This window comes from Mesorhizobium sp. ORS 3428 (genome assembly GCF_001854785.1).
Taxonomy (GTDB): Bacteria; Pseudomonadota; Alphaproteobacteria; order Rhizobiales; family Rhizobiaceae; genus Mesorhizobium.
Genome location: NZ_MDFL01000001.1, coordinates 173015 through 230685, shown reverse-complemented (window position 1 = coordinate 230685; position 57671 = coordinate 173015). Strand labels below are relative to the sequence as shown.

The window sequence follows — 57671 nt, the reverse complement described above, 5'->3', positions numbered from 1 at the left end:
CGGGCCAGCCCGAGCCCTTCAGCGTCTTCGGGATATCGCCGATGGTCTTCAGATTGGCGGTGATGTCCTCGCCGACGGCGCCGTCGCCGCGCGTCGCGCCCTGCACGAACACGCCGTTTTCGTAGCGCAGCGAAGCCGACAGCCCGTCGATCTTCGGCTCGGCGGTGAAGGCGATGTCGAGATCCTTGTCGCGGTCGAAGAAGCGCCGCCCGCGCTCGATGAAATCGGCAACGTCCTGGTCGGTATAGGCCTTGCCGAGGCTGAGCATCGGCACCTGATGCCGCACCTTGGCAAAGCCTTCCGCCGGCGGCGCGCCGACCCGGCGCGACGGCGAATCCTCGCGCACGAGATCGGGAAAGCGTTCTTCGATCGCAAGGTTGCGTCGAGCCAGCGCGTCATATTCGGCGTCCGAGATCGTCGGCGCGTCCTCGGTATGATAGCGCCGGTCGTGTTCGGCGATCTCCGTCGCCAGCCGCTTCAGTTCCTCCGCTGCCTCGCCTTCGCTCAGCGATTCGACTGGTTTATCCGACATGCAACGCTGTCCTCGAATTATGGCGCGCCACTATAAATCAGGATTCGCTGCGAGGGAGTCGACTTGCGAAGGAATCCTTCCCGAACAGCAGGATGCAGCCATCTGCTGACTCAACTTTCGAGCCGAAGAAATCAAGCCTTCCAGGATGTGTTGAGATTCAGGTCAGGCCGAGCCTTAGGCGGCGGCCGTATTCTCGCGCAGCAACCGCTCGGCCGCGGCGCGCGCCTCGTCGGTGATGGTGGCGCCGGCCAGCATGCGCGCGATCTCTTCCTGGCGCGCCGCGCGGTCCATTTCGGCGATGCCGGTGGCGACCCGGTCCTTGCCGCCGGATTTCGAGATCAGGAAATGCGTGGCAGCGCGCGCCGCCACTTGCGGCGCATGCGTGACCGAAAGCACCTGCACCCGCTTCGACAGCCGCGCCAATCGCTGGCCGATGGCGTCGGCCACCGCGCCGCCGACGCCGGTGTCGATCTCGTCGAAGACCAGGGTCGGCGCGGAGCCGCGGTCGGCAAGCGCCACCTTCAGCGCCAGAAGGAAACGCGATAGCTCGCCGCCCGAGGCGACCTTCATCATCGGCCCAGGCCTGGTGCCCGGATTGGTGCGCACCCAGAATTCGACCTGATCGATCCCCGCTTCCATGCGGCTTTCGGTGTCGCTCACGATTTCCACGATGAACTCTGCCCGTTCGAGCTTGAGCGCCGGCAGTTCCGCCATCACCGCCTTGGTCAGGCCGGCTGCCGCCGCGTGACGAAGCGAAGAGAGTTGCGCCGCCGAAATATCGTAGGCCTCGCGCGCCGCGGCGGCCTGCTTTTCAAGCCCGTGCAGGCGCTGCTCGCCGGCATCGAGATCGGCAAGATCGGCCGCCATCGTGTCGCGCAGCTGCGCCAGATCGTCGACCACGACATTGTGCTTGCGCGAGGCTGCGCGCAGCGAAAACAGCCGCTCCTCGGCCTTTTCCAGGCGCTGCGGATCGTACTCGGTGGCGCGAAGCGCCGTCTCGACGCCGGACTGCGCCGCGTCGAGCGAGATCATCGCCTCGTCCAGCGACTTCACCACGTCGTCGAGCAGGCCAGGCACCTCACCCGACTTGCGCTGCAGTCGCCTGAGCAGGCTGGCAAGCTGCGGCAAGGGCGAGGACGGCCCCGACAGCACGTCCTGCGCATCGTGGATTTCGGAGGCGATCTTTTCGGCGCGCATCATTTGCGCGCGCAGTTCGGCAAGCTCGGTCTCCTCGCCGGGCTGCGGATCGAGCTTCGCCAGTTCGGCGACGGACGCCCTGAGATAATCCGCTTCGCGCGCTGCCGCCTCGACCTTGGCGCGATACCTGGACAGCTCCTGCTCGCAGCTTCGCCAGTAGCGCCAGGCCTCGCCTGCACCGCGCACGGCGCCCAAATGGCCGCCGAAACTGTCCAGCAACTCACGGTGTGCGCCGGGATCGACCAGCGCACGCTCGTCGTGCTGGCCGTGGATCTCGACCAGTGCGCGGCCGACATCACGCATCAGGGTGACGCTGGACGGCTGATCGTTGACGAAGACCCGCGTGCGGCCGTCGGCGGTCTGCACGCGGCGCAGGATGATGTCGCCATCGTCCTCGATGTCGTTCTCGGCAAGCAGTGCACGGGCGGGATGGTTGCGCGGCACGTCGAACACCGCGATCACCTGGCCMTGCGCCGCGCCGTGGCGGACGAGCGAAGCGTCGCCGCGCGCGCCAAGCGCCAGCGACAACGCATCGAGCAAAATGGATTTGCCGGCGCCCGTCTCGCCGGTCAGCACCGAAAGTCCAGGCAGGAAGTCGATGTCCAGCTTCTCGATCAGGACGATATCGCGGATCGACAGTCTGGACAGCATCAGGAGTGTCAGGCGCCGGTGATCAGCTTCCCGGCCTTGGAAATCCACGATCCGGCATTCTCACGCGGCTGAAGCCCGTTGCTCTGCAGGAGTTTGTAGGAATCCTTGTACCACTGGCTGTCGGGATAGTTGTTGCCGAGCACCGCCGCGGCCGTCTGCGCTTCCGAGGTCAGGCCCATCGCATAATAGGCTTCGGTCAGGCGCGCGAGCGCCTCTTCGACGTGACGCGTGTTGGAATAGTTCTCGACGACAGTGCGGAAGCGCTTGACCGCGGCGATATACTCGCGCCGCTCCAGATAGTAGCGGCCGATCTGCATCTCCTTGCCGGCRAGCTGGTCGGTGGCGAAGCGGATCTTGTCCTTGGCGTCTTCGACATATTCGGAGTTCGGCCAGCGCGTCACCAGATCTTGCATGGTCTGCACGGTCTGGCGTGCTTCCTTCTGGTCCTRGGTGACGTCCTTGATCTGGCGGTAGTAGCTCAAGCCGATGATGTATTGCGCATAGGCGGCATCGTCGGTCGACGGATAGAGCGTGAGGTAGCGCTTGGCGGCGCCGATCGCCTCGTCATAATTGCCGGCGCGATAGTCGGCGAAGGCGCCCATCACCATCGATTTGCGGGCGAATTCCGAATAGGGATGCTGGCGGTCGACGGCGTCAAACTTCTTGCTCGCCTCGTCGAGGCGGCCGGCATTCAGGTTGGCGAGGCCCTGGTTGTAGAGAACGTCGGCCGGCTCGGTCTGGTCGACATAGGTAGCCAGATTGATGTCCTTCTTGTCCGACGTGCAGGCAGACAGCACCAGCGAAGGGGCGACCAACGAAAGCGCCAGGAAAACAGCCCGATGCGGCGCCTTCGATTGACCAACTCGCTTAAGCAACATGATTGATTTCCGCCCTTTCGGCGTCATTTCGGTCTGGGGCAGCAGCCATAAACCATAACTGCCTAATGCGGCAACGCTATCTGCGGCCAATCGCACATTTTTGTGGCGGTTTGGCGCGCTGTCCAAAGCTGCACAATTTCAGGGACCTGTGATGCAGGCGCGCAACACAAGCTCCGCCTACAAAGCCAGAAAATCGTTAAGAATCAGATCACCCAGGGCGCGTAGACCGGTCCGCTGACTGCGATCATCTCGGCAACGCGGCCGCGCTCGCGGCGCCGCGTCTCGACGATCTCGAACGCCGTACGGTCGGACAGCAGGCGGCGCAGCGCCGCCGCATTCATCCGGTGGCCGCCGCGATAGGAGCGGAAGCAGCCGATGAAGCGCGCGCCGGCCAGCGCCAGATCGCCCATGGCGTCGAGCGTCTTGTGGCGGGCGAATTCATTGGGATAGCGCAGTCCGCCGACATTGATGACGCGGTTGTCGTCGCCGATGACCAGCGAGTTCTCCAGCGACGAGCCGAGCGCGTAACCGGCCGCCCACAGCCGCTCGACATCCTTCATGAAGCCGAAGGTGYGAGCCCGCGCGATGTCGCGGCGGAAAATATCGGGATTGATGTCGGAGGCAAAGAGCTGCCGCCCGATCGCCGGGCTTTCGAAATCGATCTCGATCTCGAACCGGGTGCCGTCATAGGGGCGGAACTCGGCCCATGATGYTCCGGCTTCGATACGGACCGGCTTGACGACGCGGATATAGCGGCGCTTGACAGCCAGCGCCTCGATGCCCGCCTGGTCGAAGGCCTCGACAAAGGCCACGGCGCTGCCGTCGAGGATGGGCACTTCCGGACCATCGATCTCGATGATGAGATTGTCGATGCCAAGTCCGAACACCGTCGCCATCAGATGCTCAACGGTTCCGATATGCTCGCCGGCCGGATCRCCGAGCATGGTGCAAAGATCGGTAGCCCCGACCTCGGACACCAATGCGCGAAACTCGCGGCCCTCGCCGCCGTTCGACAGGTGGAACACGATGCCGGTGTCGGCATCGGCGGGCAGGAAATGAACAGTGACGGGCTTGCCGCTGTGGACGCYGGTGCCGGTCAGCGTCACGCGCGCTTTTACTGTCGTCTGATAGTCGTGCAAGACAAACCCCATAAGCCCAAACCGCCTGCGTCCGCTTCATTGGCCTCTTGAGCAATATCGGCCAGGCGGATCACCTGGCGTCCGCACAAATGCGGCGAAATAAACAAGGGCATGCGGCTCTGATATGATCGGCAGGCAGGGCCAACTCCCCGAATCCCGGCTAACCGACTTTAGTCCGACGCGAAGATAATGGCGCGTCCAGGAGACTCCAAATCACGGTTTCTTACCCTTTGTAACCGCGACGCCGAGTGAGAAAGCGCTTGTAACGCTTTGTTTTATATACCCTTTTAACGAAAACAGGCAGACGATTTCTCGTCTGCCTGCTAACAACTATTATATATCCTTAACGATCAGTTAGCCTGGCGGCGCAGGAATGCCGGGATTTCCAGCTGGTCGTCTTCCTGAACCGCGCGGCTCTGCGGCGTCAGGCGACCCTGGTCGTCCAACTGCCCGCGGCGCGGCGCGTAGAGCTGCGGGTCCTGGCTTGCAAGGCGGCGCATTTCCGGCGCCGCCTGGCGCAGTTTCGGCTCGCGCGGTTGGGCCGGCTGGAGCCGGGCCGGCTCTTCCTCGCGGCGGGTCAGGCCGTTGGTGAGACGCTTGATCAGGCCCATAGGTCCGCTGTTCTCATGATCCGCGGGACGGCTCTTGGCTTCCACCTCGGCCCTCACCACCGGCGGGAAATCGTCCACGCGCGGCATGCGCTGCGGGGCTGCTGCTACCGGCTGCGGCATCTCGCGCGGCGGCGCCGGCTGCTGCATGACCTGCTGCACCACGGGCTGCGGCTGCGGCTGGGCCGGCGGGGCCTGGAAGATCTTGCTCTGCGGCCGGAAGTCGTCGACCGGCGCCGGACGCGGTTGCGCCATCGCGGCGGCGTTGGCCTCGGCCARCTGGATCGCCTCGGCGACTGGGTCGACGGCACGCGGCTCGTAGACCRTCTGCTGAACCGGTGCGGGACGGCTTTCCTGAACTGGCGCCGCCGGACGGGCGACCGGCTTCTGCGGCGCGCGGATCGAGATCGGCGCAGCGGCGATTTCGGCCGCCGACTTGTCGATGCCGGTGGCGACCACCGAGACGCGGATCACGCCTTCCAGCTCCTCATCGAAGGTGGCGCCGAGGATGATGTTGGCATCCTGGTCCACTTCCTCGCGGATGCGGGTGGCGGCTTCGTCGACCTCGAACAGGGTGAGATCGCGGCCGCCGGTGATCGAGATCAGCAGGCCCTTGGCGCCCTTCATCGAGGTTTCGTCGAGCAGCGGGTTGGCGATCGCGGCTTCGGCGGCAGCCATCGCGCGGCCCTCGCCCGAAGCTTCGCCGGTGCCCATCATCGCCTTGCCCATCTCGCGCATCACCGAGCGGACATCGGCGAAGTCGAGGTTGATCAGGCCTTCTTTGACCATCAGGTCGGTGATGCAAGCAACGCCCGAATAGAGCACCTGGTCGGCCATGGCGAAGGCATCGGCGAAGGTGGTCTTGTCATTGGCCAGCCGGAACAGGTTCTGGTTGGGAATGACGATCAGGGTATCGACGCATTTCTGCAGCTCCTCGATGCCCATGTCGGCCGTCTTCATGCGGCGCTGGCCTTCGAAGTGGAACGGCTTGGTGACGACGCCGACGGTGAGGATGCCCTTTTCGCGCGCAGCGCGCGCAACGACCGGAGCGGCACCGGTGCCGGTGCCGCCGCCCATGCCGGCGGTGACGAAGCACATATGCGTGTTGGAGAGATGATCGATGATCTCGTCGATGCATTCTTCCGCCGCCGCACGGCCGACTTCCGGCTGCGAGCCGGCGCCGAGGCCTTCGGTGACATGCGCGCCGAGCTGGATCAGCCGTTCTGCCTTCGACATCGTCAGCGCCTGCGCGTCGGTGTTGGCCACCACGAACTCGACGCCGCGCAAGCCGGCTGTGATCATGTTGTTGACCGCGTTGCCGCCGCCACCGCCAACACCGAACACGGTGATGCGTGGCTTAAGCTCGGTGATGTCCGGCTTCTTGAGATTGATGGTCATAGCTCTCCGTCCTTTGCCTTTCCCGCCGCCTCGCCGCTGCGGCCGCCTTTGGGGCTGTCCCCGTCAAATTAAAAACTGTCTCTCAACCACTGACTCATGCGATGCAGTTTTCCACCCGTTCCGGTCATTCTGAAACCGGAAAGTCCTTTCGCCAGATGGCTCTCGAAACTCGCCATCTGCGGATAGATCATAAGTCCGACCGGGGTCGAAAACGCCGGCCCCTTGGCCGCTTCCGGCAGCCCCGCCACGCCGAGCGGCCGGCCGATGCGTACATTGCGCCCGAGGATGCGGCGCGCCGCTTCCGGCAGGCCCGCCAGCTGGCTGGCGCCTCCGGTGAGCACGACACGCTTGCCGACGGCATTGCCGTAGCCTGACTTGTTCAGCCGGTCACGCAGCAATTCCAGCGTCTCGTCGATGCGCGCGCGAATGATGCGCGTCATCACCGAGCGCGGGATCTGCAGCGGCACCTCGCCTTCCTCGCCGATCGGCTGGATGGAGACCAGGTCGCGGTCGTCGGCGCTGCCCGGCAGCGCCGAGCCGTGCATCACCTTCAGCCGCTCGGCCGCGTCGAGCGAGGTCGACAGACCCTTGGCCATGTCGAGCGTCACATGGTTGCCGCCGATGGCGATGGCGTCGCCATGCACGAACTTGCCTTCCGAGAACACCGAGATGGTCGTGGTGCCGCCGCCCATGTCGATGCAGGCCGCGCCCATTTCGAGCTCGTCGTCGACCAGCGCCGCGAGGCCGCTGGCATAGGGTGTGGCCACCATGCGCTCGACCGAGAGATGCGAGCGGTTGATGCAGAGCTCCAGATTGCGCATCGGCGCGGCATCGCCGGTCAGCACATGCATGTCGACGCCGAGCGCGTCGCCAACCATGCCGCGCGGGTCGCGCACGCCGCGCTCGCCATCGAGCGAGAAGCCAACGGGAAGCGAGTGGACCACCTCCCGCTCGGCCCGCAGCGCCTGCTTGGCGCCGGCGGCAAGCACGCGCTTGATGTCGGCTTCCTCGACCTGGTGACCGCCGAGATTGATGGTGGCCGAGAAGGCCTCGCTCTTCAGCCGGCCCGCGGTCATGTTGACGATGAGGGAATCGACCGTGAGCCCGGCCATGCGCTCCGCCGCGTCGACGGCGAGACGAATGGCATGCTCGGCACGGTCGAGATCGACGACGACGCCCGACTTCACGCCCTGCGATTTTTGATGACCGATGCCGATCACCTGGATGCGATGCGAGCGCCCACGCAGAAGTTTGCCGTCCTCGTTCGGCTTCAGCTTCGCCACCACGCAGCATACCTTGCTCGAGCCGACATCGAGCACCGTAAGCGTGCCCGACCGGCGCGAAGAAGCATCACTACTGCCGCCGAGCCAGCTCATATCTTCGTCTCCGGCTTGCGCTTCGTCAGGTTCTTCGGCTTTTCGCTGAGCGCCGCTTCGCGCTGCGTCGCGGCTTCCGGCGAGAGCTCCACTACCAGCCGATCGGACAGGCGCATGTCGACCGCCGCGATGTCGCGCGTCAGAAGTCCATTGTCATGGTCGAGCTTGACGAGTTCGGCGATCGCCTGATCCTCCCCGTCTTCCGGCAGCTTCACCGTGATGCCGTTCTCGAGTTTGAGATCCCAGCGCCGCTCGCCGACACGGATATAGCCTTTGACCCGCGCCGCGAGCTCGGGATAGCGCTTGATCTTTTCCAGGAAGTCCGGCGCCTTGGCCGGAGCGCCCGTGCCGATGATCAGCGGCAGCAAGGCCTGCTTGCCGCCGGAGAACGACGCAATCACCTCGCCCGACCGCTCGATGACCGAAAGTGAATTGCCCTGTTGCCAGAGCGCGAAGGGCTGACGCTCCTCGACGCGCACTTCCAGCGTATGTGGATAGATCTTGCGCACCGCCGCGACCTCGACCCACGGCAATGTCGCGATGCGCTCGCGCGCCGCCTCGGCATCGAAGCCGATCAGCGACGTCCAGCCATCAAGCCCGAGCCGGTCAAGTATGTCGATCTCGGAAGTCTGGCGATTGCCGACCACCTTGATCTGATCGACGGCAAAACCGGTCCGCGCAGTCACGCCCTGCACGATGCTGTCGGCATAGCCGCCGAGATAGGAGCCATAGGCTCCAGCCGAAGCCAACAAGGCAGCAGAAAGGATCGCAGCGGAGAAACGCGGCGCCTCATACTCGCCGCCGCAGAGGCGACCCAGCATACGCACCGGCCGGCGAAGCTGGCGCGGCAACACGAAATGGTCGAACGACAGCGACACGCCAAACAGCGAGGGACCGACCCCGCCGCCTTTGCCCTGTCCCCACCTCAACGCAGACACGAAGCGTCCTCCACCATCCAACTCAACAAATCGCCGAACGAGTGTCCCGCTTGCGCGGCGATTTCAGGCACCAGAGACGTCGGCGTCATGCCCGGCTGGGTGTTGATCTCGAGCCAGACAACCTCGCCGTTTTCGGAGTGACGGTCGTCGTAACGGAAGTCCGACCGGGAAACGCCCCGGCAGCCGATAGCAAGATGAGCCTTGAGGGCTAGTGTCTGTATTTTTTGGTAAATATTCGGTGAAATTTTTGCAGGGGTTTCGTGTTTTGATCCGCCGGGGACGTACTTTGAATCGTAGTCGTAGAAGGAATGGCCCGTCGGAATGATCTCGCAGACCCCGAGCGCCACATCGCCCATGACCGCGCAGGTCAACTCCCGCCCATGGATGTAGCGCTCGACCATGACGGTCTCGCCGTACTTCCACTCGGACGAGCCGATCACCTGCGGCGGGTGCGACTGCCCCTCGCGCACGATGACGACGCCGAAGCTCGAGCCTTCATTGACCGGCTTCACCACATAAGGCGGCTTCATCGGGTGCTTGTCCTTGACGGTGAAGCGGTTGACCACCTTCGATTCCGCAACCGGAATGCCGGAGGCCTTGRCAACCCTCTTGGCCTGCTCCTTGTTCATGGCCAGCGCCGAAGCGAGCACACCCGAGTGGGTGTAGGGAATTGCGAGATATTCGAGAATTCCCTGGATGGTGMCGTCCTCGCCGAACGGGCCATGCAGCGCATTGAAGGCGACATCGGGCTTGAGCTCGGCAAGCACAGCCCCGACATCGCGCGAAACATCGACGCGGGTGACCTGATAGCCTTCGTTCTCAAGCGCATCCGCACACGCCTTCCCCGAGGACAGAGACACGGGCCGCTCCGAGGAAAATCCCCCCAGGAGAACAGCCACATGCTTCTTCTTCATCCCGTCATTCCCTTTCACGCAGGGCCTGCAACCAATATTTCCGCACGCAACTTTCCCGCATAGTGAGTCCGAGTCTTCCGGCAGGTTGCCCCCCCAGACGGAAAACGCGGGTAACGCGTCAAACGACTCAAATCAGGAAACGCTTTAGAGCAGAGAATCAGAGAGTTGATTCCCTGGCAAGTGCCTATGATTCCGAGAGATTCACTTTCCGCGAAAACGGGCGAAAAAAGTGTCTCGTTGAGTCCTTGCGGCAACGCCTGACGACGTCGTCCCGCGCGCAAGTTCAAGCACTACTTGAACTGCGTCAGAGCAGCTGGCCKAGGAATTCCTGAACCGCATGATCCGGCCGGAAGTTGCCCAGCCGCATGATCTCCCAGTGCAGCCGGATTCCCGAATTCTCAAGCACCCTAGCCCGCACCGTCTCGCCGAGATATTCGAGGTCGTAGCCGGTCGCGGTGCCGGTATTGATCATGAAGTTGCAATGCATCGGGGACATCTGCGCGCCGCCGATCATCAGCCCGCGGCAGCCCGCCTTGTCGATCTCTTTCCAGGCCGACGTGCCCTCGGGATTCTTGAAAGTCGAGCCGCCGGTCTTCTCGCGGATCGGCTGCACCGTCTCGCGATGGTTCTGCACGGCATCCATCGCCGCCTTGATCGCCGCCTTGTCTTCGGGAACGCCTTCGAAGACGGCCGAGGTGAAGATCAGCCCGGCCGGCGCCGAGGAATGGCGATAGCTATAGCCCATGTCGGCGTTGCTCAGCGTATGGACATTGCCCGCACGGTCGAGCGCCCTGACCTCGACCACCCGCTCGCGCGTCTCGGAGCCATTGGCGCCCGCATTCATCCGCAGCGCCCCGCCGACGGCGCCCGGAATGCCATGATAGAAGTGGAAGCCGCCGATGCCGGCTTCATAGGCCACGGCGGCCAAGCGCTTGTCGGGCGTCGCGGCACCCGCCTTGATGGTGGTCGGCCCGGTGACTTCAGCCTCGCCAAAACCCTTGGCCGAAAGCCTGACGACGAAGCCGGAGATGCCGCCATCGCGCACCAGAAGATTTGAGYCGACGCCGACAATGGTGATCGGGATTTCCTCTGGAACTGCGCGCAGGAAGGCCGCGAGATCCTCCTCGTCGGTAGGCTGGAACAGCGCTTCCGCCAGTCCGCCGGCGCGGAACCAGGTGATCTTGTCCATCTCGGCATTGGGCGTGATGCGGCCGCGCAGGCCGGCAAGCTTGTCGGCGAGTTTGTCGATGAGAGCTTGGCCGCGCATCATGAGGAAGCCCCGCCGAGTTCCTTGGGCAGCGCATAGGCCCATTGCGTGATGTTGCCGGCGCCGAGGAAGATGACGAAGTCGCCGGGCTTGGCCAGTTCGCGGATAGCCGGCGCGATCGCGGCGGCGCCGTCGATGTAGCGCGCGTCGCGATGGCCGCCGGCGCGGATGCGCGACACCAGCGCGTCCGATGTCACCCCTTCGATCGGTTCCTCGCCGGCCGCGTAGACTGGCGCCACCATCACGGTGTCGGCATCGTTGAAACAGACAGAGAATTCTTCGAACAGGTCGTGCAGCCGGGTGAAGCGGTGCGGCTGCGCGATGGCGATCACGCGGCCCTTGGTGGCGCCGCGCGCGGCCTTGAGCACAGCTGCGATCTCGACCGGATGGTGGCCGTAGTCGTCGAAGATCTCGACGCCGTTCCAGGAGCCCGTATGGGTGAAGCGGCGCTTGACCCCGGCAAAGGACGACAGGCCCTTCTTGATCGCCTCGGCCGAGAGGCCGAGCTCATGCGCGACGGCAACCGCCGCCGTCGCGTTGGAGACGTTGTGCCGGCCCGGCATCGGCAGTCGCAGGCCTGTGATCGTCGTCGAGCCACGGCCCTTGCGGTCGCGGATCACCACATCGAACTCCGACGCGGCCCCTTCCATGCGATGGTTGGTGAAGCGCACGTCGGCCTGCGCGTTCTCGCCATAGGTGATGACGCGCCGGTCCTCGATGCGGCCGACAAGCGCCTGCACTTCTGGGTGGTCCGTGCACATCACACCGAAGCCGTAGAACGGCACGTTCTCGACGAACTGGCGGAAGGCCTCGCGCACCCTGTCGAAACTGCCGTAGTGATCGAGGTGCTCGGGATCGATGTTGGTGACGACGGCGATATCGGCCGGCAACTTGAGGAAAGTGCCGTCGCTCTCGTCGGCCTCGACCACCATCCACTCGCCGTCGCCCATGCGGGCATTGGTGCCATAGGCATTGATGATGCCGCCATTGATGACGGTCGGGTCAAGCCCGCCGGCCTCGAGCAGCGTCGCCACCATCGATGTGGTGGTGGTCTTGCCATGCGTGCCGCCGATGGCGACCGCCTGGCGGAAGCRCATCAATTCGGCGAGCATCTCGGCGCGGCGCACGATCGGCAGCAGCTTTTCGCGCGCAGCCTTGAGCTCCGGATTGGATTTCTTGATTGCCGTCGACACCACGACCACCTCGGCGTCGCCGAGGTTTTCGGACTTGTGGCCGACAAAGCATTCGATGCCTTTCTCGCGCAGCCGCTGCACATTGGCGCCGTCGGCCTGGTCCGAGCCCTGCACCTTGTAGCCCAGATTGTGCAGCACTTCGGCGATGCCGCTCATGCCGATGCCGCCGATGCCGATGAAATGCACGAGGCCGATCGTCTGCGGCATCTTCATGCGCGCGTCCTCCTGAAGTCCGAAACCGTCTTCCCGAACGCAATAGCCTCTGTCAGATCGGCGAGCAACCGCGCCGCGTCGGGCTTTCCGGCCGAACGGGCGGCCGCGGCCATCCTCGTCAGGCGGCCGGAATCCTGCATCACCCCGCCGACCAGCTCGGCGATCCGCTCGACCGACAGGGTCGACTGCGGAAGGAGTTCGGCGCCGCCGGCTGCAGCAAGTGCTGCGGCATTCGCCGCCTGGTCATGATCGAGCGCATGCGGATAGGGCACCAGCAGCGCCGGGCGGCCGATGACGGCGATCTCCGATACGGTCGAGGCGCCGGAGCGCGACATCACGAGATGCGCCGCCCCCATGCGTGCCGCCATGTCGGTGAAGAAGGGCGACACCTGCGCGTCGACGCCAAGTTCGGCATAGGCTGCCTTCACCCGCGCCACGTCTTCCGCGCGTGCCTGCTGGGTGATCACTAGTCGCTTGCGTTGTGCCTCAGGCAGAAGCGCGATTGCCGCCGGCACGGCGTCGGAAAAGAACTGCGCGCCCTGGCTGCCGCCGAACACCAGGAAGCGGAACGGCTCGCCGTCGTTGGACGGCGCGTAGGGCGTCTTTGCCGCCTCGAGGATCTGCGGCCTGACCGGGTTGCCGGTGGTCACCGTCTTGGCGCCGGCCGCACTTGCCCCTTCCGGCAGGAAGCCGCCGGCGATCGCATCGACGCGACTCGACAGAGCCTTGTTCGCCCGGCCCATGACGGCGTTCTGCTCATGGATCAGCGTCGGCACCTTGCGCCGGGTCGCCGCATAGACCGGCGGCAGCGTCGGATAGCCGCCGAAGCCGACGACGGCCTCCGGCTTTATCCGGGCGATCACCCGTCCCGCCTGCCGCACGCCTTGCCAGATCGTCCAGAAAGCCGAGAGCATGGCAATCGGATTCTTCGAGCCTAGCGTCGCCGACGGGATCGAGTGGGTGTCGTCGGCCGGGAAATGGCGGGAATAGCGCTCGGCGCGATGGTCGGTGGCGAGATGCACCGTCCAGCCGCGCTCGATCAGTTCATGCGCAAGCGCTTCGGCCGGAAACAGATGGCCGCCTGTTCCGCCGGCCGCGAGCAGGATGACACCCTTCGACATCCGGCCTCATTCCGCCGCGATAGTGCGCTGCGAGAAGGCGAAGCCCATCTGCTTGCGCTTTTCAGGATGCTTGCGCGTCAACGCTAGCACCATGCCCATCGAGACGGCAATCGCGATCTGCGAGGAACCGCCATAAGAGATGAAGGGCAGCGTCATACCCTTGGCGGGCATCAGCTGCAGGTTCACGCACATGTTGATGGCCGACTGCAGGCCGAAAATGGTCACGAGCCCACCGACGGCGTAGCGGGTGAAATCGTCATGCTCCTTGAGCGCGATACTCAATCCGCGCAGCACGATGAAGGCGAAGATCGACATGATGAAGAAGCACATGATCAGCCCGAACTCCTCGCCCGCGACCGAGAAGACGAAGTCGGCATGACTGTCAGGGATGACGCGCTTCACCGTCCCCTCGCCCGGGCCGACGCCGAACCAGCCGCCATTGATCAGCGCTTCGCGGCCCATGTCGACCTGGAAAGTATCGCCTTCGCCGGTCAGGAACTTGTCGATGCGGGCGGCGACGTGCGGGAACACCGTATAGGCGGCGAACACGCCGCCGATGCCGGCGGCGCCCAGCGCGATGATCCAGAACCATGGCAGGCCGGCCATGAAGAACATCACGCCCCAGGTGCCCAGCACCAGCATGGTCTGGCCGAGGTCGGGCTGCGCCACAAGAAGCGAGATCACCAGCGCGAGCAGCAGCATGGCGAACAGGTTGCCGGGGATGTCGGGCTGGCGCTTGTGCTCGGCGAACAGCCAGGCGCAGATGATGACGAAGGCGGGCTTCAGGAACTCGGACGGCTGAATGGAGAGGCCAGCGAGCGAGACCCAACGCCGCGCGCCCTTCACTTCGACGCCGATGTAGAGCACCACCACCATCAGCACCAGCATGATGCAGAGCATCACCAGCGACATGCGCCTTATTTGTCGCGCCTCCAGGAAGGAAACCGCCAGCATCACCACCAGCGCGGGGATCGTGAAGACGATCTGCCGCGTGGCGAAATGGAAACTGCTGAGGCCGATGCGCTCGGCGACCGCCGGGCTCGCCGCGAAGGACAAAATGATGCCCAGTCCCATCAGCGACAGGAATGCCGCCAGGAACCAGCGATCGATCGTCCACCACCAGGTTGCGACCGGACTTTTGTCGAGACGGCTTTGCATCAACGTGGCCCTCCGATGGGTTTCACCCCATCAATAGCAGTCGCAGCTTGCCTGAAGGCTTCGCCGCGTACCTCGAAATTCTTGAACTGGTCGAAACTGGCGCAGGCCGGCGAAAGCAGCACCACGGCCTCGCCGCAGTTGTCCTTCGCGGCGTCGCGCGCGGCATGGTCGACCGCGGCAGCCAGCGTTCCGGATATTTCGTAAGGCACCGCCTCGCCGAGCGTGGCGGAAAAGGCGGGCGCCGCCTCGCCGATGAGATAGGCCTTGGCGATGCGTGGGAAGAAGCCGCGCAGCGGCTCGATGCCGCCCTCCTTGGGCAGTCCGCCGGCAATCCAGTATATGCGGTTGAAGCTCGACAGCGCGGGTGCAGCGGCGTCGGCATTGGTCGCCTTGGAGTCGTTGACGAACAGCACATGGCCCTTGCGGCCCACCTGCTCCATACGGTGCGCCAACCCCGGGAAGCTCTCCAGCCCCGCCTGGATCTCGCCGAGTTCCAACCCGACCCTGAGACAGGCAGCGACGGCGGCAAGCGCGTTCTGCGCATTGTGCTGGCCGCGCAGCGAGCCGATGCCTTCGAGGAAGGCGATACGGCTGTAACGGCCATTCACAGCTTCCATCAGGTTGGTGCCGTCGGCGAAATAGCCGTCGGTCAGCGGCAGGCGCTTGGAAATGCGGATGACTTGCTTGCCAGCCCGCTCCAGCCGGTCGGCGATCTGGGCGCACCAGGAATCGTCGACGCCGATGATCGCGGTCTCACTGCCTGCGACCAGCCTTTCCTTGATCGAAGCGTAGTGCGCCATCATGCCGTGACGGTCGAGATGGTCCGGAGTCAGGTTGAGCAGGATGCCCGCGGTCGGATTGATCGAGGGCGCGAGATCGATCTGATAGGACGAGCACTCGACCACATAGTGCCGATCAGGCCCAGGTGGATCGAGCGTCATGACGGCGCGTCCGATATTGCCGCCCATCTGAGTGTCGCGCCCGGCTGAGTTCAGGATATGCGCCGTCAGGGCCGTCGTCGTCGATTTGCCGTTGGTGCCGGTGATCGCGATGAAGGGCGCCGTCGGCGCCCGATGGATCCGCTCACGGCAGAACAGCTCGATGTCGCCGATCACCTCGACGCCGGCGCCGCGCGCCAATTCCACCGTCCAATGCGGCTTCGGATGCGTGAGCGGCACGYCGGGTGAGAGCACGAAGGCCGCGAAGCGCGACCAGTCGGCGGCGCRCAGGTCGCCGGTCGCGATCCCGGCGGCGGCCGCCTTGGCAACACTGTCCGGATTGTCGTCCCAGGCGATGATCTCGGCGCCGCCGGCGATCAGCGCATGCGCGGTGGCAATCCCCGAACCGCCGAGCCCGAAGAGCGAAACGCGTTTGCCTGCGAAGGAAGCGGCGGGGATCAAGCGTGTGTCCTATCTCAGCTTGAGGGTAGAGAGGCCGACCAACGCCAGGATGACGGCGATGATCCAGAAGCGGATCACCACCTGGCTTTCGGTCCAGCCGAGTTTTTCGAAATGATGGTGGATCGGCGCCATCAGGAAGACGCGCTTGCCGGTCATCTTGAAGTAGCCGACCTGGATGATGACCGACAGGATCTCCACCACGAACAGGCCGCCGACAATGACCAGCACGATCTCATGCTTGGTGGCGACGGCGATGGTGCCGATCAGGCCGCCCATCGCGAGCGATCCGGTGTCGCCCATGAAGATTGCGGCCGGCGGCGCGTTGAACCAGAGGAAGCCGAGACCGGCGCCGATCACTGCGCCGAGCACGACCGCCAATTCGCCGGTGCCGGGAACGAAATGGATCTGCAGGTATTCGGCGAAGACCGCGTTGCCCGAGAGATAGGCAATGACGCCGAACGACGCCGCGGCGATCATGATCGGCACGATCGCGAGGCCGTCGAGGCCGTCGGTCAGGTTCACGGCATTGCCCGCGCCGACGATGACGAAGCAGGAGAACGGCACGAAGAACCAGCCGAGATTGAGGAGGAATTCCTTGGCAAAGGGGAAGGTCAACGACGACGAGAACGGCGCCTGGCCATTGTGCATGATGACCMACGCCGCGATGCCGGCGATGATGAATTCGATCGCCAGCCTGGCCTTGCCCGAGAAGCCCAGATGCGACTGTTTCGTCACCTTGAGATAGTCGTCGTAGAAGCCGATCGAACCGAAGCCCAGCGTAACCATCAGCACCACCCAGACATAGATGCTGGAGAGGTTCGCCCACAAAAGCGATGAGCCGATGATGCCGGACAGGATCATCAGCCCGCCCATGGTCGGCGTGCCTGCCTTCTTGAAATGCGTCTGCGGTCCGTCGGCGCGGATCGRCTGGCCCTTGCCCTGTCGCAGCCGCAGCGAATTGATGATGGTCGGTCCAAAGATGAAGACGATCAGCGCCGAGGTGATCAGCGCGCCGCCGGTACGAAAAGTGATGTAGCGGAAGACATTGAAGACCGAGATCTTGTCCGCGAAATCAACGAGTAGAGTGAACATGCGCTTCCGTCCCCCGGAGCCTGACTTCAGGTCGGTTCTATGGTTGCGGCTTCCGCCGGAAATTTGCCGAGCAATGCCTCGACCAGCTTTGAAAATCCGATGCCTTTCGACGACTTGACCATCACCACGTCGCCGGGCCTCAGCGCCGACGTCACGACGGACTTCAGCTCTTCCGCTCCTGGCCGGTATTCGGTTTCGACATCGGAAGGCAGAACGTCGGCAAGCGCCCGCATCTCCGGGCCGCCGAGAAACACGTTGCGCGTCTCGGTGCCGATGATGAGTTCGGCAAGCGCCGCATGGAGCTTCGCGGAATGGCTGCCGAGTTCCAGCATGTCGCCAAGCACGGCAATGCGCCTGCCCTCGCCCGAAACAGGCGTGGCGTTGAGCAGCGCCATGGCTGCAGCCATCGACGCCGGATTGGCATTGTAGCTCTCGTCGATCAGAACGATCGGGCCGTCTGGATGATGCAGTATGTGGCGCCTGCCGCGGCCGCGCTCGGCCGAGAGATCGGCAAGCGCCGCCGCAACCTTGTCGAGGTCGGCGCCGACCAGTTGCGCGGCGCCCAGCACCGCAAGCACATTCTGCACGATGTGGCGACCAGGCGCGCCGACGCGCGCCGCCACTTCCTTCTTGCCGATCCTGGCGGCGATGTCGGAGTGGTCGGCATGAAGCGTGCAGCCGGTCAGCCTGAAGGTCGAGCGGGCATTCTCGCCGAAGCCGAAGACATGCGCGACGCCGGCCTGCTTGGCCATTTTCCCGAGCAGCATCCAGCGCCGATCGTCGCGGTTGAGCAACGCGGCGCCGCCGGGCTCCACCCCCTCGAAAATCTCTGCCTTGGCCTGGGCGATCTCGTCGAGATTCTTGAAGAAGCCGAGATGGGCGGCAGCAATCAGCGTGACGATCGCGACATGCGGCCTGACCATCTTGACCAGCGGCCTGATCTCGCCGGGGTGGTTCATGCCGATCTCGAAGACCGCGTAGTCGCATTCTTCTGGCATGCGCGCGAGCGTCAGCGGCACGCCCCAGTGATTGTTGAACGACTGCGCCGACGCATGYACCTTACCGACGGCCGACAGCACATGCCGCAGCGCTTCCTTGGTGGTCGTCTTGCCGGCTGATCCGGTCACCGCGATGATCTTGGCGCGCGAGCGGGCGCGCGCGGCAACGCCGAGCTTTTCAAGCGCCGCGAGCACATCCTGCACCACGATCATCGGCGCCGTCAGGCGGCCGAGAGACGGCAGTTTGGCCTCGGCTACGACCAGCACTGCAGCGCCCGCCTTCACCGCAGCGGTGGCGAAATCGTGACCGTCCATCGTCTCGCCCTTGATGGCGAAGAAGGCATTGCCCGGTTCGAGGCTGCGGCTGTCGATGGAGATGCCGGTGATGCCTTCCGGCAGCGAGCCGATCGGCCTTCCGCCCATGGCCTCGACAAGCGCTTGCGACGTCCAGAGCATGCTCATGCGGCGCGCTCCTTCAGCGCCTCGCGCACTTCCTCATGGTCGGAGAAGTGGAAGGTTTCGGTGCCGATGGTCTGGCCTTCCTCATGCCCTTTCCCGGCGACGATCAGCGTATCGCCGGCATGAAGCATCGCCACGGCTTCATGGATGGCCTGGCGGCGATCGCCGATCTCGATGGCGCCGGGCGCCGCGGCAAGGATCGCCGCGCGAATGGTTTCAGGGATTTCGGTGCGCGGATTGTCGTCCGTGACGATGACGACGTCGGCGAGCCGGGTTGCAATCTCGCCCATGATCGGCCGCTTGCCGCGATCGCGATCGCCGCCGCAGCCGAAAACAACGACGACGCGGCCCGTGGTGAAGGGGCGCACCGAGGTCAGCACATTTTCCAGCGCATCCGGCTTGTGTGCATAGTCGACATAGATGGGAGCGCCGGCTGCCGTCGTGCCGACGAGGTCGAGCCGGCCCGGAGCTCCTTTCAATTTTTCCAATGCGGCCAAAGCCTTGGCGACGGATGTTCCAGTCGAGATGGCAAGTCCGGCCGAAACCAGCGCGTTGGCGATCTGGAAATCGCCGGCGAGCGGCAGGTCGATTTCATGGAGGACCCCATCGACTTCGACCTCGGCGCGCTGGCGGTGGCGCTCGTGCTCGACCCGCTTCAGCGTGAGGAAGTCGCCATGGCGCCCCACCGTGCGGACGGTCAGTCCCGCCGCCCTCGCGGCCTTGATCGTCGGCTCCGACCATGGGTCGTCGGCGAAGATGATGGCCGGCGCGCCTTTCGGCAGCAGTGCGCCGAACAGGCGCAGCTTGGCGAGGTGATAGTCCTCGACTGTCGGATGATAGTCCATGTGGTCGCGGCCGAGATTGGTGAAGCCGCCGGCAGCAAGCCTGACGCCGTCGAGGCGCCGCTGGTCGAGACCGTGGCTGGAAGCCTCCATCGAAGCATGGGTGACGCCTGCGTCCGCCAGCTCTTTCAAGAGCTTGTGCAGCGCCACCGGATCCGGCGTGGTCAGCGAGCCATACTCGTTGCGGCCGGGCGCCACGACGCCCGTCGTGCCGATCGAGGCGGCGGCAAATCCTACCTGCTTCCAGATCTGGCGGGTGAACGCGGCGACCGATGTCTTGCCGCTGGTGCCGGTGACGGCCACCATCGTCTCGGGCTGCCTGCCGAAGAAGCGTGCCGCGCTGAGCGCCAGCGCCAGGCGCGGATCGTCCACGGCAACAACCGGGATCGACAGACCGGAGATCGCGTTACCCTTGCCGGCGACGATTGCGGCAGCGCCGCGGCCGGCGGCATCGGCGGCAAAGGCCGCGCCGTCAGCCTTGCTGCCGGCAAGCGCGAAGAAGACGAAGCCCTGTCTTACCTGACGGGAATCGGAGGAGAGTCCGGYCACCTCCAGATCGGGGGAAGCTGTTCCCTCGACAGGCAGGATACCGGCTAGATCTTTCAGATGCATCGAGTTCCGTTCACCGCAACAAAATAGCGCGCAGTTGCCGGCGCGCCCCAAGAATCACTGATAGGAAACCAGCGTTGCACCATTTTCATGGCTGAAATCTGGCTTCACGCCAAGCATGGAAGCCGAGCGCCTGATGATGTTGCCCGCCATGACCCCCGCATTCGAGGCGGCGGTGGCCCCCATGCCGGGCTTTTCCGGCTTTGGCTCATCGGCGATCGTCAGCACGATATATTGCGGATCGTCCATCGGAAAGGCGGYGACGAAAGCGTTGAAATTCTTATCCTTCGAGTAGCGGCCGTTGACCACCTTCTCCGCCGTGCCGGTCTTGCCGCCGACGCGGAAGCCCGGGACCCTGGCGCTCTTGCCGGAACCTTTCTCGGCATTGAGCGCATAGAGGTAGCGCATCGATTCCACGGTCTTCTCGCTGACCACTTTCTTGGCGACCTCCATCGCCTGCTCCACCGTACGCGGCAGGAAGGTCGGCTCGATCAGCCARCCGCCATTCATCAGCGCGGCGCAGCCGACGGCYGTCTGCAGCGGCGTCGTCGAAACGCCATGGCCGAAAGCGATGGTGATCGAATTGACCTGCTTCCACACCTTCGGCTCGGTCGGGCGCGCYACCTCGGGCAGTTCCGTTTGCATCTTTTCCAGCACGCCCAGGCGGTGCAGGAACTCTCGGTGCCCCTCGATGCCGACCGCCTCAGCCTCCTTGGCCGAGCCGATGTTGGAAGAATAGATGAACACTTCCGGCACCGAAAGCACCCGGCCCTTGCTGTGGAAATCGTGGATGGTCTGGCGCCCAATGCGGATCGGACGCGACGCGTCGAAGCGGCTTTCCAGCGTCACCTTGCCGGAATCGAGCGCCATGGCGGTGGTGAAGCTCTTGAAGGTCGAGCCCATTTCGTAGAGGCCGGCCGACATGCGGTTCAGCCGGTCCTTGTCCTGGGCATTGTAGGGATTGTTGGGGTCGAAATCCGGCACCGAGGCCATGGCCAGAACTTCGCCGGTCTTAACGTTGAGGACGACGGCGCCGGCCGCGATCGCGTGGAACCGTTCCATGCCGGCGGCGACCTCGTCGCGCACGACATGTTGGACGCGCAGGTCGATCGAAAGCTTCACCGGCTTCAGGTCCCTGGCCACTGCCAGGCCCGACGCCTGCAGGTCGGTCAGACCCTGGTCGTCGATATACTTCTCCATGCCGGAGATGCCCTGATTGTCGATGTTGGTGAGGCCGACAATGTAGGAAGACGTCTCGCCGCTCGGATAGAAGCGGCGCTTCTCGGTGCGGAAGCCGAGGCCGGGAATGCCGAGCGCCATGATGTCAGCCTGCTGCTTCGGCGTCAGCTGCCGCTGCAGCCAGACGAAGCCGGCACCGCTCTTCAGCTTGTGGTAGGTCTGCTCGTAGTCGATCTCGGGAAGCACGGTCGCGAGCTTCTCGATCGCCTCGTCGGCGTCGACGATGCGGCGCGGTTCGGCGAACAGCGACGCCGTCTTGATGTCGGTCGCCAGCACCTCGCCATTGCGGTCGACGATATCCGGTCGTGACGCAGTTACCCGGCTCTGCGGACCGCCCGAATTGTCCGGGTTCTGCAGGCCGAGATAGATCAGCCGGCCGGCTATCGTCGAATAGATGGTGAAGAACACCGCCATCGTCATGACGATGCGGGTCTTGGCCTTGCCGCCGGTCGCCTTGCGGGCGGCATCGACGACGATCGAGCCGTCCTCTGCCGACTTCTTCCGGCGCTTCAGCAGGTTGCCGATCCTCGGAAATCTGCCGATCATTGCACGGTGCTCCCGGTCACAACCGGATCCTTGCCGTCCGAAGGTTCTTTGCCGGAATTGTCGGCCATGCCGCCGAGCCGCTGCGACGACAGGTCCTGAATGTTGACCGGTTTCACGGGCACGTCGTCGAGGCCGCCGATCTGGTGGGCGTTGAGCGGCTCGAGCCCGAGCTGCGACTTATAGATCTCGGCAAGCTTCTGCAGCCGGGATGGCTGGGTGAGCAGGCTCCAGTCGGCCTTCAGAAGATCGATCGTGTCTTCCTCGTAGCGGATCTGCGCCTGCAGCTTCTGCACCGCTGCCAGTTGGTCCTCGGCTTCGCGCTTGGTCTTGTAGGTCAGGGCCGCCGCCGAAACCATGACGGCGATCAGGACTATGTCGCTGGTTCGAAACACGTGTTCACCTCTCCCCCGGCCGCTCGACGGCGGGAAGCTTTGGAAGGCCGAAAATCGAAAAGTCGCCGGCGCGCGCCGGCACGTCGGTGCGGATTGCCGCGCGAAGCCTCGCCGAGCGCGCCCGCGGATTGGCGGCGATCTCGGCCTCTCCCGGCGTCACTCCGCCGCCGGATTTGCGGAAGGTCGCCAGCCGCGTCGGCGCGTCGGGCATGTGGCGCGAGCCCGACGCCGCATCGGCGCGATCGGCAATGAAGCGCTTGACGATGCGGTCCTCCAGCGAATGGAAGGTCACGACGGCCAGCCGCCCGCCGGGCTTGAGCACGCGCTCGGCGGCGAAAAGCGCGCTCGCCAGCTCGCCGAGCTCGTCATTGACGAAGATGCGCAGCGCCTGGAAGACGCGCGTGGCCGGATGAATCTTGTCCTTCGGCGCGCGGCCGATATGGGTGGCGATGGCGTCTGCAAGATCGAGCGTGCGCTCGAAAGGCCGCTTCCCGCGCCGGTTTTCGATCATGCGGGCGATGCGGCCGGCATGACGTTCCTCGCCCAGGAAGCCAAAGATGCGGGCCAGGTCACCCGCCTTGAAAGTGTTGACGACGTCGGCGGCGCTCAAGCCGGCCTGCGCCATGCGCATGTCGAGCGGCCCATCGGCGCGGAAGGAAAAGCCGCGCTCCGCCTGGTCGAGCTGCATGGAGGAAACGCCGATGTCGAGCACGACGCCGTCGGCGCTCTCGACATGTTGATCCAGTGTCGAGAACGGCGCTTGAACGAGCCTCAGCCTGCCGGCTGCCTGCTGTTCGAGGGCCCGGCCCGCGGCGATCGCATCCGGATCGCGATCGATGRCCACCACCGAGGCATCGCGCTCGAGGATGGCGCTGGTGTAGCCGCCGGCGCCGAACGTCCCGTCGATGATGGTCTCGCCGGCTTTGGGCTGAAGAGCCTCCAGCACTTCGCCAAGGAGGACCGGAATGTGACGGACCAGTCCGCCAACGGCGTCAGGATCATCGCCGTGGCCTGCCATCATTCCGATCGCTCCCCGGGCTTCGTCCCYTGCCGAAGCTGCAAAAGCCTGGCCCGCGCCTGCGCCCCATAGGCGGCAAGCCGGCCCGGCTCCCAGATCTGGAAGAAATTGCCGCGGCCGACAAAGGCCGCCTCCGTTGAAATGCCCGTATGCTCGCGGATGAAATCGGTCATCGTGATGCGTCCGTCCTGGTCGAGCTTCAGGAATGTCCCGTCGCCATGGCAGAAGAACGACATGTCGTCCGCAGTCTGCAGGAAGGGATCCTCGAGCGCGATCCGCTGCTCGTAGCGGTCGAGCAGATCGAGCCCGCCGACATCCATCGCCGGAAGATCCAGACAGCGCAAGGCGTAGAGTTCCGAATAGCCGCGCTTCTGCACGACCGCGCGGAAATGCGCCGGGACGGACACTCGCCCCTTCGCATCGATCCTGTTCACTGCGTTTGACAGAAATCGGTCCACYACGCACCACAGCCGCTGTCGCCGCCGCACCCCTTCCCATGTTTTTCTCCGCGCTCCCGCCGCGCTCGCGACAAATCGCTGCATTCACCGAGGCGAAAACAGGCCAATGCGCAGCCGCCGCGACTGCCCGATTGGCGTACGCTTCACCCTGACGCGGAACGAAGGCTTGATGATGCGAATGGGATATCATGGGGTACTATGGGCGTCAACGGGAGGAGGCATCACAAACGCGCGCACCACAACCAGAAGAAGCAGGCTGACGGCACGTCTCGTCTTTATCCTCTATTAAGCCTAACGAAGCGTTTAGAGCTTTCTGGCCCAAGAAGACCCGGCTTGCTGCAAGCGCTTGGCGTGCCTAGCCTCGAACCTCTGTTCAGCGAAGGAATGAACCCATGTCCGAAACCGCGAAGTCACGCGCCGCAGCGCTTGCACATCTGCGCAGCGGCGATTTCGCCAAAGGCGATCCGATCCCCYTGCCGCTGACCCTGGCCTCCATCTTTCATTCGCCAGGCGACGCGACGGGTTTCGATCAGTATGGCCGCTTCAGCAACCCGACATGGCACGCCGTCGAGCACGTGCTCGGCCATCTGGAAGATGCGCAATGCGTTGCCTTTCCGTCGGGAATGGCTGCGATTTCGGCGGTGTTGTTCGCGCTCGTCAAAGCGGGCGACCGTATCCTCTTGCCCTCGGACGGCTACCACACGACACGAGCACTGGCAGAGCGTTTCCTGAAACCGCTCGGCGTCGCCTATGACGTGAGGCCCACATCGAGCATGCTCGACGGCAGTTTCGCCGGCTACCGGCTGGTCTTCGTCGAAACCCCCTCAAACCCAAGGCTGGATATCTGCGATGTCGCCGCCGTCGCCAAGGCAGCCCGCGAGCAAGGCGTGCTCCTCATCGTCGACAACACGACGATGACGCCCTTTGGCCAGCGCCCGCTCGACCTCGGCGCCGATATCGTGGTGTCGGCCGACACCAAGGCGATCAATGGTCACTCGGATGTGCTGTTCGGCCATGTCGCGAGCCGCGATCCGGACGTTGTCGCCAGGGTCAAGGATTGGCGCGAAACGGCCGGCGGCATTCCCGGGCCGTTCGAGGCCTGGCTCGTGCATCGGGGCCTGGAAACGCTGGAGGTGCGTTTCGACCGCATGTGCTCGTCCGCGGAAATAATCGCGCGACGGTTGAAGGATCATCGCGCCATAAGCGGCCTGCGCTTTCCAGGCCTTGAGGGCGACCCCTCGCACAATCTGGCGCGTGCCCAGATGGAGCGCTTTGGCTTTTTGATCTCGTTCGAGCTCGCCTCGGAGGAGAAGGCCGAGGATTTCATCGACAATTGCGCGCTGATTGAATCGGCGACTTCGTTTGGCGGCGTCCACACCTCGGCCGAACGGCGCTCGAAACGCGGCGACGCCGTGCCTCCCGGCTTCGTGCGGCTGGCCATCGGCTGCGAGCCGGTCGAGGAGCTCTGGCAGGCGATCGAGGCGTCGTTGGATCGCCTTGACGCCTGAGGGCGCTCGGACCGCTGTAGAAGAAATGCCAGCTGGCCTGTAAGCCGGGTTCTGTATGGCCCTCGCGCCTGGCGGCGCGAGAACGTGGCGGCCATTCATCTTGGACGCATGTCGCCATGCGCCTCACGCAACCTACCCGGGCGGTGGGCCGGAAACAGCCCTCGAAGGTTTCCCTTCGCACCGCCCCTATTCGGTCTTGCTCCCGGTGGGGTTTGCCGTGCCGCTCCTGTTGCCAGTCGCGCGGTGGGCTCTTACCCCACCCTTTCACCCTTGCCGCGGCATATGCCGCGGCGGTTTGCTTTCTGTGGCACTTTCCCTGGGGTTTCCCCCGCCGGCCGTTAGCCGGCACCGTGTCTCCATGGAGCCCGGACTTTCCTCACCCGCAGTCTTTCGGCTGATGCGGGCGCGGCCGCCCGGCCAGCTGGCAAGGCGTATAAAGGGGTTCGCACCTGAAAACGCAAACAAAAAAGCAGCTATCGCTTCAAGCAGGCGAACCGACCGCTGCCATCTGCACCTTCACCTTGCTGCAATAGGCGGCCGAGACCGGATTCATCCGCGTCGCGCCGTGACCGGCATTGTATTTTAGGATCGTGCCGCAGGTCGTGCCGCCGCCGAGGCCTTGCGCCATGGCGAGGTATTTCATGCCGTATTTGATGTTGGTGTCGGGATCGAACAGTCCCTTGGCCGAGCCGGTATAGCCCATCATCCGCGCCGTCGCCGGCTTGATCTGCATCAGGCCGATCTCCCCGGCGCTGCCGACCATGTTCGGCCGGTAGTTGCTTTCGATCTTGATGACCGCCTTGGCGAGCGACACAGGCACGCCGTAGCTTGCCGCATAGCGGGCGATGATCGCCGAATACTGGTCGCCGCCGGCGGAGGACGACGAGGCTGGCTTTTCGGCGCGAATGGAGGCTGTTGCTGTCAGATCGATGATCTGCCTGCCGCGCCTTGAATGGCGTTTGACCGTTGATTTCGCCTGCCTCGATATGGCGGCTTTCTGCACCCTTGCCCGGGCGGCTGTCTCGGCTTTTGCAGTTTTGCTGTCCGAGGTTGCCTTCTGTGTGGCGTGAGCTGCGGCAAAGCCGGTGTCTGCTCGCGGGCTCATTGGCGCGCTGTTCGCCGGGCTGAAGGCAAAAGTCATCACTCCGGCAGCAACGGCTGCCGCTACAACGGTCAAATTTTGCATGTAGTCCTGTTCAGTTAGAACCGTGCGAAGAACTTCGCACGGCTAGGCCAATTCAACATCGGAGCATCTTGGGGGGATTGACGTCCGACAACTTGCGGGAGACGCCTTTGAAGAGCGAATTGGCGCCAATGAAGGCGAGGCAATTCACATTGTATGACAAATTGTAATTTGAGAAGCCTAGCGAGATTATTTGGGTGAAGGTGCCCTAACGGAAGCCAGCAGCCTTTCCAGCGTGCGGATCGTCGAGCCGTCCGCCACACCATCGACCTGCCGCCGCCGGAAATGCCGCTGAAACGCCGCTACCACGATTTCGGTCTGGCGATCGAAGACACCCGATATCTCGACGCCGTAGCCGTAGAGCGCCAGCATCGACTGCAGCGCCTCGACGTCGGCGCCCGTGTCGCCGGCCTTCAGCGCTGCGCCCGGCCTCATCGGGGCCGCGGGAACGAGATGGCCGACGCCGGCCGCAAAAAGCACCTTCCAGGGAAACTTCTCGCCCGGGTCGACCTTGCGCCCGGGCGCGACGTCGGAATGTGCAAGCACCCTTTGGGGTGGAATGGAGTGCCGGCCGGTGATCCCGGCGCACAGGCCGATGACGGCATYGATCTGCCGCTTCGGAAAGGCCCTGTAGCCGAGGGAATGCCCAGGATTGACGATCTCGATGCCGACCGAACAGGAGTTGACGTCGGTGCGCCCGAACCATGAGCCCTTGCCGGCATGCCAGGCACGGTCGCTCTCGCGCACCATCTGCACGATGCGGCCGTCTTCGTGGACAAGATAATGCGAGGACACCTCGCTTGCCGGATCGCACAACCAGGCTTCGGCGCCGGCGCCGGTCGGCATGCCGGTATAGTGCAGCACGATCATGTCGGGCCTGAGCGTCTCGCGTCGCGTACCGAAATTCGGCGACACCCTGACCTCGGCACCCGGCTGGTCGGGGAGGAAACCGCTCATACGTGCCTGAGACCCCGTTCGATCATCTCATAGGCGGCGTTGATCGCCGCGACCCTTGTCGTGGCGATCTTGATGAACTCCTGCGGCAGGCCGCGTGCGATCAGCCTGTCCGGGTGATTGTCGGAGATCAGCTTGCGGTAGCGCTTTCTGACCTCCTCGAACGGCTTGCCCCGCTCAATGCCGAGAACAACATATGGATCGGCGGCACCGAGATTGACATGCCGCGACAGGATCGCCTGGTAGTGCGCCTCGTCGATCCGGAAGATCTCTGCAATGCGATGCAGGAATTGCCCTTCCCGCTCGTGGATCAGGCCGTCTGCCTTGGCGATGTGGAACAGCCCGTCGAGTATATCTTCCAGCATCATGCAATTCGCATGGCCGGAACCGCAGAGCTGCGCCATGCGCTGGGCATAGATTTCGAACCCGGCCACATCGCGTTTGGCGAGGTCGTAGAGGCGCGCCACATTGCGCGTTTCACTCGGCGGCACCTCGAAGATTTCCTGGAAGGCGCGCACCTCGTCCTGGGTGACGATGCCATCGGCCTTGGCCATCTTGGCCGAGAGCGCGATCATCGCCACCGAGAAAGCAACGCGACGGCGCAGATCCGGATCGCCGGAGAACACGGTCCGCACGGCCTCGACGACATCGGCAACGCCCGAGGACGCCGACGACGAAACACGAGCGATGAAGTCGCCGAGACGGTCCCAAATCGACATGCCGGCTTCTTAGTGCGAACCGGCCGTCTCTATCAAGCCGGGACAATGCCGCAGGTCTAGCGGTCATTGACCGCAGCCCCGATAAAGAGAAGGCCGGCGCGAGGCCGGCCTTCCTGCGTCCATCAGATCAACCTTACTTCGCGGGCGCGGCCGGAGGTGTTGCCGGTTGAGCAGGCTTCGAAGTGTCAGGATTGGCGGGCTTCATCGGCTGTTCGTTGGCCGGCGGGTTGGTGCTCTGGGTAGTCGTTTTGTCTGTGCCGCTTTCGCTGCAAGCCGCGACCCCCAGCAGGGCGAGCGCCGAAACAGACGCCAGAATGAGCTTCTTCATGGTATCTCTCCTTCCATAAACGCTCACATTTCGGTGAACGGTTAGAGAAGAAATGCATCAAGCGGCGCGCCGGTTTCGTAACGTTGGGTTTCCGTATGTAACATCAACTGGCGATTGCCGGGGCCGAAAAGGCGCACTAACAGAATATGTTCTCGCACATATCGGACAAACAGAATGCAGCAAGCCGCAGCCAACAAGAAATGGGACTTCTGGATCGACCGGGGCGGCACCTTCACCGACGTCATCGGCCGTGACCCGCAAGGCCAACTGCACCCCCGCAAGCTTTTATCGGAGAATCCTGAAGCCTATTCCGATGCCGCCATCCAGGGCATCCGTGACCTGCTTGGCCTGAAATCCGGCGCCTCCATTCCCCCGGACCGCATCTGCGACATCAAGATGGGCACCACTGTCGCCACCAATGCGCTCCTCGAGCGCAAGGGTGACCGCGTGCTCCTGCTCATCACCAAGGGTTTTCGCGACGCTCTTCGCATCGCCTATCAGGCTCGGCCGGACATTTTCGCCAAGGAGATCATCCTGCCCGAACAGCTTTACGAGCGGGTGATCGAGATCGACGAACGCGTGCGTGCCGACGGTTGCGTCGAGCGCCTGCTCGACATCGCCGCCTGCCGCCCGGCCATCGAGCAGGCCAAGGCCGACGGCATCGATGCGGTCGCCATCGTGTTCATGCATGCCTGGAAATATCCGGGCCACGAAAAGGCGGTGGCCAAGGTCTGCCGCAAGATTGGCTTCAGCCAGATCTCCGTCAGCCACGAGGTCTCGCCGCTGATCAAGCTGGTCGGCCGCGGCGACACCACTGTGGTCGATGCCTATCTGTCGCCGATCCTGTCGCGCTACGTGCAAAGGGTGGCCGCAGAACTGGGCGCGGCGCCAATCTCCCCCACAGAGATGGAGATCAGACAATCTCCCCGCCTGATGTTCATGATGTCGTCGGGCGGGTTGACCGCCGCCGACATGTTCCAGGGCAAGGACGCGCTGCTGTCCGGCCCGGCCGGCGGTGTCGTCGGCATGGTCGAGACGGCCAGGCTCGCCGGCTTCGACAAGGTCATCGGTTTCGACATGGGCGGCACCTCGACCGACGTCGCCCATTATGACGGCGAATACGAGCGCGCCTTCGACACCGAGGTGGCCGGCGTGCGCATCCGCGCGCCGATGATGCGCATCCACACCGTCGCCGCCGGCGGCGGCTCGATCCTGCATTACGAGTCCGACCGCTTCCGCGTCGGCCCCGATTCTGCCGGCGCCAACCCCGGTCCGGCCGCTTACAGGCGCGGCGGGCCGCTCGCCGTCACCGACGCCAATGTCATGCTCGGCAAACTGCAGCCGGATTTCTTCCCGGCGATCTTCGGCCCCGGCCAGGACCAGCCGCTCGATGTCGGCACCGTGCGCGAAAAATTCGCGTCGCTCGCCGCCGAGATCGGCGATGGGCGCTCGCCGGAAGCGGTGGCCGAAGGTTTCGTCACCATAGCAGTCGAGAACATGGCCAATGCCATCAAGAAGATCTCGGTGCAGCGCGGCTACGACGTCACCGAATATCTCTTGAACTGCTTCGGCGGCGCCGGCGGCCAGCACGCCTGCCTCGTTGCCGATGCGCTCGGCATGGAAGCGGTCCTCATCCATCCTTTCTCCGGATTGCTGTCGGCTTACGGCATCGGGCTGTCGACGGTTTTCGCCTCGCGCCAGCAGGCGTTGCTCGAGCCTCTCGCCGAAGAGTCCCGCTCGTCGATCGAGGAATTGATTGCTGCATTGCATCAAGGCGTCGTCGCTGAGCTTGCGGTGCAGGGCATTGCGGAAGCTGCCGTTGCCTCGAAGCCGGTCCTGCAGATCCGCTATGACGGCACCGACACGGTGCTGCCGGTGAATTTCGAGCACGGCTCGATCTTCCGTGCCAGAAGCGAATTCGAGGCCGCGCACAAGGCGCAATTCGGCTTTGTCTACGAAAACAAGCCAATGATCGTCGAAGCGGTCGGTGTCGAAGGCAGCGATGCCGGGACCGCCGGCCCCGCCGAAAATGAATCAAGTCTCGAAGACAAAGCGGCAAGTCCCTGGCAGACCCGGCAATTCTTTGCCGACGGCGCCTGGCGCGATGCCGGCATTTTCCGGCGCGGGGATCTGAAACCCGGCCACAAGGTGTCCGGTCCCGCTCTCGTCATCGAGCCGAACCAGACCATCGTCGTCGAGCCGGAATGGCAGGCCGAGATCACCGCCAGGAACCACGTGCTCCTGCGTCGGATCGAGAAGAAGCGCCGCCAGGCAGCGGTCGGCACCGAAGCCGATCCGGTAATGCTGGAGGTGTTCAACAACCTCTTCATGTCGATCGCCGAGCAGATGGGCGTGACGCTACAGAACACCGCCTATTCCGTCAACATCAAGGAACGGCTGGACTTTTCCTGCGCAGTGTTCGACCGCCATGGCGCGCTGGTCGCCAACGCGCCGCACATGCCGGTGCATCTCGGCTCCATGGATCGTTCGGTCGAGACCATCATCCGCCTCAACTCAGGCGATATCCATCCGGGCGACGTCTTCGCGCTCAACGCGCCTTACAATGGCGGCACGCACCTGCCGGACATCACCGTCGTGACGCCGGTCTTCGACGATGCTCGCAAGGAAATCCTGTTTTGGGCAGCCTCGCGCGGCCACCACGCCGATGTCGGCGGCACGGCACCCGGCTCAATGACGCCTTTGGCCACCACCGTCGACGAAGAGGGTGTGCTGTTCGACAATTTCCGCATTGTCGATCGCGGGCGCTTCCGCGAAAAGGAGCTGGAAACGCTGCTGACCGACCATCCCTACCCTGCCCGGAACCCGGCCCAGAACATCGCCGACCTCAAGGCGCAGATCGCCGCCAACGAAAAGGGTGTCGCGGAGCTGCGCAAGATGGTCGCGCATTTCGGCCTCGATGTCGTCGAAGCCTATATGGCCCATGTCCAGGACAATGCCGCCGAGAGCGTGCGCCGCGTGCTGGAGCGCCTGCCAGACACTTCGGACTACGAATACCCGACCGACACCGGTCAGGTGATTAAGGTCAGGATCAGTGTCGATCGCAAGAATCGCGAGGCGACGGTCGATTTCACCGGCACCTCGCCGGTGATGAAGAACAATTTCAACGCGCCGGAGCCRGTCGCGCGAGCGGCGGTGCTCTAYGCCTTCCGCGTCATGGTCGAAGACATGATCCCGATGAATGCCGGTTGCCTGAGGCCGATCAACATCGTCATTCCGGACGGTTCGATGCTGAAGCCTGCCTATCCGGCGGCGGTCGTCGCCGGCAATGTCGAGACCTCGCAGCACGTCACCAACGCGCTGTTCGGCGCCATGGGCGCGATGGCCAACGCGCAAGGCACGATGAACAACCTGACCTTCGGCAACCGGCAGTACCAATATTACGAGACGATCTGCTCGGGCTCTCCCGCCGGCCGGATGAATTCGGGCCGCGGCTTTGCCGGCACATCAGGCGTTCACACGCACATGACCAATTCGCGGCTCACCGATCCCGAAGTGCTCGAACTGCGCTTCCCAGTCGTCCTTGAGGATTTCCACATCCGCGAGGGTTCCGGCGGCAAGGGCAAGTGGAACGCCGGCGACGGCACCAAGCGCACCATCCGCTTCCTGGAGAAGATGGAGTGCGCCATCCTCTCCTCGCACCGGAACCGCCCGCCCCAAGGCCTCAACGGCGGCGGCGWTGGCGAGGCGGGCTCGACCAAGGTCAGACGCAACGACGGTTCGATCGACACCCTGAACGCCTGTGACCAGACAGCGCTCGATGCCGGCGAGGCCGTCATCGTTGTCACACCGACGCCCGGCGGCTTCGGCAAGGCGTGATGCATGTCTCCCAAAACTGCGCAGCAGTTTTGGGAGCATAAAGGCCAAAGCGCGTTCCTGAATCCGCTCCATCACGATGCTGTTTGGCGTCAACTTAACGTCAACAGCCTGTCACCCGCCTGTCACAACGCTGCGCTACCCGCTTGCGCCAACGCAAACGGAGAATCACTTTGCCATGTCGGATGTATCGGGAGAACTCGTTTTTCGCCGTGGCAAGGAAGTCGGAAAAGCGGTCTATCAGAACCGCGCCCTGTCCAAGGAAGGCATTTCCGAGCGGCTTTTCGCCTTCCTGTTTTCCGGCCTAGTCTATCCGCAGATCTGGGAAGATCCGGATGTCGACATGGATGCAATGCAGCTCGCCGCCGGCCATCGCGTCGTCACGATCGCGTCGGGCGGCTGCAACATTCTGGCCTATCTCACCCGCTCGCCGGCCCGGATCGATGCCGTCGACCTCAACGCGGCGCACATCGCGCTCAACCGCATGAAGCTGGAAGCGGTGCGCCATCTGCCGTCGCAGGGCGACCTGTTCCGCTTCTTCGGCGCCGCCGGCACCAGCCACAATTCAGAAGCCTACGACCGCTTCATCGCGCCGCATCTCGATCCTGTCAGCCGCCACTATTGGGAGCGCCGTAACTGGCGCGGCCGGCGCCGCATCGCGGTCTTCGACCGCAACTTCTATCAGACGGGACTGCTCGGCCTGTTCATCGCGATGGGTCACCGGGTGGCAAAACTGTTCGGTGTCGATCCGGCCGGCATCATGAAGGCCGAGAACCTTGGCGAGCAGCGCCGCTTCTTCAACGAGGAACTGGCGCCGGTCTTCGACAAGAAACTGCTGCGCTGGGCGACGTCGCGCAAGGCTTCGCTCTTCGGTCTCGGCATCCCGCCGGCCCAGTACGACTCGCTGATCACCTCCGGCGACGGCAGCATGGCCAGCGTCTTGAAGGCGCGGCTGGAGAAGCTCGCCTGCGATTTCCCGCTGAAGAGCAACTATTTCGCCTGGCAGGCTTTCGCCCGCCGCTATCCTGAGCCCGGCGAGGCCGCCTTGCCCGCCTACCTCGAACGGCGCAACTACCAGACCATCCGCGCCAACATCGACCGCGTCGCCATCCACCATGCCAACCTGATCAAGTTCCTCGCCGACAAGGATGCAGGCTCGGTCGACCGCTTCGTCCTRCTCGACGCACAGGACTGGATGACCGACGATCTGCTCAACGATCTATGGACCGAGATCACCCGCACAGCCTCGGTCGGCGCGCGCGTGATCTTCCGCACCGCCGCCGAGCCCAGCCTGCTGCCGGGCCGCGTCTCGAACTCGCTGCTCGACCAGTGGCACTATGAGGACGAGGCCTCGCGCGAATTCTCGGCCAGGGACCGCTCGGCGATCTATGGCGGCTTCCACCTCTATGTGAAGCGCGCCGCATGAGCACGACGGATCTGCCGGCCGGCCATGCCGAACTGATGGACAGCGTCTATCGCTGGCAGCGCCATATCTACGACCTGACCCGCAAWTACTATCTGCTCGGCCGTGACCGGCTGATCGCCGGGCTCGACGTGCCGCAAGGCGGAAGCGTGCTCGAGCTCGGCTGCGGCACCGGCCGCAACATCGTGCTTGCCGCCCGCCGCTACCCGGATGCCCGCTTCTGCGGACTCGACATCTCGGCCGAGATGCTGGAAACGGCGAACGCCGCGATAGCCCGCGAAGGTCTTGCCGCGAGGATCAATCTGGCGCGCGGCGATGCTACCGACTTCGACGCCAAGGCGCTTTTCGGCATGGAGCGCTTCGACCGCGTCTTCGTATCCTATTCGCTATCGATGATCCCCGGTTGGGAAAAAACCGTCTCGGCGGCACTCACCGCCCTTGCGCCCGGCGGCTCGCTGCATGTCGTCGATTTCGGCCAGCAGGAAAGCCTGCCGCGCTGGTTCAGGGCGTTGCTGCGCGGCTGGCTGCGGAAATTCCATGTCGAGCCGCGTGCCTCGCTGCGCGATGTCCTTGAATCGGAATCCGAGCGCACCGGCGCAACCTTCGATTTCAGAACGCTTTATCGCGGCTATGCCTGGCTCGCCGTGATCGGCGCTCGAAAATAAAGCCCCTATTGATGTAATGCCTTGACCAGCGCCGCCAGCATCGTCTGCGGCCGATAGCCGAACTTGGCGGGCGTCAGTCCAAGCCGCACCACCACCAGTTGCTCCGACGGAACGATGGCCACCGTCTGGCCGTCATGGCCTTCCAACCAGTAGGTGTCCCTGGGCAGGCCGGCGGCAGCGCCCGCGCCGGGACTGTCCTCGTCGCCCGGACCTTCGATCCACACCTGGCCCTTGCCGTAGACCTTTGAAGCCGGCGCCGGCTGCCGCATCCAGTCGACGAAGCCGGCAGGCAGTATCTGCGCGCCGTTCCAGACACCGCCCTGCAGCAGGAACTGGCCGAAGCGCGCCCAGTCATGCGCGGTGGCGTAGAGATAGGACGAGCCGACGAACGTGCCCTGCTCGTCGGCCTCGAGCACGGCGCTGCGCATGCCGAGCGGCTCGAACAGCGCGGTCCGCGGCCAGGCCAGCGCCTTGGCCTTGTCGCCGATCGCGTCCTGCCACAGCCGCGACAGCATGACGGCCGTGCCGCTCGAATAGGAAAACACCTTGCCGACCTCGCCGTCGAGYGGCTTGGCCTCGGCGAACCCAGCCATATCCGGTTCGAGATAGAGCATGCGCGTCACATCGGYGACGTCGCCATAATCCTCGTTGAACGCCAGCCCGCTGGACATCGCCATCATGTCGGTGAGGCTGATGGCAGCGCGCCCGTCGGCCTTCCACGCCGCGAACAGGCCCTTGTTGTCGAGCGTCATCTTGCCGTCCTTCACCAGCGTGCCGACGATCGCGGCATTGACGGTCTTGGTCATCGACCAGCCGAGCAGCGGCGTCTTGGCTGAAAAGCCGTCGCCATAGCGTTCGGCGACGATGCGGCCGTTCTTCACGACCACGATCGCGCGCATGCCGGTTCCGGCCATGGCGGGATCGCCGACGATCTTCGCTACCTCGGGGTTTTGCGGGGCGTCCACCCTCTCACCCTCGGGCCAAAGCGCATCCTGCGAAGCCGCGGCCAGAGGCTCGACATGCACTGAGGTCTGCCTTGCCTTGCCGGTATTGCCGTTGGGAACCGCAGCGCAGCCGAGCCCATCTCGCGCAACCGCGACGCTTTTGCCGAGCACCCAGAGCAGGCCCGCCGAAACAAGCCCCCTTTCCTTGTCGACGGAGACCTTCATCAAGCGGAGCAGAGGATGGCCCGGCGCCTGCACGTCGACCGCCAGCACTTCATTCGGGTCGCGGCCGGCAATGAAGACGTTGGAGCAGACGATCTTGGCCGAATAGCCGGAACCGACGCGGATCAATTCCGGCGGCGCGAAATAGAGCCACGCAACGAGCGCGACCACCGCCACCACCACAAGGCCCAGCAGCCATTTGATGAACTTCACGACGGCCCGCATTTTCCCCGCCTTTTTGGATTTCCGGCACGCTTTATGTCATCGATTTGCCGCCATTGCTTCCGCAAAATCATTGCCGGAGTCGAGCGCCGTCAATGGATTATCAACCATGTTCGGCGATCTAGGAGGAATCGGGGCGGTCCTGTGGGGCGACCGTCCGGAGGGGGCCCGCGTAAGCGACCACCATCAGTGAAGGACCCATCAGCGGCCGGCTGATCCCGGCTCGGGGGATATCATGCGCCGTCTTGCGGCCATCCTGATGCTTACGCTGTTGGGCGCCTGCTCGACCGTGGACGATCTTTCACCGCTGGCGCCGTCGTCGCACGCGGTTGCGGTGCGCGCACCCCGTTTCGAAGATTCGAAGCCGCATGTATGGGAGAGCGGCGCGCCGTGGACCTACGCCATCCATGGCACCGATGTCTCCAAATACCAGACTTCCGTCGACTGGCAGGCCGCCAAGGCCAGCGGCATCTCCTTCGCCTTCATCAAGGCGACCGAGGGCGGCGACCGCTTCGACGACTATTTCAACGAGCACTGGGCGCGCACCAAGGCCGCCGGAATCCCGCGCGCGGCCTATCATTTCTTCTATTTCTGCACGCCTGCCGCCACCCAGGCGCGCTGGTTCATCGCCAACGTTCCGAAAGACCCCTCGGCAATGCCGCCGGTGCTCGACATGGAATGGAATCCGAAGTCGCCGACCTGCAGGCTGCGTCCCGATCCCGCGACGGTGCGCAGCGAGATGGCCACCTTCCTCGAAATGGTCGAGCGCCATTACGGCAAGAAGCCGATCATCTACACCTCGCTGGACTTCTTCGACGACAACCAGTTGGCGACGTTCCGCGGCTATCCCTACTGGCTGCGCTCCGTCGCCGGCCATCCGCGCCAGAAGTATGGCGGCCATCCTTTCACCTTCTGGCAGTACACCGGCACCGGCATCGTGCCCGGCATGACCGGCAAATCCGACATCAATGTTTTCAACGGCTCGGAAGTCGCCTGGAACAAGTGGTTGCGGCAGAACACCCGTTGACATCGGCCCTCGCGCCTGCTTTTCGACACGGCGGGCGGCGATAGTTGCAACCGCTGGTGACGCGGAGCGGCGCACCCCTGCCGGGTGCCGAACGGCGCTCCTGAATTTTGAAATCTACGCATGATCCTGTCCTAAGCTCGGCCGGGCTCCATGGATCCTGCGGCGGTCTCGAAAGGGAAGCGATGCGATTGCGCGTTGATATGTTGGCGGCGCTGGTTGTCGGCACCTTCGCCTGGCCCGCTGCAGGGCAGGAATGCGGCGGCGATTTCGAAGCCTGGAAACAGGGTGTCGCGACGGAAGCCAAGGCCGCAGGCGTCGGCGCTGTCGGCCTCGACGCCCTGGAAGATGCCACGATCGACCAGAAAGTGCTGGCGCGCGACCGCGCCCAGGGCGTTTTCGCCCAGACCTTCATTGAATTCTCGAACCGCATGATCTCGGCCTACCGGCTGAAGCAGGGCGCGGCCAAGCTGAAGAAATATGCCGATGTCTTTGCGCGCGCCGACAAGGAATTCGGCGTCCAGCCGGCTGTGATTACCGCCTTCTGGGGATTGGAGACCGATTTCGGCGCCGTTCAGGGCGATTTCCATACGCTGAATGCACTGGTCACGCTCTCGCATGACTGTCGCCGGCCCCAGCTTTTCCGGCCTCAGTTGGTGCCGCTGCTGACCTTGATCGACCGCGGCGTGCTGCCGGCCGACGTCAAGGGTGCCTGGGCCGGCGAGATCGGCCAGACGCAGATCCTGCCCACCGACTACCTCGCCCGCGGCGTCGACGGCGACGGCRACGGCACGGTCGATCTCAGGAACAGCGCGCCGGACGTGATCATGACCACGGCCGACAAGATCCTGTCGCGCGGCTGGAAGCGCGACCAGCCCTGGGTCGAGGAAGTGCGTGTTCCTGAGGATATGCCCTGGGATCAGACCGGCCGCACCAACAAGCTGCCTCTGTCGCAATGGGCTCAGTGGGGCGTCACCAATCCTAACGGCACGCCACTGGTCGACAATGGCTTGAAGGYCGGGCTTGCCTTGCCGATGGGTCGCAAGGGCCCAGCCTTCCTGACCTACGACAATTTCGACGTTTACCTAGAGTGGAACCAGTCCTTCACCTATGCGCTCACCGCCGCGGTGCTGGCAACGCGGCTTGCCGGTGCTCCGCCATTCGACCCGCGCACGCCCGAGCCCGGCCTCAACGGCGACCAGATGAAGGAGTTGCAGACCAAGCTCGAAGCGAAAGGCTACGACGTAGGTACTGTGGATGGCATCCTGGGAACCAACACGCGTGAAGCGATCCGCAAGGAACAGATGCGGCTTGGCCTTCCGGTGGACGGTTGGCCGACGTTGGAGTTGTTGGCGAAGTTGTGAAAGCGAATAGGGAGTAGCCAATAGGGTTCGCAGCAGCGATGCCTTGACCTAACCGCTATTCGCTACTCCCTATTCGCTAGTCCGCCATCGTTTCCAAACTCGCAAACCCCTGCGGCACGTCGCCTTCGTCGAAGGGCGTCGTCAGTTCGACGAAGGTGTCTGGATAAAAACCGTTGAAGCGCGTCCTCAGCGACAGCGAGTAGGCGCCGATATGACCGATCTCGATCCAGTCGCCGGTATCAACCGTTTCCGGCAGCCAGAACGGCCTGGACAGGATGTCGACGGAATCGCAAGTCGCGCCGCAGACCTTGAACGGCATGATGGTCTTCTCGTCGCCATTGCGGGTGCGGATCGCCGGATCGGGGATGAAGCGCGCGGGCAGCGTGATCCTGCCCGTCCATGAATCCGATAGCGAGGCCCAGATGCCGTCATTGATGTAGAGCCGTTTGCCCTTGCGCAAAAGCACGCGCACGATCAGCGACAGGCAGCGCGCGACGATCACGCGGCCGGGCTCGGCCACCAGCGGCATCCCATCGAACTGGTATTCCTTGAGGTCGCCTGCCAGCCGCGACATCAGTTGCCCGAGCGAAGGCATCTCGATGTGCCTGCGATTGGGGTCGTGGCCATATTCGGCCGGAAAGCCGCCGCCAACATCGAGCCCGGCAATGTCGAAGGTCAGCCGGTTGCGCACCCAGTCGGCGGAAGCCAGCGCGCGCTCATAGGTGTCGGGATCCTCGATCTGGCTGCCGACATGAAAGCAGAGCCCGACCTTGTAGCCGGTCCGGTTGAGCCGCTCGGCAAGCTCCACCGCATTGGCGGGCCCGGCGCCGAATTTCTTCGACAGCTCGTAGGCCGCGTGCCCCTTGGTCTGGATGCGCACAAAAACCGTCACCGCGCCGGGGTCGATGTCGAGCGCCCGCACCACCCGCGTCAGCTTGGTGATCTCGTCCTCATGGTCGAGCGAAATCACCCGGATACCGTATTTCTCCAGCGCCAGCTTGATGTCCGACTGCGCCTTGACCGGATGCATGTAGAGCATCTCGGCGTCRGGCGAGACGGCGCGCACCGCTGCGAATTCGCCTGGCGAGGCCACGTCGAAAGCGCTGACCCCCGCCTCCACCAGCGTCTTCAGCACAATCTGCTCGCCATTGGTCTTGACCGCATAGGCGGTCTTGCCGGGAAACATGCCCATGAACTGCAAGGCGTCCGCCTTCAGCACCTGGGGCCGGAAGCAGTAGACCGGATCGTCCGGACGAAGCGCCAGTGCCGCCTCGCGGGCATTTTCGAATCGCTGCATGGACGAATCCTTGATCTGGCCGCGCACAATTAATCCTAGCTAGCCGCCAAAGAAAACAGTTCTGTGTCTCGCCTTCACGCGCGGCCGGCCGCACGCTTTTCTGCCAACGCTAAGCCWTTGGTCAGGTTTCGGGTGGCCCTTGCCGCCAAACCGGATATTGGTTGGAGCTGTTCGGCGGCTGAGGTTGCGATCGGCCTKGGAGGGTGACGACATGACGATGACGGCTGGCGCCGCGGCGATGCGCGGACCGATGACGATCAAGGACTGGGCACAACTGCTGCTGCTTGGCGCGATCTGGGGCGGTTCGTTCTTCTTTGCCCGCATTGCGGTGTCTGAGATCCACCCGCTGGCGCTGGTGCTGTTTCGCGTCGCTATCGCCGCGGCAGCGCTTCAGCTCTATCTGGCGGTCCGCGGGCCGTCTTTCAGCCTCGCCTTTCCTCGTGCCGGCCTGTTCTTCCTGCTGGCGCTCAGCAACAACGTCATCCCCTTCTCGCTGATCTTCGCCGGCCAGACAGAGCTCGGCGCCGGTGTCGCCTCGGTACTGAATGCCACGACGCCGTTCTGGACGCTGGTCCTTGCCAATGCGCTGACCGCCGATGAGAAGCTGTCCTGGAACAAGCTGGTCGGCATCGCGCTCGGCGTTGCCGGAACGGCTGTGATGATCGGACCGGGTCTGTTAGCCGGGCTTGGCGGTCCGGTCTGGGCGAAGTTCGCGCTGATCGGCGCCTCCGTGTCTTACGCGGTCGCGCTGATGATCGCGCGGCGCTTCAAGGGCGTGCCGTCGCCGGTCATCGCCACCGGACAATTGACCGCCTCGACCATCATCATGATCCCTGTCGTGCTCCTGACCTACGGCCCGGCTGGACTGTTTTCGGCCTCGCCGCCGGTCTGGGCCGCAGTGCTGGGGCTGGCGCTGTTGTCCACCGCCTTCGCCTACATCCTCTATTTCAACCTCGTCGCCTCGGCCGGCGCCACCAATGCCTCGCTGGTCACATTGATCGTGCCGCTGAGTGCGGTGCTGCTCGGCTTCCTGTTCCTCGGCGAGCGGTTGCAGCTCTTCGAGATGGGGGGCATGGCGCTGATCGGACTCGGCCTGATCACCATCGACGGCCGCCTGTTCGGCCGATGGTAGTGTGGCACGCCTTGCCGCCGCCATAATTTTTGCACAAGTCCTAAGCCGGCTTTTGCCGAAGAGTTTCAATGGCTAACGACAAATTCTAGGTCGCAAATTTCACATTCACGTCGCAATGCAGCACATTTTCCGCTTGCCTGTGACCCAAATGACCCTAGACTCCCGCCGTAGCCCTCAAGAGGAGGCCATGACATGGGACTGACGAGGCCAATCAACGCATTGATGATTTGTGCTGCGTTTGCATTCATCGGCGCCCTTATCATAGGCGTTCTTCCGTAACCGCCAGAGCGGAAGAACTAGCAGCAGGCAGTCAAGATACTGTTTGAAAGGCCGGGTTTTTCACCCGGCCTTTTGCATTTCACCGCCTCAAAAAGTCAGGCCGCGGCCGAGCCTGCCGCTTCCGCCTCATGCGAGCGGATGCCGATCATATGGCAGACGGCAAAGACCAGATCGGCGCGGTTCATCGTGTAGAAATGGAAATCCCCAACGCCACGCTCGACCAGGTCGAGCACCTGCTCGGCCGCGACGGCCGAGGCTACCAGCGCATGCGTCTGCGGGTCATTTTCCAGCCCTTCGAAGCGTTCAGCCAGCCATGCCGGCACCAGCGCGCCGCAGCGCGCCGAGAAGTTGGCAACTTGCGTAAAATTGTGCACTGGCAGGACGCCCGGCACGATCGGGATATAGATGCCGGCGCGGCGCGCCCGCTCGACATAGCGCTCGTAGAGATCGTTGTCGAAGAAGAACTGGGTGATCGCGCGCGTGGCGCCGTTATCGACCTTGCGCTTCAGCATGTCGATGTCGGTGGCGAAATCCGGGCTTTCCGGATGCTTTTCCGGATAGGCCGAGACGGAGATGTCGAAATCGCCGACGCTCTTCATCGCCCCGACCAGCTCGGCGCCGTTGGCATAGCCGTCGGGATGCGGTCGATAGGCGGTCCCGACGCCTGCAGCCGGATCGCCGCGCAAGGCGACGAAACGTTTGACGCCGAAGTCGGCGAATTCCCGGATGACGGCGTCGACCTGATGGCGCGCGGCATCGACGCAGGTCATGTGCGCTGCCGGCGTCAGCGTCGTCTCGTTGAGGATGCGTTTGACCGTGCGGGCCGTGCGCTCGCGGGTCGAGCCGCCGGCGCCGTAGGTCACCGACACGAATTTCGGCTTGAGCGGCTCCAGCCGGGTGACGGTGTCCCACAACCTTGCTTCCATCTCGTCCGTCTTCGGCGGGAAGAACTCGAACGAGACCCGGACCTTGTCGCCAATGTCGGGGCGGCGGGAAAAGCGGAACTGGTTCATCAGGCTGTTTCCCTTGCTGGAAGAGTGTCGTTGGATGGGTCGGCGATCARCAGGCGGCGGTCGCGGCCGAGCCAGAGCTTGACGGTGAGTTTTGCCTCCGCCTGGCCGCGCGGCTCGAATTCTTGGCTGTCTTCGAGATCGATCCCCGCCTCCTCGAACCAGTCGGCGATCTGCCGGTCGGAGAAGCCGAGCCGCAGATGGGCGTGCTGGTCGCGCAGGAACTCCAGGTTGTGGGGCGCGAAGTCGACGATGACCAGCCTGCCCGCCGGACGCAGCAGCCTCGCCGCCTCGTCGATGGCGCGGGCCGGATCGTCGAGATAGTGCAGCACCTGGTGGATGGTGACGAGATCGAAGGCGTTGCGTTCGACCGGCGGCGAAAAGATGTCGCCGTGGCGCACCTGCGCATTGGCGACGCCTGCCTTGTCGAGATTGGCGCGCGCTACCGTCAGCATCTCGCGCGACATGTCGATGCCGATGCCGCGCCGGTAGAGCGGCGCGAAGATCTCCAGCAGCCTGCCCGTGCCGGTGCCGAGGTCGAGCATCGACTGGAACGGCCGCTTGCCGACGAGCTTGAGCAGCGCTGCTTCCACCGCGCGGTCCGGCACATGCAGCGAACGGATACGATCCCAGCTCGCGGCATTCACAGAGAAATATTCGGCTGCCCGGTCCTGCCGCTTGCGCTTGACCGCAGCCAGCCGCTCCAGGTCGCGCACCACTTGCGGATCGGCTTCGCGCACGCCGGAGACCAGACGTTGCACGAAGTCGCGCGAGGGGTCGCTGTCCGAGAGCCTGAAGAAGGCCCACGATCCTTCCTGGTAGCGGCCGATCAGCCCGGCATCGAGCAGGAGCTTAAGATGCCGCGAGACGCGCGGTTGYGACTGGCCAAGGATTTCGGTGAGGTCCGAAACCGTGAGATCCCCGCGCGACAGCAGCACCAGGATGCGGAGGCGGCTGGATTCTGCCGCCGCCTTCAATGTATCTACCATCGTGTCGAGCGTGACATGCATGAGCGGGTTCTCGGTGAAAGATATAAAGATATGTTTATGTCGGATTTGACACCCTGGCAAGCGCTATGTCGCTTCCGGACAGGAAAATGGCGCAACGGTGATCGGTGCGTTGTGAACGTTTGAGCGGACGAAAGGCGATGTTCGAGACGCGCGAAGGTGAAAGGCTCCTGGACATCGATCCGGCGGCTATGCCGGCGGACGGCCATGTCGTCTTCGTCGGTCRCATCGTCTCGCCCTGGACGAGCCGCGAGGATTGTCCGAAGAACATGCGCGCCGCGCGCGAGACCGGCCGGACGGCAACGGTCCTGATCGACGCGCCCTACCGCCCGGGACTGCAAAACCTCGACCGCGCCAGCCACGTCATCCTCCTGTCCTGGCTCGATCACGCGCCGCGGAATCTGATCGTGCAGAAACCGCGCCATGCGGCTGAACCAAAAGGCGTTTTCTCGCTGCGCTCACCGGCCCGGCCGAACCCGGTAGGGCTGCATGTCGCGAAGCTCGTCGCGCTCGATATCGAGGCCGGCCGGATCGAGATCGACGCCATCGATGTGCTGGACGGCACCCCGGTCATCGACATCAAGCCCTATTACGCCTCGATCGATGCCTTCCCCGAGGCGACCATTGCGGGGCGCGAAGAGAAGTGAGCGCGCCGACCGGCCGCCGCCGAGCCATTGCGAAAGCGCTGACCGCGCTCCTGCCGCTCGCCCCTTACGCCGACATGGAAAAGATCCGCGCCGATGCCGGCGCCGCGCATATGAAGACCTTGCCGCCGACGATCGCGGTGTGGCTGGCAACCATCGCCCATGTCCGACACGCGCATACCGATTATGACAAGCTGCTTGGCGAAGGCTACGACCGGGACTCTGCGCGCTTCTTCGTCATCGAGCAGACCAATAAGGTACTGACGCGCTGGCGCGCGACGCGCCTGCTGGAGGAGGACGACGAGGACGAGTGAGGCTGACCGGAGCCGCCCTGACCGTATGGCCGCCTCGCAGGCCAGCCGGCGCCGGCGGCCTGGCTCTACTGCATTCGGAACCGGGCATTAGCCTGCCCTGGCCGCAACGGGAGGAATGAAATGAGCCAAGCCGCCTCTAGACCCGCCGGGCCGCTCCCCATTCTTTCAGATCGTCACGTCGACCCGCATGCCTATCCGGACGGCGTCGCTTATCTGGATGGGCAATATCTGCCGATGTCGCAGGCCAAGGTGTCGGTGCTGGATTGGGGCTTTCTGCACTCGGACGCCACCTACGACACGGTTCATGTCTGGGATGGYCGCTTTTTCCGTCTCGACCTGCATCTCGACCGCTTCTTCAGCGGGCTGGAAAAGCTTCGCATGACGATCCCCTTCGACCGAGAGGGCGTCGCCGAGATCCTTCACAATTGCGTCGCGCTGTCCGGCCACCGCGCCGCCTATGTCGAGATGCTGTGCACGCGCGGCGCCTCGCCGACCTTCAGCCGCGATCCGCGACAGGCGATCAACCGGTTCATGGCCTTTGCCGTCCCCTTCGGCTCGGTCGCCAATCCCGAACAGTTGCGTCGCGGCCTGCATGTCGCGATCAGCGACAAGGTGCGCATCCCGCCGGCCTCGATCGATCCCTCGATCAAGAACTACCATTGGCTCGACCTGGTGCGTGGGCTCTACGATGCTTATGACCGTTGCGCTGACACCGCGTTGATCCTCGACTTCAACGGCAAYGTCGCCGAGGGTCCCGGCTTCAACGTCTTCTGCGTCAAGGCAGGCAAACTGTCGACGCCAGCCGTCGGCGTTCTGCCCGGCATCACGCGCCGCACCGTGTTTGATCTGTGCGCCGAGTTGGGGCTCTCTGCGGTAGCGGCGGATGTCGGCGTGGACGCGCTCAAGACAGCCGACGAGGTCTTCATCACCTCGACTGCCGGCGGCATCATGCCTGTCACGATGATCGACGGCGCACCGGTCGCCAACGGCAAGGTCGGCGCGATCACCGAACGTCTGATGCATCTCTACTGGCAAAAGCACGAAGATCCGGCCTGGTCGAGCGCAGTGTCCTATTGATCCTGGCCACTTGCTTAGGCGCGATAGATCCACTGCTCCGGTACCCGCACCGAAATCTCCTCGCCTGCCTGATGACGCCAGGCTTCTCGACCCAGGCGACGAGGCCGCGCAGCCGCTTGGCAGCCTTCGGGAACAGCAGCGCTCCCGCCTCATGGTCGGCCATGCCGGCGCTCTCGGCAACGGAGCGGCCGGCGATGCGGCAAGGCTTGTTCTGCCCGTCGACCTTGATCGTCACGCCGCCCTTGAAGAACAGCAGCGATCCCGCCGGCAGCATCGAAAGACGCGGCACGCCCTCGATAAGCAGGTTGGCGCCGATCCATTCCGGCTTGATCTCTGCAATCCCCATGCGCTCGGCGACGATGGTGAGTTCGTCGGCGGCGACCAGAGACAGTTGCCGCTCGTTGCGCATCTCGGTGCCGCGTGGATACCAGGGCTCGCGCCCGCCGGACCGCCGTGTCGCGCCGGCATGGAAGTCGCCCTCGATGCCTTCGAAGCCGAGCCGCAACTCTTCCACCGGCCTCGTCTCGAAATGATCGAAAGGCGCCATGTAGAGCGCCGCGGCCCTTGCCGCGAGCTTGCAGCCCGGCACGATATCGATGGGTTGCTCGGACGTCGGGAAAAGCTCGATATCGGTTTTTGCGTCTTGCATAGCGCTTGTATAAGGCGTGTTGAGATTGAGATCAGGCTGTTATCACCTGAATTGCAATATGGCTTAGATGCGCTCCGCAACCTGGTCCAGTCGAAAGCGCTGATGATCCGATCAAGGCGCCTGATGGCCGATCACGACTTTCTGACTCTGCATCGCCGGCGCTTTTCGCCTCGCGCCGCATTGCCGCCGCGCGGCGAACCTAGATGATCGTTCGACATCGGGAGGAGACGACATGCAACCCGGACGCGCGATCGCAGCATTGTGGCTGATCTGGCTGGTGTCGTGGTCCCTTGCCGCCTTCTGGACCGATCCCATCAAAAAGCGCGCCGGCTTCAAGGCCGAGGCCCGGTATCGGGCGCTGTGGCTCGTCGGCACCGTGCTGCTGTTCGTGCCAGCGCACGGCTATGTCGGACGGCTGCGGCTGTGGATACCGACGCTGACTGAAGCCTGGAWCTGCGTCGCCCTGATCGCCCTCGGCATCGCCTTCGCCTGGTGGGCGCRCCTGCATCTCGGCAGGCTATGGTCGGGCACCGTCACAGCCAAGGCCGATCATCGCGTGGTCGACACCGGTCCCTATGCGCTGGTCCGCCACCCGATCTATACCGGCCTGCTGCTTTCGATCCTGGCCACCATGGCGGCGAAGGGCACGGTCTGGGGCATCGCCGGCGCGGCCCTTCTGCTTGTCGGCGTCGTCGTCAAGGCAAGGCTGGAGGAAAGCTTCCTGCGCGGTGAGCTCGGCCCTGCCTATGACGACTATGCCAGGCGCGTGCCGATGCTGGTGCCGTTCGCGCCAGCTTGACGAGTTTCATAGCATCCTAAGAAGCGCGCCACCGATCGAATAGCCGGCGCCGAAGGCGCAGATCAGCCCGAAATCGCCTGCCTTCATGTCGGCGTGGTTTTCCGACAGTGCCACGATCGCGCCGGCGCCCGCCGTGTTGCCGAGCCGCTCCAGCACCATCGGCGCCCGGTCGTGGCCGACATCATGGCCGAAGGCGAGTTTGAGGATCATGGCGTTCATGCGCGCATTGGCCTGATGCAGCCAGAAGCGGCGGATGCCTTGCGGCGTCAGGCCATGCTCGGCCAGGAATTCGACGATAAACTTGTGGCCGGCGACGGTGACTTCCTTGAACACCTTGTTGCCGACCTGCTTGATGAGATTGCCCTCGAGATCGATCATGTAGGGGTCATCCTGGGCGGTGCGGGTGTGGTAGCCGAGATTGGTGCGGATGTTGTTCGACATCTGTGTCCAAGCGCGCGTGTCGAGCACCTCGAAGCGTCCCGGGCGCTTTTCGCCCTGGTCGAGCCCCTCGACGACCATGGCCACCGAAGCGTCGCCGAAGATGAAATGTGTCTGCCGGTCGCGGAAATTGAGATGGCCGGTGATGATTTCCGGCGTCGACACCAAGATGCGCTTGTGCGCCCCTGCCCTGACCAGGTTGACCGCGACATGCAGCGCCGCAGCCGCCGACGAGCAGCCCAGCCCCATGTCGAAACCGGCCCCCTTGGTGCCGAGCGCCTGCTGGATCTCTATGGCGATCGCCGGATAGGGCCGCTGGTGATGCGAAGCCGAGCAGATCACAAGGTCGATGTCCGACGGCTCCAGACCGGCATGGTCGAGCGCCTTCTTCGCCGAGGCAATGCCGAACTCCGCTTCCAGCGACAGCGCGTCGTCCGGCCGMGCCGGGATGCGCGGCACCATACGGGTCGGGTCGAGAATGCCTTCGCGCTCGATCACATGGCGCGTCTRCACGCCCGAGGCCTGCACGATGAAGGCGCTGTCCGATTTCTGCAGCAGTGTTTCGCCGGTGACAGCGCGACGCRCATTCTCGGTTTCGACCCAGCTGTTGAAGCTTTCGACCAGTTCTTCGTTGGTTATGACGGGCTCGGGGATTTCGGCGCCGATGCCGCTGATGATGACGCGATGCATGTCCAATCCGTCCGAGGCACGGCCTTTTATGGGAGCACCGAAGCACTCGGGCGCAACCCTTGTCGCATCTGGCCGGTTTATGCCAGCTTAAATCGACATCCGCCGCCGGCCTTGCGGCGCGCGTGGACTCCTAAGCGCGCTTGGCGATGATAAAAATGCGCGGAAAGCGCAGCAGCACTTTGCCGTTCGCCGTCTGCGGATAAGCCCTTGCGATCTTGGCGGTATAGGTCTCGAGGAACAGCTTTTTCTCATCCGCGTCGAGCGGATCGAGGAAGGGCTTCAGCCCCGTCGCCTTGACCCATTCGACGACCGCTTCGGCATCGGCCAGCGGATGATTATAGATCGTGTGCCAGATATCCACCCGGTCGGCGAGCGGCGACAATAGATCGTAGTAGAAGGAAACCGGCGGCAGCGGCGCACGCGCGGCGCCCTCGAGCTTTGCCGAGAACGGCATTTCGGCGGCGGTGGCCCGCATCAACTGATGCGAAGGCTCGGCGAGATTGTCGGGCATCTGGATGGCCAAGGCGCCGCCGGGTGYAAGCAGCCCCATCAGCCGCTGGAGCACCGCCGGATGCTCCGGCAGCCACTGGAACACGGCATTGGCAAAAATGACGTCGACCGCCTTCTCCGGTTGCCAGGTGGAGGCATCCGCAAGCTCGAACGTGACGTCGGGGAGYCGCGCCCTCGCCTTCTCGATCATGTCCGGCGACGTGTCGAAGCCGGTGACCTCGGCGTCCGGCCAGCGCTCGACCAGAAGCTCGGTCGAATTGCCCGGACCGCAGCCGATGTCCACGACGTGGCGCGGGAAATCGACAGGAACCTGGGTCGCCAAGTCCCGCGCGGGCCGCGTGCGCTCATCCTCGAACTTCAGATATTGGGCGGCGGACCAGTCAGCCATTTGTTCACCTCGCTCCTGTCTCGCCGCCCTGCCCGGTCCTACCTTGTCAGCCGCTTGTGCGTCATGCGGTGCGGGGTCGCCGCTTCGGCGCCCAGGCGGCGGAGCTTGTCCTTCTCATATTCCTCGAAGTTGCCCTCGAACCATTCGACATGCGCGTCGCCCTCGAAGGCGAGCATGTGCGTTGCCATGCGGTCGAGGAACATGCGGTCGTGGCTGATGATGACCGCGCAGCCGGCATAGGCTTCCAGCGCATCTTCCAGCGCGCTCAGCGTTTCGGTGTCGAGGTCGTTGGTCGGTTCGTCGAGCAGCAGCACATTGCCGCCGCCCTTCAGCATCTTGGCCAGATGCACGCGGTTGCGCTGGCCGCCCGAAAGATTGCCGACCTTCTGCTGCTGGTCGCCGCCGCGGAAGTTGAAGGACGAGCAGTAAGCGCGGCTGTYGACTTCGTGCTTGCCGAGCTTGATGACCTCGGCGCCACCGGAGATCTCTTCCCAAACCGTCTTGTTCGGGTCGAGTGCGTCGCGGCTCTGGTCGACATAGCCGAGCCTCACCGTCTCGCCCATGCGGATTGAGCCGGTATCCGGTTTCTCCTGGCCGGTAATCATCTTGAACAGCGTCGTCTTGCCGGCGCCGTTCGGGCCGATCACGCCGACGATACCGCCCGGCGGCAGCCTGAACGACAGGTTCTCGATCAGAAGCTCGTCGCCGAAGCCCTTGTTGAGGCCTTCGACCTCGACAACGACATTGCCGAGCCGCTCGCTCGCCGGGATGACGATCTGCGTGTCGGTCGGCTTGCGATTCTGCGACTGCTCGACCAGCTCCTCGAAAGCCTTGATGCGCGCCTTGGACTTGGTCTGGCGCGCCTTCGGCGAGGACTGGATCCACTCGCGCTCGCGCCAGATCGCCTTCTGGCGAGCGTCGTCCTCACGGCCTTCCTGGATCAGGCGCTTGGCCTTGGCGTCGAGATATTTGGTGTAATTGCCCTCGTAGGGGATACCACGGCCGCGGTCGAGTTCGAGGATCCAGCCGGTGACGTTGTCGAGGRAGTAGCGATCGTGGGTGATGATCAGCACCGAGCCCGAATAGTCGCGCAGGTGCTTTTCCAGCCAGGCGGTGGTCTCGGCGTCGAGGTGGTTGGTCGGCTCGTCGAGCAGCAGCAGATCGGGCTGCTCCAGGAGCAGCCGGCAGAGCGCCACGCGGCGGCRCTCGCCGCCAGAAAGGTTGGTCACCTCGGAATCGGCAGGCGGGYACTGCAGCGCGTCCATCGCCATCTCGACCTGTTGCTCGAGGTCCCAAAGGTTCAAGCGGTCCATCTCGTCCTGGAGCTTGGCCGACTCATCCGCCGTCTCGTCGGAATAGTTCATCATCAGCTCGTTGTAGCGCTCGATGATGGCGGTCTTCCTGGCAACGCCGTCCATGACGTTTTCGCGCACGGTCTTGGTCGGATCGAGCTGCGGCTCCTGCGCGAGGTAACCCACGGTCGCGCCCTCGGCCAGCCAGGCCTCGCCCTGAAACTCCTTGTCGAGCCCGGCCATGATGCGCAGGATGGTCGACTTACCCGACCCGTTCGGGCCGAGAATGCCGATCTTGGCATCCGGGTAGAAGGACAGGTGGATGTTGTCGAGCACCTTCTTGGTGCCGTAGGCCTTCGACAGGCCGGACATGTGATAGATGAACTGGCGTGCCACGCGCGCTTTCCCTGAAACTGAACTGTCGAGTTTGGTGGAGATTTGCGCGCTATGTAGGCGATGAAGCGCCGAACGGCAATCGCTTTCGGCACGGCGGCCCGATCCCGGCCTGCCGCCCGGCTGCGAAAACCCCTGGTATCTGGGCCGAAATACGTACGGTGTCTGCGCGGATGTCCGGCTGGAAGTCTTACTGGAATCCGATCGCGTCGACGGTGCCCTTCGGGCAACCGGCCTTGCCCGTCGGCGCTGAGGCCATCAGCAGATCGCCGAGCTTGCTGTCAGGACCGATCGGCCCGGACAGGCCGAGCGTCAGCTCGCCGATCAGCCGCCGACCGCTCGACGGATCGACAAGGCAGGAGACGCGCACGCGCTCGCCGGCACCGGCGCCGAAGGCTTGGTCAAAGGCTTCGCGGATCTGGTCCGACGTCAGCTGCTTGCCGATGTTCTTGTTGAAGAGATCGCGCACCGGCGAGGCGTTCACCGCGCGCATCAGATTGAGCGCGTCGGAGAAATACTCCTGCTGGCTCTTGCCGTAACAGGTACCGTGCTTGATCCATTCGTGGCGTTCGAGCTTCGAGGCCGTGCCCGGCATCACCTGCTCGAGCTCCGCGCGCGTGTTGGCATCGAGTTTGACGGCCGGCAGCTCCGCCCAGTGCGCCGGATTGTCGTTTGCCTTGTCGCTCGCCGGCACCTGGCAATAGAAATTGCCGTTCGGCTGCGGCCAGAGCCCATGCAGGGTGAAGTGGGTAGCGTCGAATTCGTTGGGGCTCTGCGCCTTGCATTCGGGCTTGTTGGCCTTGGTCTCGCAGAAAGCCGGCTGCCAGCTCAGCGCGAACACGTATTCCGGCTTGCCCGAGGCAGGTAGCGACGGCTTCGTCAGACCGGCGGGCGACGGCGCGACCGACGCGCTGCCGCCGGTGACATGGCCGCAGCCTATCTTTACCCAGCGCCGCTCCGGATCGGCACCCGGCACCTGGATGAGATAGTGGGTTGGCTCGTCCTTGTTGCCGGCCAGGAGCTGGTAGCTTTGTCCTGCCTGGGTGGACACGTCGCCGGGGCTCTTGCCGCTCTTGATGGCTTGCGTCGCGGGGCAGGCGCTGTCGGCCACGAACGTGCCGCTCATCTTGACGTCGGCCCACGCCGTGCCAGCGCCGGCAACAGCCAGAACAACCGAACCCGATAGTGCCCAAACCCGCATTCCCGCTCTCCCGGCGATCATTGAACCGTATTGGATTCGCCACACTAGAACGGGCGACGTGTCAGAATTGCGATCTTTTTCGCCGGTCGAAAATAATCCGCAGCCTGAACGCTTCCGGCCTGGGCGTTTGTCAGCTCTCAGCCTGCTCCACCCGCCGCGCCAGCATCCGCAGCAACGCCAGCGCATCCTCGAGCGCTTGAGGATCGACGCCTTCGGAGACAGCGTTCGCCCACGCATGTTGGCGCGTGGCGATGTCACGAATTGCCGTCCACCCTGCATCGGTGACCGACAAAAGCTTGGCACGCCGATGCGCAGGGTTGTCGGCATAGGCAGCCAGGCCTTCCTCGGCCAGTATGTCGGCCAGGCGCTGCACGCTCTGGCGCGCAAGGCCCATGTCACGCGCGATATCGGCGACGGATTTCGGCTCCGTGAGAATGGCCCCGAGGACCTGCCAACGCGCCGCCGTGAGCCCGGCCGGAGCGGCCAGGCGATCGGCCGCTTCGAGAAAGCGGCCGTTCAGCCTGAACACAGCAAGCACGATCTCGGTAAGCGCGTCGCCTGCTTCGGTCCTCGTCGTCATTCGTGGCCGGCCTCGATGGCGGTGATGAAGCTGTTCACGGCTTCCGCCACCACCCCGGGCTTGTCAAGCATCACCCAATGGCCGGCATCCGCCACCACCTGATGCGCGATACCGGCGCGAAGCCGGTAGAGCGCAGCCGGATTGTCATTAGGCTCGGTGGCCAGCACCAGCATCGGTCCGTAATAGGCGTCGAGCGCCGGCTCGGGGTTCCATTCGGCAAGCGCCTTGCCGACGCCCGCCACCGCCGCCGGATCGACGACCGACGCATCGGCAAGCACGCGCTCGCGGACGGCGGCGTTGGGCCCGGCGATCGAGGCATAGTAGGCCTTCAACGTGTCTGGCGCATGCGGACCGGCCAGATCGCGGGCGAAGCCGTCGCGCACATTCTTTGACAAAGCGCGCGGATCTGTCGCCGGATCGACCAGCACGATGCCGGCGACATGGCTCGCGTGATCGGCGGCATAGGCAAGAGCCGTCCCCGCCGCGCCGCTATGGGCGACAATCAGAAACCGTTTCAGCTTCAATGCATCGGCGACCGCGCCCAGGTCAGCCGCACGCCCGTGATAGCCATAGTCGCCATCTGCGGCCGGCGCGGAGGCGCCGTGTCCGCGGAAGTCGAAGGCAACCGCTTGCCGGCCATTTGCGGAAGATTGCATCACCTGTTGCCATTGCGATGCCCGGCTGCAATCACCGTGCAGGAACAGGATCGGCAAGCCGCGACCGGCGCCTATGCTGTAAATCGCAAGCCGGCCCTGCGGGCCGTCGATGGTCGACGTCTTCATAATTTTCTCCCTGGTTGCCTGGCTGGATTCCGCGAAGGCCGACAGCATCGCCCGCCTGGACATGGTGTTCATCATCTCCTCCATTCCATAAATTGACAGCATACTGTCATATTATCTATTTGACAGCATGCTGTCAACATTTTGAAGGGACGCTGTTCTCTTGACGCCGCTCGAGCGCTCGCCCATCAGTCGCTGAGGAGCGAGACATGCCGTTCGACAAGCAGACCAGGCTGGCCTCACCGACCGGGGCCGACCTCAACCTTTATGTGAAACATGCCGGCGGAAATCCGCGCGCCGTGGTCCAGATCAACCACGGCCTGGCCGAGCATGCGGCGCGTTACGCCCGCTTCGCCGATTTCCTCGGGCCGCGCGGCTTCCACATCTATGCCCACGACCATCGCGGCCATGGCGCGACGAAGGCGCCTGACGCGCCGCTTGGAAGATTCGCAGGTGCCGACGGCATCGCCAAGGTGATCGCCGATGTCGGTGCGGTCCACGACCTGATTGCCGCCGAGCATCAGGGATTGCCGGTCATCGTCTTCGGCCATTCGCTCGGCGCCTCGATCGCGCTGAATTTYGTGCTGCGCCATTCCGCGCGTGTTCATGCCGCCGCGATCTGGAATGGCAATTTCTCGCAAGGCCTGCTTGGCCAGCTGGCGCTGGCAATCCTCGGCTGGGAACGGATGCGGCTGGGCTCCGACGTGCCGTCGCGCCTGCTGCCCAGGCTGACCTTCCAGGCCTGGGGCAAGGCCGTGCCCAACCACAGGACCATATTCGACTGGCTGTCGCGCGACCCGRCCGAGGTCGACAAATACATCGCCGACCCGCTCTGCGGCTGGGACGCGTCCATCTCCATGTGGCGCGATGTGGTTGAAATGGCGCTTCACGGCGGCAAGGATTCCAGCTTTGCCGGCGTGCGCCGCGATCTCTTCGTCAATCTGGTCGGCGGCGAGAAAGACCCGGCGTCGGACTATGGCAAGGCGGTTCACCACCTTGCCCGGCGCATGGACGGAATGGGCTTTTCGAATCTGGTTTCAAAGGTTTACGCCGAGACCCGGCACGAAAGCCTGAACGAGATCAATCGAGACATCGTCATGGACGACTTCGCCGCCTGGGCTGACAGCCTGCTGAAGGCGTGAGCGGCGTGGCCCACAGCATGACTCGTGACAGAGCCGGCTCCGGTTGATACAGGCTGCGCTTTCGATCTCATCACGGTGATCCATGGCCGAACCCCCGCTGAAAGGCATCCGCGTTATCGAACTCGCCCGCATCCTGGCGGGACCCTGGGCCGGGCAGATGCTCGCCGACCTCGGCGCCGATGTCATCAAGGTCGAGAGCCCGGACGGCGGCGACGACACCCGCAAATGGGGCCCTCCCTTCCTCATGAGCCATGACGGCGAGAACCTTTCGGCGGCCTATTATCATTCCTGCAATCGCGGCAAGCGCTCGATCGCCGTCGACTTCTCCAAGCCCGAAGGCGCAGATACGCTCCGCGGCCTCGTCGCCACGGCCGACGTGCTGATCGAGAACTTCAAGCTCGGCGGCCTGAAGAAATACGGCCTCGACTATGAGAGCCTGAGAAAGATCAACCCGCGCCTCGTCTACTGCTCGATCACCGGCTTCGGCCAGAATGGCCCTTACGCGCCGCGCGCGGGCTACGATTTCATCATCCAGGCCATGGCCGGCATGATGTCGATCACCGGCGAGCCCGGCCGCGAGCCGCAGAAGGCCGGCGTCGCCATCTCCGACCTTTTCACCGGCCTCTATTCGGTGATCGCCATCCAGGCAGCCCTTCGCCATGCCGAAAAGACGGGCGAAGGCCAGCACATCGACATGGCGCTTTTCGACAGCCAGGTCTCGGCGCTCGGTAACCAGAACCTCAACTACCTGGTTTCCGGCAAGTCGCCGGTGCAGATGGGCAACGCGCATATGAATATCGCGCCCTACGAGGTGCTGCCGGTGAGGGATGGCCACATCATCCTTGCGGTCGGCAATGACAGCCAGTTCGCCAAGTTCTGCGCCGTGGTCGGTCTCACCGACCTGCCCGCCAATCCCGATTTCGCCACCAATCCCGCCCGCGTCGCCAATCGCGCGAAATTGCGTGAGCTGATTATCGAAACGCTGAAGTCGCTCGATCGCGATCCGCTTTTGGCCAAGCTCGAAGCCGCAGGCGTGCCCGCGAGCCCAATCAACACGATCGGCCAGATGTTCGCCGACCCGCAGACGATCGCGCGCGGGATGCGCCTCGACCTCGACGACGGCCACGGCAACCGCCTGCCCTCGGTACGTTCGCCGATGGTGATGTCCGGCACGCCGCTTGTCTATGAGYGCCCCTCGCCGCGTCTTGGCGAACACACTGAGGAAATCCTGGCCGAACTGGAGAGAGCAGCAAAATGAAGACCGGCGGACAACTGATCGTCGAGGCGCTCGAAGCGAACGGCACCGACCGCATCTTCTGCGTGCCGGGCGAATCCTATCTGGCGGTGCTCGACGCGCTGCATGACTCGYCGATCCGCACCATCGTCTGCCGCCAGGAAGGCGGTGCGGCGATGATGGCCGATTGCCAGGGCCGCCTCACCGGCAAGCCCGGAATCTGCTTCGTGACCCGCGGTCCCGGCGCCACCAACGCCTCGGCCGGCATTCATATCGCCATGCAGGATTCGGTGCCGCTGATCCTGTTCATCGGCCAGGTCGCCAGCCACGCCAAGGAGCGCGAGGCCTTCCAGGAGGTCGATTACAAGCGCTTTTTCGACGACATCGCCAAATGGGTGGTCGAGATCGACGACGCGGCGCGCATTCCGGAATTCGTCACCCGGGCCTTCGCGGTGGCGACGTCGGGTCGGCCGGGTCCGGTCGTCATCTCGCTGCCCGAGGACATGCTGACCAGCGAGGTCGAGGCGCCGGAAGCTCTCCCGCACACGCCGGTGGAGACACGCCCCGGCGAAACCGAGCTCGACGCGCTGGAAATGCTGCTGAGCAATGCCAAGCGCCCCTTCGTCATCCTCGGCGGCACGCGCTGGAACGCTGAGGCCGTGGCGCAGATGCGCACGATCGCCGAGGCATGGTCGCTGCCCGTGGGATGCTCCTTCCGCCGCCAGATGCTGTTCGATCATCTCCATGCGAACTATGCCGGCGACGTCGGCATCGGCATCAACCCGAAGCTGGCGGCGCAGATCAATGCGGCCGACGTCGTGCTGTTGGTCGGCGGCCGCATGGGCGAGATGCCGTCTTCCGACTATACGCTGCTCAAGAGCCCCTACCCCGACCAGGCGCTGGTGCATGTCCATGCCGATGCCGGCGAGCTCGGCCGCGTCTACCGGCCGACGCTGGCGATCAACGCCTCGCCCTCGGCCTTCGTCGAAGCCTTCGCCAGGCGCAAGCCGGCCGGCACGCCCTCATGGGCGGAAGAGACGGCGAAAGCACATGCCGCCTATCTCGCATGGTCGACACCGCCTGAAACCGGCCCCGGCGCCGTCCAGATGGGACCGATCATGAATTATCTGGAAAAGGCGCTGCCCGAGGACGCCATCCTCACCAACGGCGCCGGCAACTACGCCACCTGGGTGCATCGCTTCCACCGCTTCCGTCGCTTCGCCACGCAGGCCGCCCCGACCTCCGGCTCGATGGGCTACGGCACGCCGGCCGCGGTCGCTGCGAAGGCGCTACACCCGGATCGCGAGGTCATTGCCTTTGCCGGCGACGGCTGCTTCCTGATGAACGGCCAGGAGTTCGCGACCGCCGTCCAGTACGGCCTGCCGATTATCGTGATCGTCGTCAACAACGGCATCTACGGCACGATCCGCATGCATCAGGAGCGGGAATATCCAAGCCGCGTCGTCGCCACCGACCTGAAGAACCCGGACTTCGCCGCCCTTGCCCGCGCCTATGGCGGCCACGGCGAGACAGTCGAAAAGACCGAAGACTTCGCCCCCGCCTTCGAGCGTGCGCGCGCCAGCGGCAAGCCGTCGATCGTCGAGATCAAACTGGATCCCGAAGCGATCACGCCGACCCGCACGCTGACGCAGATACGCGACAAGTCGTGATCCGGCAGAACGAGGCGGTCGCCCGCCTCGTTGCGGAAGTCCGCTACATCGTTCCGCCTGTTGCCTTCTCGATCTGCCCGCGGATCTCGCCGTCCGGATTGGCGGCGGTGTGGATGTTGACGTAATATTTGCCGGCCTCGAGGTCGCTAGCCTGGGCATCCGTCAGCGTCGCGGAGCCTTTGATCGGGCTCTTGACCTTCTTGAACGGGATTACGGGATCCGCGTTTTCACCCTTTGCCGCCGGGCCGTGAATGTGAGCGGCCGACRCTGGCCCGCTGAGGCCGGAATATTTGACGTTCCAGCTGAGCTTCTTGCTGGTGGTGTTGAATGTGAATGTGGCGGTTCCCTTGCCCTTGGTGGTGACAGGCGGGTTCGTTTGGCTTCCATCGAGTGTCGCCTTGAACTTCATCGTATCGGCCATGGCCGGCGATGCGAGCATGAAGGCGGTCGAAATGGCGAGCACCGAAAGCAGCGGCAACGATTGGATGYGCATTGAAGGACCTCCGTTTGGCTGACGCGTCCGCCACGGCTCCCCGGCGCGCGGATGCCCTACTCAACGGTTGGCCGCCACTTTGTATCCCGGCACATGCGTATTTTTTTACCGCCCCCAAGAAAAAAGGGGCGGTTGCCCGCCCCTTCAAATCTCGGCCGATGAGACCAGGCCTTATTTGATCGCCTTGTCGGTGATCGCCGTCGTGTAGGCGCCCGAAGGCTCCTTGGCGATGATCTTCTGGTCGAGCAGTGCCTTGGCGGTGCGCTCATAGGTCGCCGGATCGAGCTTGCCGTCGGCATTATCGATCAGCTTGGCGACTTCGCCCATCATGCGCTTCTGATGGTTCTCGTCCTGGCCGCCATTGTCCATGACGATCCCGGCCGCCTCATCCGAATTGTCGACGGCATATTTCCAGCCCTTCATCGAGGCGCGCACGAAGCGCACCATCTTGTCCTCGAAGGCCGGATCCTTGAGCTTGTCCTCGAGCGCATAGAGCCCGTCCTCGAGCAGGTCGTTGCCCATGGCCGAGTAGTTGAAGACGGTGAGCTGTTCCGGCTTGTAGCCGGCGTCAATCAGCTGCCAATACTCGTTATAGGTCATGACCGAGATGCAGTCCGCCTGCTTCTG

General features: G+C 64.1%; 50 protein-coding genes, 1 other RNA gene and 1 pseudogene (2 of these 52 running past the window's edge). 14 read left to right on the top strand and 38 right to left on the bottom strand.

The genetic code is table 11. The annotated features are described in order from the left end of the window. From ligA to mraZ, 20 genes are all read right to left on the bottom strand, one after another. Nucleotides 1-532 carry the 5' end (the start) of an NAD-dependent DNA ligase LigA gene (gene ligA / locus ORS3428_RS01000; RefSeq protein ID WP_071093933.1) on the bottom strand. 1676 nt of this gene lie to the left of the window's left edge, so the window shows 532 of its 2208 coding nt (coding positions 1-532); it begins with the start codon at nucleotides 530-532; the stop codon falls past the left edge of the window. A 174-nt stretch (nucleotides 533-706) separates the two neighbouring features. Beyond that, a complete protein-coding gene (gene recN / locus ORS3428_RS00995; RefSeq protein WP_071093932.1) occupies nucleotides 707-2380 on the bottom strand; it encodes a DNA repair protein RecN in 1674 nt (557 codons plus the stop codon). A gap of 8 nt (nucleotides 2381-2388) precedes the next feature. Further along, complete coding sequence (locus ORS3428_RS00990) at nucleotides 2389-3258, bottom strand: outer membrane protein assembly factor BamD (protein WP_071093931.1); 870 nt, start codon at nucleotides 3256-3258, stop codon at nucleotides 2389-2391. Nucleotides 3259-3461: 203 nt separating this feature from the next. Beyond that, complete coding sequence (gene lpxC, locus ORS3428_RS00985) at nucleotides 3462-4409, bottom strand: UDP-3-O-acyl-N-acetylglucosamine deacetylase (protein ID WP_071093930.1); 948 nt, start codon at nucleotides 4407-4409, stop codon at nucleotides 3462-3464. Nucleotides 4410-4747: 338 nt separating this feature from the next. Beyond that, nucleotides 4748-6403 carry a cell division protein FtsZ gene (gene ftsZ / locus ORS3428_RS00980; RefSeq protein ID WP_071093929.1) on the bottom strand — a complete coding sequence of 552 codons (1656 nt, stop codon included), beginning with the start codon at nucleotides 6401-6403 and terminating at the stop codon, nucleotides 4748-4750. A 68-nt stretch (nucleotides 6404-6471) separates the two neighbouring features. Further along, on the bottom strand, nucleotides 6472-7779 hold the full coding sequence (gene ftsA, locus ORS3428_RS00975; RefSeq protein ID WP_071093928.1) for a cell division protein FtsA: 1308 nt from the start codon (nucleotides 7777-7779) through the stop codon (nucleotides 6472-6474). Continuing rightward, nucleotides 7776-8717, bottom strand: a complete 942-nt coding sequence (locus tag ORS3428_RS00970; RefSeq protein ID WP_071093927.1) for a cell division protein FtsQ/DivIB — start codon at nucleotides 8715-8717, stop codon at nucleotides 7776-7778. Before ORS3428_RS00970 ends, ftsA begins: the two co-directional genes overlap by 4 nt. Continuing rightward, nucleotides 8705-9631, bottom strand: a complete 927-nt coding sequence (locus tag ORS3428_RS00965) for a D-alanine--D-alanine ligase (RefSeq protein WP_071093926.1) — start codon at nucleotides 9629-9631, stop codon at nucleotides 8705-8707. Before ORS3428_RS00965 ends, ORS3428_RS00970 begins: the two co-directional genes overlap by 13 nt. Nucleotides 9632-9935: 304 nt before the next feature. Beyond that, nucleotides 9936-10901, bottom strand: a complete 966-nt coding sequence (gene murB / locus ORS3428_RS00960) for a UDP-N-acetylmuramate dehydrogenase (protein ID WP_071093925.1) — start codon at nucleotides 10899-10901, stop codon at nucleotides 9936-9938. Continuing rightward, on the bottom strand, nucleotides 10898-12304 hold the full coding sequence (gene murC / locus ORS3428_RS00955) for a UDP-N-acetylmuramate--L-alanine ligase (RefSeq protein ID WP_071093924.1): 1407 nt from the start codon (nucleotides 12302-12304) through the stop codon (nucleotides 10898-10900). The genes murB and murC overlap by 4 nt, the downstream gene beginning before the upstream one ends. Next, nucleotides 12301-13425 carry an undecaprenyldiphospho-muramoylpentapeptide beta-N-acetylglucosaminyltransferase gene (gene murG / locus ORS3428_RS00950; protein ID WP_071093923.1) on the bottom strand — a complete coding sequence of 375 codons (1125 nt, stop codon included), beginning with the start codon at nucleotides 13423-13425 and terminating at the stop codon, nucleotides 12301-12303. Before murG ends, murC begins: the two co-directional genes overlap by 4 nt. Before the next feature lie 6 nt (nucleotides 13426-13431). Continuing rightward, nucleotides 13432-14583 carry a putative lipid II flippase FtsW gene (gene ftsW / locus ORS3428_RS00945; RefSeq protein WP_071093922.1) on the bottom strand — a complete coding sequence of 384 codons (1152 nt, stop codon included), beginning with the start codon at nucleotides 14581-14583 and terminating at the stop codon, nucleotides 13432-13434. After that, nucleotides 14583-15983, bottom strand: coding sequence for a UDP-N-acetylmuramoyl-L-alanine--D-glutamate ligase (gene murD / locus ORS3428_RS00940; RefSeq protein WP_071093921.1), 1401 nt, complete (start codon nucleotides 15981-15983; stop codon nucleotides 14583-14585). The genes ftsW and murD overlap by 1 nt, the downstream gene beginning before the upstream one ends. A gap of 9 nt (nucleotides 15984-15992) precedes the next feature. Beyond that, a complete protein-coding gene (gene mraY / locus ORS3428_RS00935; RefSeq protein WP_071093920.1) occupies nucleotides 15993-17075 on the bottom strand; it encodes a phospho-N-acetylmuramoyl-pentapeptide-transferase in 1083 nt (360 codons plus the stop codon). A 26-nt stretch (nucleotides 17076-17101) separates the two neighbouring features. Continuing rightward, complete coding sequence (locus tag ORS3428_RS00930) at nucleotides 17102-18535, bottom strand: UDP-N-acetylmuramoylalanyl-D-glutamyl-2,6-diaminopimelate--D-alanyl-D-alanine ligase (protein WP_071093919.1); 1434 nt, start codon at nucleotides 18533-18535, stop codon at nucleotides 17102-17104. Next, nucleotides 18532-19986: a UDP-N-acetylmuramoyl-L-alanyl-D-glutamate--2,6-diaminopimelate ligase gene (locus ORS3428_RS00925; RefSeq protein WP_071093918.1), complete on the bottom strand. Its 1455-nt coding sequence runs from the start codon at nucleotides 19984-19986 to the stop codon at nucleotides 18532-18534. Before ORS3428_RS00925 ends, ORS3428_RS00930 begins: the two co-directional genes overlap by 4 nt. A gap of 54 nt (nucleotides 19987-20040) precedes the next feature. Continuing rightward, entirely contained in the window at nucleotides 20041-21768 is a 1728-nt protein-coding gene (locus ORS3428_RS00920) for a peptidoglycan D,D-transpeptidase FtsI family protein (RefSeq protein WP_071093917.1), read from the bottom strand. Beyond that, the gene (gene ftsL / locus ORS3428_RS00915; protein WP_071093916.1) at nucleotides 21765-22160 is read right to left on the bottom strand and encodes a cell division protein FtsL; all 396 of its coding nucleotides are present in this window, start codon (nucleotides 22158-22160) and stop codon (nucleotides 21765-21767) included. The genes ORS3428_RS00920 and ftsL overlap by 4 nt, the downstream gene beginning before the upstream one ends. Before the next feature lie 4 nt (nucleotides 22161-22164). Then, the gene (gene rsmH, locus ORS3428_RS00910) at nucleotides 22165-23181 is read right to left on the bottom strand and encodes a 16S rRNA (cytosine(1402)-N(4))-methyltransferase RsmH (RefSeq protein WP_071093915.1); all 1017 of its coding nucleotides are present in this window, start codon (nucleotides 23179-23181) and stop codon (nucleotides 22165-22167) included. Next, nucleotides 23178-23636, bottom strand: a complete 459-nt coding sequence (gene mraZ, locus ORS3428_RS00905) for a division/cell wall cluster transcriptional repressor MraZ (protein WP_071093914.1) — start codon at nucleotides 23634-23636, stop codon at nucleotides 23178-23180. Before mraZ ends, rsmH begins: the two co-directional genes overlap by 4 nt. A 392-nt stretch (nucleotides 23637-24028) precedes the next feature. Between mraZ and ORS3428_RS00900 the strand changes: the two genes are divergently transcribed. Beyond that, complete coding sequence (locus tag ORS3428_RS00900; RefSeq protein WP_071093913.1) at nucleotides 24029-25144, top strand: cystathionine gamma-lyase; 1116 nt, start codon at nucleotides 24029-24031, stop codon at nucleotides 25142-25144. 24 nt (nucleotides 25145-25168) lie between these two features. Here the strand turns inward: ORS3428_RS00900 and rnpB are convergent. The 5 genes from rnpB to ORS3428_RS00875 form a co-directional block, all read right to left on the bottom strand. Further along, an RNA gene (gene rnpB / locus ORS3428_RS00895) (RNase P RNA component class A) lies at nucleotides 25169-25569 on the bottom strand. Nucleotides 25570-25625: 56 nt separating this feature from the next. Continuing rightward, complete coding sequence (locus tag ORS3428_RS00890; RefSeq protein WP_071093912.1) at nucleotides 25626-26330, bottom strand: lytic transglycosylase domain-containing protein; 705 nt, start codon at nucleotides 26328-26330, stop codon at nucleotides 25626-25628. A gap of 186 nt (nucleotides 26331-26516) precedes the next feature. Beyond that, nucleotides 26517-27284 (bottom strand): N-acetylmuramoyl-L-alanine amidase, encoded by a 768-nt coding sequence (locus ORS3428_RS00885; RefSeq protein ID WP_071093911.1) that lies wholly within the window; start codon nucleotides 27282-27284, stop codon nucleotides 26517-26519. Then, nucleotides 27281-28000: a J domain-containing protein gene (locus ORS3428_RS00880; RefSeq protein ID WP_071093910.1), complete on the bottom strand. Its 720-nt coding sequence runs from the start codon at nucleotides 27998-28000 to the stop codon at nucleotides 27281-27283. The genes ORS3428_RS00885 and ORS3428_RS00880 overlap by 4 nt, the downstream gene beginning before the upstream one ends. Before the next feature lie 133 nt (nucleotides 28001-28133). Beyond that, entirely contained in the window at nucleotides 28134-28328 is a 195-nt protein-coding gene (locus ORS3428_RS00875; protein WP_071093909.1) for a hypothetical protein, read from the bottom strand. A gap of 174 nt (nucleotides 28329-28502) precedes the next feature. Between ORS3428_RS00875 and ORS3428_RS00870 the strand changes: the two genes are divergently transcribed. The 3 genes from ORS3428_RS00870 to ORS3428_RS00860 all read left to right on the top strand — a co-directional run bounded on the left by ORS3428_RS00870 (nucleotide 28503) and on the right by ORS3428_RS00860 (nucleotide 34250). Further along, nucleotides 28503-32165 carry a hydantoinase B/oxoprolinase family protein gene (locus ORS3428_RS00870; RefSeq protein ID WP_071093908.1) on the top strand — a complete coding sequence of 1221 codons (3663 nt, stop codon included), beginning with the start codon at nucleotides 28503-28505 and terminating at the stop codon, nucleotides 32163-32165. A gap of 175 nt (nucleotides 32166-32340) precedes the next feature. Beyond that, a complete protein-coding gene (locus ORS3428_RS00865) occupies nucleotides 32341-33588 on the top strand; it encodes a DUF3419 family protein (protein WP_071093907.1) in 1248 nt (415 codons plus the stop codon). Beyond that, on the top strand, nucleotides 33585-34250 hold the full coding sequence (locus ORS3428_RS00860) for a class I SAM-dependent methyltransferase (protein ID WP_071093906.1): 666 nt from the start codon (nucleotides 33585-33587) through the stop codon (nucleotides 34248-34250). The genes ORS3428_RS00865 and ORS3428_RS00860 overlap by 4 nt, the downstream gene beginning before the upstream one ends. A gap of 5 nt (nucleotides 34251-34255) precedes the next feature. Here ORS3428_RS00860 and ORS3428_RS00855 read toward each other — a convergent pair whose 3' ends face one another. Next, the gene (locus ORS3428_RS00855) at nucleotides 34256-35641 is read right to left on the bottom strand and encodes a serine hydrolase domain-containing protein (RefSeq protein ID WP_071093905.1); all 1386 of its coding nucleotides are present in this window, start codon (nucleotides 35639-35641) and stop codon (nucleotides 34256-34258) included. A 232-nt stretch (nucleotides 35642-35873) separates the two neighbouring features. On the opposite strand from ORS3428_RS00855, the gene ORS3428_RS00850 reads away from it, so the two are divergent. Together ORS3428_RS00850 and ORS3428_RS00845 are read left to right on the top strand one after the other, a co-directional pair. Continuing rightward, nucleotides 35874-36665 carry a glycoside hydrolase family 25 protein gene (locus ORS3428_RS00850; RefSeq protein WP_071093904.1) on the top strand — a complete coding sequence of 264 codons (792 nt, stop codon included), beginning with the start codon at nucleotides 35874-35876 and terminating at the stop codon, nucleotides 36663-36665. 182 nt (nucleotides 36666-36847) lie between these two features. Next, nucleotides 36848-38026 carry a lytic murein transglycosylase gene (locus tag ORS3428_RS00845; RefSeq protein ID WP_071093903.1) on the top strand — a complete coding sequence of 393 codons (1179 nt, stop codon included), beginning with the start codon at nucleotides 36848-36850 and terminating at the stop codon, nucleotides 38024-38026. 76 nt (nucleotides 38027-38102) lie between these two features. On the opposite strand, the gene ORS3428_RS00840 is transcribed toward ORS3428_RS00845, so the two are convergent. Further along, entirely contained in the window at nucleotides 38103-39323 is a 1221-nt protein-coding gene (locus tag ORS3428_RS00840) for an alanine racemase (protein ID WP_071094046.1), read from the bottom strand. A gap of 211 nt (nucleotides 39324-39534) precedes the next feature. Here ORS3428_RS00840 and ORS3428_RS00835 point away from each other — a divergent pair, with 211 nt between their 5' ends. Then, complete coding sequence (locus tag ORS3428_RS00835) at nucleotides 39535-40455, top strand: DMT family transporter (RefSeq protein ID WP_071093902.1); 921 nt, start codon at nucleotides 39535-39537, stop codon at nucleotides 40453-40455. Between the two features lie 374 nt (nucleotides 40456-40829). Here the strand turns inward: ORS3428_RS00835 and metF are convergent, their stop codons facing one another. Further along, nucleotides 40830-41747 (bottom strand): methylenetetrahydrofolate reductase [NAD(P)H], encoded by a 918-nt coding sequence (gene metF / locus ORS3428_RS00830; RefSeq protein WP_071093901.1) that lies wholly within the window; start codon nucleotides 41745-41747, stop codon nucleotides 40830-40832. Next, nucleotides 41747-42754: an ArsR/SmtB family transcription factor gene (locus ORS3428_RS00825; RefSeq protein ID WP_071093900.1), complete on the bottom strand. Its 1008-nt coding sequence runs from the start codon at nucleotides 42752-42754 to the stop codon at nucleotides 41747-41749. Before ORS3428_RS00825 ends, metF begins: the two co-directional genes overlap by 1 nt. Before the next feature lie 137 nt (nucleotides 42755-42891). Here ORS3428_RS00825 and tsaA point away from each other — a divergent pair, with 137 nt between their 5' ends. The 3 genes from tsaA (at nucleotide 42892) to ORS3428_RS00810 (ending at nucleotide 44786) form a co-directional block, all read left to right on the top strand. Beyond that, nucleotides 42892-43398 carry a tRNA (N6-threonylcarbamoyladenosine(37)-N6)-methyltransferase TrmO gene (gene tsaA / locus ORS3428_RS00820; protein WP_071093899.1) on the top strand — a complete coding sequence of 169 codons (507 nt, stop codon included), beginning with the start codon at nucleotides 42892-42894 and terminating at the stop codon, nucleotides 43396-43398. After that, nucleotides 43395-43709, top strand: coding sequence for a DUF2293 domain-containing protein (locus ORS3428_RS00815; protein WP_071093898.1), 315 nt, complete (start codon nucleotides 43395-43397; stop codon nucleotides 43707-43709). Before tsaA ends, ORS3428_RS00815 begins: the two co-directional genes overlap by 4 nt. A gap of 120 nt (nucleotides 43710-43829) precedes the next feature. Further along, the gene (locus ORS3428_RS00810) at nucleotides 43830-44786 is read left to right on the top strand and encodes a D-amino acid aminotransferase (protein ID WP_071093897.1); all 957 of its coding nucleotides are present in this window, start codon (nucleotides 43830-43832) and stop codon (nucleotides 44784-44786) included. Between the two features lie 14 nt (nucleotides 44787-44800). Here the strand turns inward: ORS3428_RS00810 and ORS3428_RS00805 are convergent. Then, nucleotides 44801-45435, bottom strand: a pseudogene (locus ORS3428_RS00805) (MOSC domain-containing protein). A gap of 232 nt (nucleotides 45436-45667) precedes the next feature. Between ORS3428_RS00805 and ORS3428_RS00800 the strand changes: the two are divergent. Next, nucleotides 45668-46234, top strand: a complete 567-nt coding sequence (locus tag ORS3428_RS00800; protein WP_071093896.1) for a methyltransferase family protein — start codon at nucleotides 45668-45670, stop codon at nucleotides 46232-46234. Between the two features lie 6 nt (nucleotides 46235-46240). Here the strand turns inward: ORS3428_RS00800 and ORS3428_RS00795 are convergent, their stop codons facing one another. The 6 genes from ORS3428_RS00795 to ORS3428_RS00770 all read right to left on the bottom strand — a co-directional run bounded on the left by ORS3428_RS00795 (nucleotide 46241) and on the right by ORS3428_RS00770 (nucleotide 52580). Beyond that, nucleotides 46241-47362: a beta-ketoacyl-ACP synthase III gene (locus ORS3428_RS00795; RefSeq protein ID WP_071093895.1), complete on the bottom strand. Its 1122-nt coding sequence runs from the start codon at nucleotides 47360-47362 to the stop codon at nucleotides 46241-46243. A gap of 130 nt (nucleotides 47363-47492) precedes the next feature. Then, on the bottom strand, nucleotides 47493-48260 hold the full coding sequence (gene tam, locus ORS3428_RS00790) for a trans-aconitate 2-methyltransferase (RefSeq protein ID WP_071093894.1): 768 nt from the start codon (nucleotides 48258-48260) through the stop codon (nucleotides 47493-47495). 38 nt (nucleotides 48261-48298) lie between these two features. After that, complete coding sequence (gene ettA, locus ORS3428_RS00785) at nucleotides 48299-49948, bottom strand: energy-dependent translational throttle protein EttA (protein WP_071093893.1); 1650 nt, start codon at nucleotides 49946-49948, stop codon at nucleotides 48299-48301. A 187-nt stretch (nucleotides 49949-50135) separates the two neighbouring features. Continuing rightward, nucleotides 50136-51146 carry a ribonuclease T2 family protein gene (locus tag ORS3428_RS00780; protein ID WP_071093892.1) on the bottom strand — a complete coding sequence of 337 codons (1011 nt, stop codon included), beginning with the start codon at nucleotides 51144-51146 and terminating at the stop codon, nucleotides 50136-50138. A 130-nt stretch (nucleotides 51147-51276) separates the two neighbouring features. Beyond that, on the bottom strand, nucleotides 51277-51726 hold the full coding sequence (locus tag ORS3428_RS00775) for a MarR family winged helix-turn-helix transcriptional regulator (RefSeq protein ID WP_071093891.1): 450 nt from the start codon (nucleotides 51724-51726) through the stop codon (nucleotides 51277-51279). Beyond that, nucleotides 51723-52580 (bottom strand): alpha/beta fold hydrolase, encoded by an 858-nt coding sequence (locus ORS3428_RS00770; protein WP_157895910.1) that lies wholly within the window; start codon nucleotides 52578-52580, stop codon nucleotides 51723-51725. Before ORS3428_RS00770 ends, ORS3428_RS00775 begins: the two co-directional genes overlap by 4 nt. A 134-nt stretch (nucleotides 52581-52714) precedes the next feature. Between ORS3428_RS00770 and ORS3428_RS00765 the strand changes: the two genes are divergently transcribed. From ORS3428_RS00765 to ORS3428_RS00755, 3 genes are all read left to right on the top strand, one after another. Next, nucleotides 52715-53647 carry an alpha/beta fold hydrolase gene (locus tag ORS3428_RS00765; protein WP_071093889.1) on the top strand — a complete coding sequence of 311 codons (933 nt, stop codon included), beginning with the start codon at nucleotides 52715-52717 and terminating at the stop codon, nucleotides 53645-53647. Nucleotides 53648-53729: 82 nt separating this feature from the next. Beyond that, nucleotides 53730-54905 carry a CaiB/BaiF CoA transferase family protein gene (locus tag ORS3428_RS00760; RefSeq protein WP_071093888.1) on the top strand — a complete coding sequence of 392 codons (1176 nt, stop codon included), beginning with the start codon at nucleotides 53730-53732 and terminating at the stop codon, nucleotides 54903-54905. Continuing rightward, nucleotides 54902-56551 (top strand): thiamine pyrophosphate-binding protein, encoded by a 1650-nt coding sequence (locus tag ORS3428_RS00755; protein WP_071093887.1) that lies wholly within the window; start codon nucleotides 54902-54904, stop codon nucleotides 56549-56551. Before ORS3428_RS00760 ends, ORS3428_RS00755 begins: the two co-directional genes overlap by 4 nt. Nucleotides 56552-56594: 43 nt before the next feature. Here the strand turns inward: ORS3428_RS00755 and ORS3428_RS00750 are convergent, their stop codons facing one another. Both ORS3428_RS00750 and ORS3428_RS00745 read right to left on the bottom strand, forming a co-directional pair. Continuing rightward, the gene (locus tag ORS3428_RS00750) at nucleotides 56595-57044 is read right to left on the bottom strand and encodes a CHRD domain-containing protein (RefSeq protein WP_071093886.1); all 450 of its coding nucleotides are present in this window, start codon (nucleotides 57042-57044) and stop codon (nucleotides 56595-56597) included. A 171-nt stretch (nucleotides 57045-57215) separates the two neighbouring features. Beyond that, nucleotides 57216-57671, bottom strand: partial view of an ABC transporter substrate-binding protein gene (locus tag ORS3428_RS00745; protein WP_071093885.1) — the 3' end only. It continues 516 nt past the right edge of the window; the window shows 456 of its 972 coding nt (coding positions 517-972); its start codon lies beyond the right edge, outside the window — the gene reads right to left on this strand; the stop codon is at nucleotides 57216-57218.

Bases quoted from the DNA above. Each gene is read 5' to 3' on its own strand.
- ftsA (WP_071093928.1), bottom strand. From the start codon at position 7,779: ATGAGCTGGCTCGGCGGCAGTAGTGATGCTTCTTCGCGCCGGTCGGGC.
- murG (WP_071093923.1), bottom strand. From the start codon at position 13,425: ATGTCGAAGGGTGTCATCCTGCTCGCGGCCGGCGGAACAGGCGGCCAT.
- ftsW (WP_071093922.1), bottom strand. From the start codon at position 14,583: ATGCAAAGCCGTCTCGACAAAAGTCCGGTCGCAACCTGGTGGTGGACG.
- ORS3428_RS00890 (WP_071093912.1), bottom strand. From the start codon at position 26,330: ATGCAAAATTTGACCGTTGTAGCGGCAGCCGTTGCTGCCGGAGTGATG.
- ORS3428_RS00880 (WP_071093910.1), bottom strand. From the start codon at position 28,000: ATGTCGATTTGGGACCGTCTCGGCGACTTCATCGCTCGTGTTTCGTCG.
- ORS3428_RS00875 (WP_071093909.1), bottom strand. From the start codon at position 28,328: ATGAAGAAGCTCATTCTGGCGTCTGTTTCGGCGCTCGCCCTGCTGGGG.
- ORS3428_RS00850 (WP_071093904.1), top strand. From the start codon at position 35,874: ATGCGCCGTCTTGCGGCCATCCTGATGCTTACGCTGTTGGGCGCCTGC.
- ORS3428_RS00835 (WP_071093902.1), top strand. From the start codon at position 39,535: ATGACGATGACGGCTGGCGCCGCGGCGATGCGCGGACCGATGACGATC.
- metF (WP_071093901.1), bottom strand. From the start codon at position 41,747: ATGAACCAGTTCCGCTTTTCCCGCCGCCCCGACATTGGCGACAAGGTC.
- ORS3428_RS00780 (WP_071093892.1), bottom strand. From the start codon at position 51,146: ATGCGGGTTTGGGCACTATCGGGTTCGGTTGTTCTGGCTGTTGCCGGC.
- ORS3428_RS00775 (WP_071093891.1), bottom strand. From the start codon at position 51,726: ATGACGACGAGGACCGAAGCAGGCGACGCGCTTACCGAGATCGTGCTT.
- ORS3428_RS00770 (WP_157895910.1), bottom strand. From the start codon at position 52,580: ATGAACACCATGTCCAGGCGGGCGATGCTGTCGGCCTTCGCGGAATCC.